Source organism: Algoriphagus aquaeductus, assembly GCF_003253485.1.
Lineage (GTDB): Bacteria > Bacteroidota > Bacteroidia > Cytophagales > Cyclobacteriaceae > Algoriphagus > Algoriphagus aquaeductus.
Genome location: NZ_QKTX01000001.1, coordinates 408799 through 466469 on the forward strand (window position 1 = coordinate 408799; position 57671 = coordinate 466469).

Sequence of the window (57671 nt, forward strand, 5' to 3'; positions counted from 1 at the left end):
ACGCTACACCCCGAAACTTATAATCAAGAAATTTATTCAACTGCCATTTGCAGTTTGAGGGATTCGGACCAAGACCTTCCCGATACCAATCGGGACACTGTTCCGAGCTACACCAATTCCCTCAATTCTTTTTCTCCCTTTCGGATTAAGTGGTGCAAACTTAGGGAAAATTCAGAATTTCAAGCGTGAAAGGGAATAAATATTCCTTGATTTTAGGTGTTGACATGGCCTTTTTAGGTCAATTGCTTGATTTCAAATGAATTGATATTCCACTTTTTTTTCAATATTCATGGATCAAATCAATGAAAATGAAAAAAAGGGTCACCGGTATCGGAGGTATATTTTTCAAAGTGGAAAATCCCGATCAAACCAAACAATGGTATGCAAAGCATTTAGGACTTCAGGTAGATAACTATGGGACTGCATTCGAATGGAGGAGTAGCAATGATCCTTCCAAGAAAGGCTTTTCTCAATGGTCGCCAATGAAGGACGATACTTCCTATTTCAACCCCTCCAAAAAAGACTTTATGGTCAATTTCCGAGTTGAAAATTTGGAAGTACTCGTAGAAGAACTGAAAAAGGAGGGGGTTCAGATTCTCGATGAAATCGAGACATTTGAATATGGGAAATTTGTCCATATTCTCGATCCGGATGGACATAGTATAGAGCTTTGGGAGCCCAATGATTCTGTTTATGACCAAATTGTAGTGGCCAGGACAGTGAGCTAATATAGAGTTTGATCTTATTCTAAGAATAAAAAGATCAAAAACAGAACTAAAACAATCAGTAAAGCTCCAAGGACTATGCTGCCGGTTTGTATTCGTCTAGATTGTTGGATTCTATGCTGGATGGAATCGGATAAATCTTCCGGATTGGCATTTTCTCTGCTCAAAGCTGATTTTGGAAGTTTCCCTTTTGGCCTGATTTGACCTAGAGAATGATTATCCTTAAAAGTCTGAGAAGCTTGCTTGCTGAATCCTGCACCACCTGTCATAGCAATTGTTTTTTAACTTTTTCCAAATCAATATAATGATAGTTTACCAACTTGAAACTCAAATTTCGCTGGAAGAATATAGCATCATTTTGACTGAATCAGGTCTTGGGGTTCGCAGGCCTATGGAAGACCTGGTGCTTTTACAAAAGATGATCGATGGTTCAAACTTGTTGGTTACTGCTCGACAGGATCAACAACTTATCGGACTCCTTCGTGGTTTGTCAGATTTTTGCTACCGAAGTTTTGTTGCCGATTTGGCAGTGTCTATGGGTTTTCAAAGGATGGGAATTGGGAGAAATTTGATTCATTTCGCCAAAGACCTAGCTCCCAATGCCCGTATTTTTCTTTTTTCTGCTGAGGATGCTGAAGGATTTTATCAAAAGTTGGGTTTTCAATTACATGAGCGATGCTATCAGTTGAAGCCGGAACAACAGCTTTTATGAATATTCTTTTATCTTTCTTCTTAAAACCACCAATACCTGATCTTTTATGAACAAAATTTGCCTCACGGGCTTGGCCCTTCTGGTTTCACTGGGAGTCCATGCTCAAAAAACGTATATCCATGCCGGCAGACTGATCGACGTCAAGGCCAAAAAGGTTTTAACCGAGCAAACCATCCTGGTTGAGGGAGACAAAATTATTTCTGTAAGTTCAGGTTACAGTTCTCCTGCCGAAGGAGATCAAATTGTCGATTTAAAAAACTCCACCGTAATGCCAGGTTTGATGGATATGCATGTACATATTGAAAGTCAAACCAGCCCAACCCGCTACGTGGATGGATTTCGGGACAATGAGGCTGATGTCGCCTTCAAAGCGCTCCCTTATGCACAAATCACCTTGATGTCTGGCTTTACGACCGTTCGTGATATGGGTGGGTCAGGTGTCAATATTGCGCTCAGAAATGCCATTAATAATGGACTTGTGGTCGGTCCGAGAATCTATACCGCGGGCAAATCCATCGCTCCAACAGGAGGACATGCCGACCCTACCAACGGGGTCAAACGAGAATTGATGGGTGATCCCGGACCTGACCAAGGAGTGATTAATGGTCCTTACGACGCACGCAAAGCTGTGAGGCAGGCAGTAAAGTACGGCTCAGACGTGATCAAAGTGACTGCTACAGGAGGTGTGTTGTCCGTGGCCCGGGATGGCTCTGCACCCCAATTCCAACAAGATGAGCTCGAGGCAGTCGTAGAAACAGCCCGCGATTTTGGAATCCATGTAGCGGCTCATGCACATGGAGATGAGGGTATGAAAAGAGCAGTCAAAGCAGGAATTCACTCCATCGAGCACGGAACCCTGATGACAGAAGAAACGATGGATATGATGGTGAAGTCGGGTACTTGGTTGGTGCCTACGGTGACTGCGGGGATGTCCGCTGCCGAGTATGCCAAGATTCCCGGCTATTATCCGCCAGTGGTCAGGGACAAAGCCATGCAGATCGGAGCTCAGATTCAGCAGACCTTTGCCAAGGCCTATAAAAAGGGAGTCAAAATTGCCTTTGGCACCGATGCAGGTGTCTTTCCACATGGAGAAAATTACCGGGAGTTTGTTTATATGACAGAGGTAGGAATGCCCAATTTGGAGGCAATTCAATCAGCTACGCTCAATGCCGCAATTTTGATGGGGATTGAGGATAAACTAGGTACTTTGGAAGCAGGAAAAATTGCTGATATCATCGCTGTCAACGGAAACCCTGATCAAGATATATTGGCAATGAAAGAAGTAATATTCGTCATGAAGGATGGAAAAGTATTCAAGCAGTAGGTGAAATATAATTAAACTTACTGATTATACGCCGTTCTGCCAGTTGACGAATATTCCCCTGATTTTGGGCTGGAAGACCGATGACCGAAGACCGAAGATTCCCAAAAACATGGTGTTAACTTGGTCTTCTGACCTTTAGAAATGCTACTGGCAAGATTCCGTATATTCATTTTAAACTTATAGATTAAATAACTTTAAATAAATCAATGAAAATAAGACTAGTATTCATATTGTTTTTTCTCTATGGATTTACCATAGCACAAGAGAAAAGCCATCAGGATCAACTTCCTAAAGCCCAGGTCTTTGAATCCAAGCAATCGGTGACCATTGATGGAAAGGTCATTAACCTCAACGCAAAGGCAGGAACGATGGAATTGCGGGATGAGAATAACCGTCCCATCGCTCTCTATGGATTTACAGCCTATTTTAAAGAGAATCCGGAGAAAAACAGGCCGATTGTTTTTGCCTATAATGGTGGTCCCGGATCCTCTTCTTATTGGTTGCATATGGGTATTATGGGTCCGAAAAGGATCGTGGTGAATGATCCCAATTACAATCAGGCTGCACCTTATGAACTGGCCAACAATGAATTTTCAATTCTCGATATAGCTGATGTGGTGATGATGGATCCAGTCGGAACTGGATTGAGTGTCCCGATCGGAGAATCCAAAGGGGCAGACTTTTGGGGCGTGGATCAGGATATTCGGAGTACCAGTCTCTTTATCATGCAGTTTTTGAAGCAGCATAATCGTCTCAATTCCCCAAAATATATTTTGGGAGAAAGCTATGGGACGTTCAGAAATGCCGGTGTGATGAATTATCTATTGGAAAAAGGTTATGCGCTGAATGGAGTCATTATGGTGTCAGCAGTTTTTGACCTACGGACCTTGTTTTTCGCACCCAATGAGGATCTTCCCTATGTGGTGTACTTGCCTACCATTGCAGCGACGAGTTGGTATCACCAGAAAGTGGCGGATCGGGGACCCGATTTACCAACTTTTGTCCAGCAGGTGAGGGAGTTTACCGAGAATGAATACGCTCCAGCCTTATTCAAGGGAAACAGAATATCCGCGTCTGAAAAAACTGCCATTGCCAAAAAATTGGAAGGATTTACCGGAATTGCGGCAGAGGTTTGGGAGAGATCGGATCTGAAATTGACTGCCAATGAATACTATCAAGAATTGCTCCGTGACGAAAGAATGACCGTGGGCAGATTGGATTCCCGCTATAAAGGAATCAATATCGACCCCATGTCCATGTCAGCTTTTACGGACCCTCAGAGTGATGCGATTTCTCCTGCCTACACCATGGGATTTTTGGATTACTACCACGGCAGTCTAGGGGTGAGCAAGGATCTGCTGTATGCCACGTCAGCTTATTCCAAGGAAGGATTTAGATGGGACTGGAAGCATCAGGGAAATAACTTTTGGGGGGCTGATGCCGCAGTGACTACCTTACCTGATATGACTGAAGCTTTAAGTAAAGATCCACACGTTAAGGTGTTGATTATGAATGGATATTATGACTTAGCGACAGTGTTTCATGGCGTAGAACATTCGATTTCTCATATCGAATTGCCCAAATCTGCTACCGATCGAATCATCATGACCTATTATGAAGCGGGGCATATGATGTATACCCATCTACCGTCCGCTAAGCTGTTTAGAGCAGATTTAAAAAAATTCATCCAAGACACCTTGAGAAAATAACTTATGAGGGCCCAATTTCAATCTTTTTTCTTTTTCAACTGGACCAAGTTTCTCTGGGGAAGTTGGGCCTTCCTGATTTTCCAAGGTGCCATAGCCCAAAAAAGCAGTACTTCATCTGTCCAAGGACTCTATTTTCCTCCGGTGGGGTCTTCAGAATGGGAAAAGACTCCATTGCAAGAACTTGGATGGAATCAGGCAGCATTGGCTGAATTGTTGGCTTGGCTTCCTACCCAAGATACCAGGGGATTCATTGTGTTAAAAGGAGGGAGGATCGTGTTGGAAGAATACTGGGGTTCTAAATTGACCGGGTTAGGAGAAATGGATCAGCAGTCGCTCTGGTATTGGGATGCGGCAAGTTTTACTCTTACTGCTGCACTTACCGGAATTGCCCAGCAGGAGGGTTTTTTGAGCCTTAAAGACCGAACTCAGAAGTACCTAGGCATAGGATGGTCGGCTATGCCGGATGCACAGGAAAAAAACATCCAACTGATTCACCATTTAACTTTCACCACTGGGATCAACGATAAGGTATCAAATCTTGGGGATACTTCTACTTCGAACTTAACCTTTCTTGCAAAACCCGGTAGTCGGTGGAGTTATTATCCTGCATCTCATTTCCTGGTGGAGAGAGTTCTGGAAAATGCTACAGGAAAGAGCTATGAATCCTACTGGAAGGAAAAGATAGGCGATAAAATAGGTATGAAAGGACTTTGGCAAAAATCCGGACAACCTACCATGCTATATTCCGATACCAGATCTTTTGCAAGGTTTGGTTTATTGATGTTAGCTGAAGGGAATTGGGCAGGAAATTCGATTTGGTCAGGAAAGTACTTCAAATCCATCACCCAAACCTCCCAAAAACTAAACAAAAGTTATGGTTTTTTTACTTGGCTAAATGGTCAGGAATCCTATCTCCTTCCCGGAATGCAGCAGCCAATGAATGGTTCGGTGATTCCTTCCGGACCCGAGGACATGTTTTTTGCTGTGGGGAAAAATGGACAATTTTTAATGGTGATTCCTTCCAAACAGTTGGTCATTGTAAGAATGGGAGGGGCTCCGGGGGATTTGCCGGTTCCGTACTTATTGATGCGGCAATTTTGGGATAGGATGTCGGAAGTGTTACAGGGGAATTAAAAAGTCTGTATATCCGCTTTCATACCAGTAGGCTTAGCTAGCTTAAGAAATTTCTCAAAAAGGCAGAAATCAAGAATCCTTCGGTCTACGGTCATCGTTCTTCCGACCCATTAAACAAAGAGAATTTGGCAGGTGGTGCAATAGCGGGCAACCATATTAAAAAGTATCCATTTGATTTTTAATCTTGTCGAGGGTAAGTGGTTTCTCTAAAAATCCTGACACGATTTGATATTCGCTGGCTCGCTGTCGGTCTTGAAAATCGATCGAACTGGAAAGTATAACGATTTTGTCTGTCCGGTTTGGAAAGTATTCCAAGTATTTGTTGAGAAATTCCCACCCATTTAAGACCGGCATGTTGATGTCTAAGAAAATGAGGAGGGTGTGGTCTGAGGAAACTTCCTTTAAAACATCAAGTGCCTCTTCTCCTCCCAGAAATTCCCGTATTTGTTCACTGATACCAGTCTTACCCAATAGTCGTTTATTGATTAGATTATTGATTGGATCGTCATCCACTAAAAAAATGGCGTCAAATTGGATCATTCAGGTAGCAAATCAAACATGGGATGGGTTGGTATGCCAAAATACAATTATTCCATTTGCAAGAAAAAAGTTTGATCACCTTTTTATTTCAGATAGGATGCAAAGTCTTACTATCAAACAGATAAAAGAAAAGGAGGTCGATAAGACCTCCTTTTATAAAGTGTATTCTGAGCGTGATATTACATCATGCCACCCATTCCTCCGCCACCCATTGGAGGCATAGCCGGAGCGTCTTCTTTAACATCTGCCACTACACATTCGGTAGTCAACAACAACGCAGCAATAGAAGCAGCGTTTTCCAAGGCAAGACGGGTTACTTTAGTTGGGTCGATGACACCTGCTTCGAAAAGATCCATGTACTCGTCAGTTCTGGCATTGTATCCGAAGTTGCCTTTGTTTTCTCTGATCTTGTTGATCACGACAGAAGGTTCGCCACCTGCATTGCTTACGATAGTTCTCAATGGAGATTCGATCGCAGTTCTGATGATATTGATACCTGTATCCTGATCTTCGTTTGATCCTTTCAGGCTGTCAAGGGCTGAGGCAGCTCTTACAAGAGCAACACCACCGCCTACTACCACACCTTCTTGTACGGCAGCTCTGGTAGCGTGCAAAGCATCATCCACGCGGTCTTTCTTTTCTTTCATTTCCACTTCAGTAGCAGCACCGATGTAAAGGATTGCTACACCACCAGAAAGCTTCGCAAGTCTTTCCTGCAATTTCTCTCTGTCGTAGTCCGAAGTAGTTTTTTCGATTTGCGCTTTGATCTCTGCGATTCGGCCTTTGATGGCAGCAGCATCACCTGCACCGTTTACGATGGTGGTATTGTCCTTGTCGATGTTGATCTTTTCGGCTCTACCGAGCATGTCAGGAGTAGCATTCTCCAGTTTGAAGCCTCTTTCTTCAGAGATTACGGTACCTCCGGTCAGGATAGCGATGTCTTCCAACATTGCTTTTCTTCTGTCACCAAATCCCGGAGCTTTGACAGCGGCCACTTTCAAAGCACCTCTGATTTTGTTCACTACCAAAGTAGCCAACGCTTCACCGTCTACATCCTCAGCGATGATCAACAACGGCTTGCCAGACTGAGCCACTGGCTCAAGAACAGGAAGCAATTCTTTCATCGAAGAAATCTTCTTGTCGTAGATCAAAATGAAAGGATGATCCAGTTCGGCTTCCATTTTCTCGGTGTTGGTCACGAAGTAGGGAGAAAGGTAACCTCTGTCAAACTGCATACCTTCCACAGTTTTCACTTCAGTTTCGGTACCTTTTGCTTCTTCTACCGTGATGACGCCGTCTTTGCCTACTTTGTCCATCGCATCAGCAATCATGTTACCGATTTCCTCGTCGTTATTTGCGGAAACGGTCGCAACTTGAGCGATTTCCTTGGAAGTAGAGATTTGCTTGGAGTTTTCTTTCAGTTGATTAACTACCGCAGCTACTGCTTTGTCAATCCCTCTTTTTAGGTCCATAGGGTTAGCTCCAGCAGCTACGTTCTTGATACCTACTGCGAAAATTGACTGTGCCAATACCGTTGCAGTGGTAGTACCATCACCTGCATTGTCTGCAGTTTTGGAAGCTACTTCTTTCACAAGCTGAGCGCCCATGTTTTCGATTGGCTCTTTCAATTCGATTTCCTTAGCTACAGAAACACCGTCTTTGGTGATGGTAGGAGCACCGAATTTTTTGTCGATGATGACATTACGGCCCTTAGGACCCAAAGTTACTTTTACTGCATCTGCCAATGCATCTACGCCTTTTTTCAATTGATCACGGGCGTTAGTATCGAAAAACAGTTGTTTAGCCATGTTTTTTTAAATTTTCAGTTAGTTGTTGAATGATTAAAGGATTGCGAAAATGTCTGATTCTCTCATGATGAGATAGTCGCTACCATCTACGCTGAGCTCTGTGCCGGAATACTTTCCGTACAAAACAGTGTCACCCACTTTTACAGTCAATGGCTCATCTTTTTTGCCGTTTCCCACTGCCACTACCGTTCCTCTTTGAGGTTTTTCTTTGGCGGTGTCCGGGATGTAAAGACCGGAAGCAGTTTTCTCTTCAGCAGCTGCAGGCTGTACCAAAACTCGGTCTGCAAGAGGTTTGATGTTCACGTTTGACATAGATATGTATTGTTTAAGGTTAGATTAAAATGCTATTCCCCAGTTAGCACTTCCTGTGCCAATGGATTGAGAAGTGCCAATGCTGACAAATCGGCTGTAAAAGTGAGGTTTTTCCGTTAGCGATCCTTCTTTTTTTGACATGTGGCACTGTCAAAATTTCTCCGATGTCAGCAAAAAATGTCAGAATTCCGTAATTTATGACATACCATTGATGACCTATTTCACTATGAGAACATTGCCAAAAAATTGGATTACTGAAGGTCTGATCGATTTTGAATACAAAAAGTATCAGCTTCTGGCTTATCTGCAATCCGCTGAGAAGGAATTTAAAGCAGTAAAACTTTACCCGACCCTCAGCGATCTGATCGAACATCACCGAACACTCGAGGAGTTGGAATCAGGTAAAACCGAACTGAAAAACCTTTTTCCAAAATCTCTGAACGGGATCGACTTACAGCAGGCACAGCTACACTATGAGCCAAAGGTTCAAGATGGATGTGTCATGGAGGAGATCGCGCAAATCACGGCATTTGCCCTCCCCAAGATCCAACATCAAATAGCCGAAGGCAAAGTGATTTATGATTTTGTAGAGGATCAGGTGGAGTTTGAGCCGGTAGGTCTGCTTCCCATCTACAATCGGGAAGGATATATTTTTCTGACTCGGGAGAGGCAATCTGAAGTCCATGCATTTCGATACAAGAGTAATTTCATCCAATTGGCAGGTGAAAAATTCCGAAGTGTCGCCTTTTGGCTGGTTGGGATCTTTCAGCGGTCAATTGTCCTTACTTTAGAAAAGCTAAAACTTCATCTGATCCAAGAAATCAAAGAATTGCCCAATCCTGCCACTTGGCGAATGCACAGTCCCCATCAGTTTCCGATTGAGGAGACGTTGATCCCGGTAGGAAAGCGGCTGTTGCTTCAGCAAGTCAATGAATGATTTGGCTGGAACTTCGATTATTCCGGGATCACGGCATTTATTCCAACATTTGTTGAAAGTGGAATCCTTGCTTCCTAGGGAAAAAAAAGAGCCCGTTTGATTGCTCAAACGGGCTCCTTTGGGATAGAGAATCTATTATTGATTGGAAGTAGAATCTGCGGGTGTTTCCACTGCCGGTAGTGCGTTTTGGGTATCACCAAATGCCGGTGTTACCACTTGCTGCTTTGCACTTTCGATATTTGGAGAAGAAAACTGGTTGGGCTGACTGGTCGTGTAGAAGGCGGAAGAAGCCAGGGAAAGAACCAGGATCGCAATGGCTAAAACCCAAGTCGCTTTTTCAAGAACATTTCCGGTTCGGGTCACACCCATGATTTGAGAGGCACTGCCTCCGAAAGCCGCTCCGGCTCCACCTTTTGAATTTTGGCCAAGGATCACCAGGATAAGCAATACTGCCAAAACCAAAATAATACTGATTAATAAGGTAAACATATAAGTAAGGTTAATCTTTCAATTTTTGAATTAAGTCCGCAAAGTAAGTCCTTTTATCGGGAAACTTCAAAGAGAGTTTCTCATAAATTTCCCTAGCCATTTCTTTTTTACCCTGCTTTGTCAAAATTTTCGCAAAGGTCTCGGATATCAGATGTTCATTTAATTTGGTGCTGCTGTCAGCGAGATTTTCGGTATTTTGATTGGCTTCAATTTCTTTGATCGTGGCTAATTTGATGTCTTTTTTGCTAAAAGCCTTGATCAGATCAATCTGTTCCTTTTTTTTCGAGTCCAGAATTTCCCGCTTTTCTTTCCGCTTGATAGTCTCGATCAGGTCATCCTTGGGAGGCTTTCTTCTTTTGGATTTAGGGGCTGTTTTTTCCTCTTCCTCCACAGTTCCCCCTTTCAGTTGTTCTCCTAGCTTTTTGAGCGAGGCGGTTCTTTTTTGAGGGTTAGTGTCTGATTGGTTATCCTCTGGTAACAAATCTTCTTTGGCAGGCAAGGGTTGGACCTCTGCTACTGGTTTTTCAATCCATTGTTTTAGCCAGATACGATCTGGGCTGGTCAATGCTGCCAAAGCTAAAGAAGGGCCTGCTTTGCCTTCATTTCTCAAAAATTCATAGCGGGCAGCAAGACTGTGAGCCAAATGGAAATAGGGAAAGTTTTCCTGAACCTTTTTCAGATGGAGGAAGTCAGCTTTATCCAGCTGATCCGATTTTTTGAGGAGTTCCAGAAATTGAATCGAGTTCACACTTTTGGGTTTTGATTCCAATATAGGGATTTTACCAGTTGGCTACAGTAGCAGTGAAAATATCCTGGATGATCGTTTCAAATATTTCTTCCACCAGCTGACTTTCCACATCCAACAAGGTCACACTTCGTGGATCATAGTCTTTGAAAAAGGAAAAAGATTGCTTTTTATTTTCTTCCTCATTGGTAAGATTGACGTATTCCACATCGACGGTGATGGTCAATCTCATTTGTCCAGCCCGATCCGGGAGATTGGGGTCACCGCTGGACACGACAGCTTGAGGGGAAAGGGAATACCTGGAAATGGCTCCGGCAAACTGCAGATCGCCGTTGGTTCGGACCAGCTCGAGTTGGGTGTTTCTCTGGTAATATTCTTTTAGGGATTCTGTAAAGAGTTGTTCCATGTTGGCCGGACCACCACCGGAATCATTGAAAAAATTCTCCACCGAGAAAGTCTTGACCAACTCGTAATTGATATTGGTGCCGGTAAAGCTGTATTTGATCGAACAACCGGAAAGGATGGACAATAATATGCTCGCCATCAAGACAATTCTTTTACTCAATTTCATACTGCTTGATTTTACGGTATAGGGTGCGTTCAGAAATCCCCAAATCTCCCGCTGCATACTTTCTTTTATTGTTGTGTTTTCGCAGCGCTTTGAGGATCATTTCTTTTTCCTTTCGCTCCAGAGAAAGCGAGCTGTCATCTTCTTCATGCACAATGTCCTCAATGACATCCTCCTCATAATCTTCTTCAGCCGATGCGGTAGATTTCTTGGAATCTATCACCAATGGCATGGCATAAGGCGAGGGTGTCTCTGCCGCCTCTTTGGAAATGATTCCAGAGTCGATGTCTTCGAAAAGGCCTTGATGCTTTTGCATGATGGAGGAGTTGATTCCCCCGTTTTGATAAGATTCCAATACTAGCTTTTTGAGATCATTCATGTCCTTTTTCATGTCAAAAAGGACTTTGTAAAGAATATCTCTTTCAGAAAAATCAATGCTTTCACTGCTTCCTGCGCCAATGGCCATGGGAAGACGGGAACTTTCTTGTGGCAAATACCTGGATAGGATTTGGGCATTGACCTCTCGGGTTTCTTCCAAAAGGGAAATTTGCTCGGCAATATTTTTAAGCTGTCTGATATTTCCCGGAAAAGCGTATCTCATGAGCAGCTGTTGTGCTTCATGGTCCAGACTGATTGGCCTCACGTGGTATTTTTCGGAAAAGTCTCCGGTGAATTTCCGGAAAAGCAGTACCACATCTTCACCTCGCTCTCTTAGAGGAGGAACAAAAATCGGTACCGTATTGAGCCGGTAATAAAGGTCTTCCCGAAACTTTCCTTTTTCGACGGCTTTGATCAGATTGACATTGGTGGCTGTGATGACACGTACATTGGTCTTTTGGACTTTGGAAGAACCTACTTTGATGAATTCTCCGTTTTCTAGCACGCGCAGAAGCCTTGCTTGAGTGCCAAGAGGCATCTCACCGATTTCATCCAGAAAAATTGATCCCCCGTCCGTGACTTCGAAATAGCCTTTTCGGGCTTCGTGTGCCCCTGTGAAAGAGCCTTTTTCATGTCCAAAGAGTTCTGAATCTATAGTGCCCTCAGGAATCGCCCCACAGTTGATCGCGATGAATTTACCATGCTTTCGAAGCGAGAGTGAATGGATTATTTTGGAAAAACTTTCCTTTCCGCTACCACTTTCTCCGGTGATCAGCACCGTCATATCTGTAGGTGAGGCCTGCATCGCCACCTGAATGGCATGATTGAGCAGAGGGCTGTTGCCGATGATCCCAAAGCGCTGTTTGACACTTTGAATTTCCTGTGGAGTGATCATGCTAAGGCTGGATTTATTTCCAATATTTCACCGAACAAGGTGGCAGGGGAACAGTCTGTGATTTTCACCTTGACATAATCGCCTTTCTTGGCTTTTCCGGCAGGGATAATGACCACTTTGTTTGCGGAATTTCTTCCTTTGAGCTGTTGATCCGATTTTTTGGCAGTTCCTTCGATCAGGATCAGCTGTTCTTTGCCCAAATCGAGTTTGTTTCGTTCATTGGAAAGCAGACTTTGCTTTTCGATGATTTCGGCCAATCTTCTTTTCTTTATCTCTAAAGGAATATCATCTTCAAATTTCTTCGCGGCCAAGGTGCCGGGTCTTTCCGAATAGTAAAACATGTAAGAAAAATCATATTGCACGATATCCATCAGTGAAAGCGTGTCTTGATGTTCTTCCTCAGTTTCGGTGCAGAATCCTGCAATCATATCGGATGAAATCCCGCATTCCTCACCCAAGATCTCGCGAATAGCTCGGACTCTATCCAAGTACCATTCCCGGTCATAGGTACGGTTCATCAGTTCCAAAACCCGGCTGTTTCCGGATTGGACCGGAAGGTGGATGTACTTGCAGATGTTGTCGTACTTCTTCATGGTATGAAGTACTTCGTCAGTGATGTCTTTGGGATGGGAGGTGGAAAAACGAACCCGAAGGTAGGGGCTTACCTGTGCCACCATTTCCAATAGATGGGCAAAACTGACCACTTGGCTTACTTCTTCCTCTTTCTTGTTCAATCGCGCCTTGTTGTTTTCTTCAGGTGACCACTTGTAAGAGTCCACGTTTTGACCCAAAAGCGTCACTTCTCTGTAGCCTTTTTCAAACAAATCTTTGGCTTCGGCCACAATAGAGTGCGGATCCCGACTTCGCTCACGACCTCGGGTAAAAGGCACCACACAGAAGGAACACATGTTGTCACAGCCGCGCATGATGGAGATGAAAGCAGTAACTCCGTTGGAATTCAGACGAACCGGAGCGATGTCGGCGTAGGTCTCCTCACGGGACAGAAATGTATTTACCGCCTTTTGTCCCTCTTCTGCCACCGCTACCAGATTGGGAAGGTCACGATAGGCATCAGGTCCGACGACCACATCAACGATTTTTTCTTCGCTGAGGAGATTTTCTTTCAGGCGTTCAGCCATGCATCCCAATACCCCGATGGTCAGGTCCGGATTTTCTTTTTTGATCTGGTTGAATTGACTGAGCCGCTTACGGACAGTTTGCTCTGCTTTTTCCCGGATGGAGCAGGTGTTCAAGAAGATTACATCAGCCTTTTCAAAGTCAGAAGTGGTGTCGTAGCCGTTTTCTTTCATGATCGAGGCGACGATCTCCGAGTCAGAGAAATTCATCTGACAGCCATAGCTTTCGATATAGAGTTTTTTGGTCTTACCGGTGTTTTCGTCCGGGGTAGTCTTATAGTCACAAGCCTGTGCCTCTTCGGCAGAGATGATATCGATATCTTTGATCAAGTCCATTGAATGGAAGTTGGGTTTAATTCGGGTAAACGGAATCCTCGGTTTGAGCTGGAATTCATCTAAAACTTATAAAGAATCCATAGGGTTGCAAAATTAGGAAAATGCGGACAAAATGGCAGAATCTGCTAGCTTTTAATTCAGCCTTTTCCGTTGGAAATGTGAAATGGGATTTTAAGTTGCTCCCCAAAATACACTTGCTCTTCCGTGAGGTTCAGGTTGGAAATTCCAAGACCCAAAAGTCGGACAGGTTTCGGAATCTCTTCTTGCCGGAGTAGTTCCAAACCGACTTCCCAGAGTTGGTCCGCGTTGGGATATTGCTCCAGTGTTTTGCTTCGGGTTTGTTGAGAAAAATCAGAGAACTTGATTTTAACCGTCACCGTACGTCCTTTGATTCCGCTTTTTTCGATACGACGGACTACTTCTTCAAAGATGGGATAGAAATGCGCTTCCATTTCTTGCAAGGAAATGAGGTCCTTTTCGAAGGTGTTTTCCGCACTGAGACTTTTTCTTACCCGATGAGGTTGAACTTCTGATAGATGAATGCCTCTCACGATGTTGTAATAATGCAATCCCGATTTCCCAAATTTCTTGGTCAAAAACTGAAGGGAATATTCCTTGAGGTCTTTGCCATTGTGGATGCCCAGTTTTTGCATCTTTTCTGCAGTGACTTTTCCGATGCCGAAAAATTTCCCGATCGGCAACTTTTCCAAAAACGCTTCAGCCTCCTCCGGTAAAATCACGGCTTGCCCATTGGGCTTGTTCAAGTCTGAGGCTGTTTTCGCCAAAAACTTGTTGTAGCTCACCCCGGCTGAGGCATTGAGTCCGGTTTTTTCCTTGATTTTTGCCCGGATTTGACGGGCGATCAGGATAGCGGATTTCAACCCCACCTTGTTTTCAGTCACATCCAGAAATGCCTCATCCAGGGAAAGTGGCTCCACCAAATCCGTGTATTCATAGAAAATATCCCGGATTTGAAGCGAAATCTCTTTGTATCGCTCAAATCTCGGCCGAGCAAAAATCAAGTGTGGGCATTTTTTAGCTGCCAAAGCCGAAGACATAGCAGAGTGGATCCCGAATTTTCTTGCTTCATAGCTTGCAGCCGCGACCACTCCTCGAGCTTCGTTTCCGCCTACTACCAAGGGTTTTCCCCTCCATTCCGGATGGTCAAGCTGCTCCACCGATGCATAAAAAGCATCCATGTCCACATGAATGATTTTACGGGTAGGAGAGGAGTTGACCGGTTTAATTTCCACGGAGTAGTTCAAAGATGGCTTGGGCTTTCAGTGCACATTCTTCATATTCCTGTTCTACAGAAGCATCAACTGTGATGGCACTGCCCACACCAAAATAGAGTTTTTTTGCCTCCATATCAGCAATTACAGATCGAATGATCACCGAAAAGTCGAAATCTCCTTCATCGTCGATCCATCCAAAAGCACCTGAAAACCATCCTCTTTTGAAGCTTTCCTCTCGGTCAATGATGTTTATCGTACTGATTTTTGGTGCCCCGGTCATACTTCCCATAGGGAATGTCGCTTCTATGATTTGTCGAAAGGAAACTTTCGGTTGCAGCCTTGAGTGAATGGTACTGATCATCTGAAAGACTCGCGGAAGAGGATAGATGCCAAAAAGTTCCTTGACTTGAACACTTCCGGTCTCTGATACTCTTGCCAGGTCATTTCGCATCAAGTCGGTAATCATCAGATTTTCGGCTTGTTCTTTTTCTGAATTTCTAAGCGATTCCGCGTTAATTTTATCCTGAATGGGGTCACTCGATCTTTGGATGGTTCCTTTGATGGGCTGTGCGATCAATGTTTTTCCTTCTTTTTTCAAAAATCGCTCTGGAGATGCCGATACCAGCCACTTGTTACTTGCTTTGAAAAGAGCCGCAAAAGGCATGTTGGATAACTGGTTGAGGTGAAAAAAAGAAGCAATCGGATCCCAATTTTCATATGTTCCGAAATAGGCCTGACAGAAGTTTGCCTCATAGGTATTTCCTTCCAAAATCTCCTGCTGGATGGTCGCAATATGTTGAAGGTATTCCTCTTTTGAGATTTGGGGAAAAACCTCACAGGCAGTATGGAAATAGTGGGGAAGCTTAAAGTTTTTGATTTCGATAAGCCAATGTTCAGGAAATGGATGAGTGCTACTGAATCCGTCATTTTCAATTTTCAGATTCCACTCGGGTTCAAAAAAGCACACATCAGGAAGGTCAAAAAAAGCCGGGTTTTTACTTTGGAGATTTTCTATGCGGTTTTTAAGGTCATATCCGATAATGCCTACTTTCCAACCGGGCAAATCCCAGACCGAAGGTTCGGAAAGTTCGCTGTGGCCCAAAAAAAGGAAATTCCCAAAAGGCCCATTAAGGTAGGGGTGGCCATTGCCGGTCGTCCAGGCAAGGAACGGAAATTTTTCATTTGCCCAATAGAGTAGTTTTTTCTTCCAATCCGCAATATCGAGCCGGTAAAAGGTCTTGTTCGCTTCCATTTTGACACAAAAAAAGAGGAATTCTATTGAATTCCCCCTTTTTAATCATTGTGGTAGTTGTGTTATTACTTTGCAGTCACATCCAATACCAAAGAAACGGTATTGTAGATGAACTGATCTTTAGCTTTGTCAGTGGCGGCAGCTTCATCACCATACATCAATCCCCACTGGGTTCTGTCGATGTTGAAACCTGCCTTTGCAGCAACAGTTCCGTTTGCAATGCTAACTGCTGCAGGAAACTTAATGTTTTTGGTAGTACCTCTCATGGTCAGGTTACCGCTGATCCAATGCGTTGGATTGGAGGGTGATAGAGAGCTGTCAGAGGAAGGAGTGAATTCAGAAGAGAATTCTTGCTTGTCAGCAATCACATCTGAAGAAGAGAAAGGCGCTACACCAGTGATTTCGAATGTTGCAGTAGGGAAGTTGGCAGCATCAAAGAAGTCTGCTGATTGTAGGTGACCATAAAGTTTGCCATGGAATTCAGAACCTGCCTCCATGTCTTCGATCGTCAAACCCGGAATGTCAAAGGTGAACGAACCACCGGTGATTTGATCACCTGCCACAGTCAAGGTTCCTCCTGTAGAAGGGATTTTACCAAAATGCTTTCCTGCTGGCTTATACCCTGTCCAAGAAATGGTAGTAGATGCCAAATCAAGGTTGAGAGTTTGACCTTCGCCTGCAGCTACTTCCTGGGCGTCTGTAGTTTCTACCGTATCACCAGGTTTGCCACAAGCGAACGCGATCATGGTAGCGGCTAAGAAGAGGCCAATTTGCTTTGTAATTTTCATAGTTAATTGTTTTGTTGGATTGGTTTCTACATTTAATGTATAGACACGTAAACTCTATTCAGGAAAAAAAGTTCAGGACTGATTCAAAATTTTTAATTTTCCACCCAGAAAAAGATTCATTAGAGATCAAAACAAGATAAAATGGCAATACTGATGGATGTAAAGGGCAAATCTCCTGAGTTTGGAGAGGGATGTTGGTTGGCCCCCAATGCTACTGTAGTCGGAGATGTCAAAATGGGGAAAAATTGCACGGTGTGGTTTAATGCAGTTGTCAGAGGAGATGTCCATGAGATTCGGATTGGAGATGATACCAATATTCAGGATGGAGTGGTGATTCATTGCACCTATCAAAAAGCTCCAACCTACATTGGAAATCAGGTTTCTATTGCCCACAATGCCGTGGTGCATGGCTGTACAATTCATGACCGGGTATTGATCGGTATGGGTGCCATCGTGATGGATGGTGCCATCGTTCATTCTGATTCTGTGATTGCGGCCGGAGCGGTGGTTTTGGCCGGGACAGTAGTGGAATCCGGTACGATCTATGCAGGCATACCGGCAAAAAAGGTGAAGGAAATCGGTCCTGAGATGCGAGAGGTGATAGAGCGTACCGCACGAAATTACCCCATGTATGCGGGGTGGTTTCAGGAAAAATTTTAGTAAATCTCAATTTTTTGCATCACCATTTTTGGATTGGAAATGGTGGGTTTTGTATTTTCAAGCAAATTTTTGACTATGAACACACTTTTTGAATTCCTCAGCAAGGGAAAAAATCTTTTCCTATTGGCCCTTATTTTCATCGGTTTTAATCTTTTGCTGACCCATTTCATGCCCAAGGAATACGCTTTGGATTTGAAATTTGCCTATACCGTTGAGGAAGCCTATTTGTCTTTGGGGCATTTGGATCAAGGCCAGCGTGATCTTTATCGCTTGGGGGTTTGGTCTTTGGACATGCCCTATATGCTGGTATATACCCTTTTTTTCATGGGTGTTTTGTCTCGAATTTGGAACAGCTGGAAATATTCCTGGTTACCTATTGCCATTTCATTGATGGATTTTTTTGAAAATATTTTGATTCTCAGAATCCTTAAAATCTACCCAAGCCAAGATGTGACTTTGGTACGGTTTGCCTCATTTTTTTCAACTTCCAAATGGCTCCTTGTCGGAGTGCTCTTGGTCTTTGGCGTTGTTGGGTTGGGATATTGGTTAGTCCAAAGAGGATACTCCCAAGCCAATTCTACAGAGGCAAGGCTCTGACCCTTTCTGTTAGGCTCCCGATTTTCTTTTTTTCTTTTCCCTGAATTTTGACTAGTATTTGAGAATGGTTAGTCAAACCATCTAATTTAAAATGGAAGGAATGAAAGAAGAATATTTTAAGTGGTACTCCCCGCACCTCAATCGTGATGTAGAAATGCTGGTTTTCGGACATGCAGGCTATCCGGTGGTGATATTTCCCACATCCATGGGCTCATTTCATGAGAATAAGGACATGGGATTGATCGCCTCAGCCCAGTGGTATGTGGAGCAAGGATTGATTCAGATTTTTTGTCCGGAGAGCAATGACAGGCAAAGCTTTTACAATAAGTCTATTCATCCTCATGAGCGAATCCAAAATCATGTGGCCTATGACAAAATGATCTGTCATGAGCTAGTGGAAAGAATCCGACTCAACACCTCTGCGGCAAAGGTGGTCGTAGCAGGATGTAGCTTTGGGGGCTACCATGCCAGCAATTTTGCTTTCAGGCATCCGGGGTACGTAAGCCATCTTTTCAGTATGAGCGGAGCGTTTGACATCCGGAATTTTATGGATGAATACCAGCATGACGACATTTATTACAATTGTCCGCTTGAATATCTACCAGGGCTTCAAGATGGGGAATTGTGGAAAATGGGGATTGTCCTCGGTACCTCCAATTGGGACATTTGCTTTGATTCCAATATCAAGCTGCATCAGATATTGAAAAGCAAAAATATTCAGCATTGGTTTGATGTGCGGCAGGATCGTCAGCATGATTGGCCACTCTGGAAGGAAATGTTTCCACACTACCTGTCCACTATCAAATTTGATTAATAGAATCCACTAGCAACCTAAATTATTTACCTAAGAATTATGAAAAAAATCGGGATACTTTTCGGGATGGAGGACACCTTTCCTCATGCATTTGTAGAACGCGTAAATCAAAAAGCAGAAAAAGGAATAGTAGCAGAGGCGGTCAAAATCGATAAAGTCATTCAAAATGAGCTGACCGAGTATGCGGTAATCATCGATCGGATTTCTCAGGATGTTCCGTTTTATCGGGCGTACCTGAAAAACGCTGCCCTGACCGGTACCGCTGTGATCAATAATCCCTTTTGGTGGAGTGCTGATGACAAGTTTTTCAACAACTGTCTTGCAGATACCCTTGGTGTTCCGCTACCAAAAACGGTGATTTTACCTTCAGCCAAACATCCGGATGATACCACTTCCAAGTCATTCCGAAACCTGGTAGCTCCATTGGATTGGGAGGGGATTTTTAATTACGTCGGCTTCCCCGCGTACATGAAGCCTTATGCAGGGGGTGGATGGAAAAATGTCTATCGACTGGAGAATAAAGAAGAGTTTTTTCAAAAACATCCAGAAACAGGTCAGTTGGTCATGTTGCTACAGGAGGAGATCGTGTTCGATGAATACTTCAGAGTTTATTGCTTGGGTGGCAAGGCGGTAAGGATCATGGAATATGAGCCTCGAAATCCCCACCATCTTCGATACGTGGTGGATCGGGCACCTTCCTCCAAAAAACTTCTCGCCACAGTCAAAGACTACACCACGCGCCTGTGCACGGGATTGGGCTATGACTTCAATACGGTTGAATTTGCAGTCCGTGACGGGATTCCTTATGCCATTGATTTTGGCAATCCGGCTCCGGATGCGGATGTCAATTCGGTCGGACAGGAGAATTTTGAATGGGTTGTCGAGGAAGCCGCAAAAATGGCCATCGCCTATGCCAAAGCCCATAAGCCAGGTAAAATGAATTTGACTTGGGGAACCTTTGTAAAGAATTCAGTAGAAATGGCCAAGAGATTTTAATCCTCATCACGATGTCTATTGCATTGAAAAAACTTCCCAAGTTTACCCTGGGAGTGGAAGAAGAGTACATGATCATCGATCCCAAAACCAGGGATCTTCGATCGCACATGTCCAAAATAGTGGAAGGAGGCAAGATTCAACTCCGGGAGCAAGTCAAGGCCGAAATGCACCAATCGGTGGTGGAGGTTGGAACCAATATTTGCCAAAATGTTGCAGAAGCCAGAAAAGAAGTTTCCTATCTCCGGAAGAAAATTTCAGAATTGGCCACGGCCCAAGGCTTAACCGTCGGGGCTTCCAGCACCCATCCTTTCGCCAAGTGGCAAGATCAGGAAATCACAGATGATCCACGGTATCACAACATCGTCAATGAGCTTAAAGATATCGCCCGATCCAATCTCATTTTTGGGCTGCATGTCCATGTGGGGATCGAAAGCAGGGATGTCGCGCTCCAGCTGATGAATCAGGCCTGTTATTTTCTGCCTCATATATACGCACTTACCACAAATTCCCCGTTTTGGGAAGGTAGAAATACGGGTTTTAAAGCCTTTAGAGCCAAGGTTTTTGCCAAGTTTCCAAGAACCGGTTTGCCGGAATACTTTGATTCGGTCCAGTCTTATGACAATTTTCTGGAAATTCTGGTCAAAACCAATTGCATCGACAATCCCAAAAAAATCTGGTGGGATCTCCGGATGCACCCCTTTTTCAGTACCATCGAGTTTCGAATCTGCGATATGTGTCTGACCGTGGATGAGACCATTTGTATTGTGGCAATCATTCAAGCCGTGGTGGCCAAACTTTACAAGTTGCAGATGAGCAACACCAGTTTCAATATTTACCGGATTGCCTTGATCCGGGAGAATAAATTCAGAGCTGCCAGAAATGGGATTGAGGGATTGCTGATTGACTTTGGGAAAAAGGTCGAAGTGCCTACCAAAGAATTGATCATGGAACTGCTTGAGTTTATAGATGACGTGGTGGATGATCTGGGAAGCAGAGAGGAAATCAATTATGTACACAAAATCATGGAAAGAGGAACTGGAGCCGATCAGCAGCTGGAGGTTTTTGAGAAGACTGGCAGTCTGGAAGCTGTGGTTGATTTTATTACAGGAAAGTTTACCGAAGGGATTTAACCTATTGCTTACCTTTGGTCCCAAGACTTAACGGAAGGAACTGTGCCTAGGAAAAAAACAAATCTTGCCATTTTGGACATGTACAACGGCGAGCCCAATCAGGGGATGCGTTGTATCCATGATATTTTGGAGAGGTTTTCGGATCAGATCAGCTTCAGGGAATTTGACGTAAGGGGTAAAGGAGAGCTTCCTGATATTCGGGAATTTGATCTGTTTATTTCTACCGGAGGTCCCGGTAATCCTTTAGAGGGAGACGGGAATTGGGATTTGAAATACTACGATTTCTTGGATCAGGTTTGGATTTGGAATCAAAATCACAGTCGAAAAAAACACCTGCTGTTGATTTGTCATTCGTTTCAGATGGCCTGCAAGCATTTTGGGTTGGGGGACATCACCCCGCGCAAATCCCAGTCTTTTGGTGTCATGACCGTACACAAAACCCCGGAAGGACTCTTTGATCCTATATTCCAAAACCTGAGTAATCCTTTTTGGGCGGTGGATTCCCGAGACTATCAAGTGGTCCAGCCTGATCATAGAAAGTTTAAAACGCTCGGAGCAAAAATCATTGCCCTAGAAAAAATCCGTAACCACGTCGAATATGAAAGGGCGATCATGGGAGTCCGTTTTTCTGATGAAATCGTCGGGACACAGTTTCATCCCGAAGCAGATCCCATCAGTTTTTTGGAACATCTGAAAAAACCTATGGTGAAAGAAAAAATCATCGAGCTAAAAGGAAAAGCAAAGTATCGAACCATGTTGGAGAATTTGGTGGATGAGGATAAAATCTATCGAACCAATGAAACTTTCATTCCCAATTTTCTTTCCCAAGCCCTTCAGAAAATCAAGTTATCCCAGTCCCCAACCTTAATCTGATATGATCCAAAAGCTTCGAGAGCAGTTTAATCAAGAATTTTCGGAGGATAAGTATAAGGAACTTCTTCGGGATATTGCTTCGGATTTTGGCTATGCGCCCACCTTTCGGATTGCGGAAACTCCCTTTTTTATCCCCAAAACCCTCGAAAAGCAGATCTTTGAAGCTTGTAGCCAAGTCATAGACTTTATCAAAAGGCCTGATTTCAAACAATTGACTCAGCGGTCCATCGAGCTAAACACGGCTGTGCCCAATGAAGATGCCCATACGCAGTTTCTGGCGATTGACTTTGGAGTCTGCGAAGAAAACGGGGCCATAGTTCCTAAATTGATAGAGGTTCAGGGATTTCCCTCCATCTTTAATTTTCAATTGAACCTGTTTCAAAAATTCAGGAAGCTGTACCCTTTTCTTGCTCAACTTAGCCCATACCCCAATGGAATCGATGAGGAGCAATACTTAAGCTTATTGAAGCAGGTGATTTTTGGCGGGTGGACTCAGGAAGAAGTGGTATTATTGGAAATCGAGCCGGAGAAGCAAAACACCAAAATTGATTTTTATTATGCCAATCGGGATTTGGGTATCCCTGTGATCTGTGTGACGGAGGTGATCAAAGAGGGTCGTCAGCTGTTTTACACCAAGGCTTCGGGAGAAAAAATCAGAATTCGGAGAATTTACAACCGGGTGATCTTTGATGAACTCAATCTCCGAAAAGACTTAAAGTTGACTTTTAGCTTTGAAGAGGATTTGGATGTGGAGTGGGCAGGTCATCCCAATTGGTACACCCGAATTTCAAAATTCATTCTACCGTATTTGAAAGGTCCCTACTTCATTGAGACCCAATTGCTGAGTGACTTGGAGGTTATTCCGGAAGATTTGGAAAATTACGTCTTAAAACCCTTGTTTTCTTTTTCAGGTTCGGGGGTGATTTTTCATGTCAAAAAGGAAGATATTGAATCCGTGAAGGAACGAGACCTGTATATCCTTCAGAAAAAAGTCCACTACCTGCCTGTGGTTCAATCACCGGATGGAGGAGTCAAAGTGGAGGTGAGGATTTTGTGCCTTTGGCCTGAAAAAGATGAAAGCCCGACTCTCGTGGGGAACCTCGTTCGGTTGAGCCGGGGCGAGATGATCGGCGTCAAATTCAATAAGGACAAAGATTGGGTAGGGGGATCAATAGGTCTGTTTGAAAAATGAAAGCCGGTAGGAAACCGGCTTTTTTCTATTCTTGCATCCATTTACTGGGATTGACTCTCCATTCGGAGAGGGATTTTAAGGTGGATTCATTGATGTAGTGGCTCGCTACCGCCTGAGGAAGCAGTGCATCGTAATGACTCAAACAGACTAATTTTACTCCGGCATTTGAGAAATTCTGGTCTGCTACCTCAAATCCATAACTGAAAATGGCGACCATCCCCAATACCTCAAATCCTGCGTGGCGCAAGTCTTCTACAGCCTTCAGCGAACTTCCTCCAGTAGAAACCAAGTCTTCCACAACGACTACTTTTTGACCGGGGGTTACTTTTCCTTCGATCATATTTTCCATGCCATGGCCTTTGGGCTTGGACCTGACATAGACAAAGGGCAGGTTCAGTTCATTGGCAATGAGTGCTCCTTGAGGAATACCTGCAGTCGCCACTCCGGCGATAGCTTCTGTTTCCGGGAAAAAATGCCGGACTGATTTTACCAATTCATCCCGGACAAGATTTCTAACTTCAGGAAAGGAAAGCGAAAGTCTGTTGTCGCAATAAATCGGGGATTTCCAGCCAGAAGCCCAAGTAAAGGGCTTTTCAGGTTGCAGTCGGATGGCTTGAATTTCGAGTAGTTTTTGGGCTACTTCAGCTGCTGTGATGGGGTTGAGAATTTCCATGGGGTCAAAAATAAGGGAATATAAAGCTATGAAATTGTGACAGCTGATTTTTTTATGCATTTTTGACCACACCACCATCTTTTACACAGACCCACATGAAGATCTTTGTGAATGACAAGCCTTTGGAGATTCTCAACTATGAAGAGCTTGATTCTTCCAAGTCGTTTGAGCATAGTTACCAGAATTTGGATGAAATTCCCGAAGATGTAGAATGGGATGAAGATGTGATTTTTCATGAGCCCAGTCAGGATTTGGTGATCCGTCTGCTGTACTTGATGCGGACCCGGAAAATGAAAAAACTGGACTCGGTAACTTTGGTGACCCACGATAAAAAGGCACTAAAAGAGTTTGTGAAAAGCAGGTTTTTGATCATCAAGGCAGCAGGAGGGATTGTGTCCAAAAAAGACAAAATCCTGATGATTTACCGCTTGGGGAAATGGGATTTTCCGAAAGGGAAATTTGACAAAGGGGAGACCCCGGAGGAATGTGCCAAAAGGGAAGTGGAAGAGGAATGTAATGTCAAAGTGAAAATCGATTCCCATATCTGCAATACTTGGCACACCTACACCCAAAACAGAAGAAGCATCCTCAAAAAGACCTATTGGTATGCGATGGACTGCATCAATGATTCGGGAATGAAGCCGCAGGTAGAAGAGGGGATAGATGAGATTTTGTGGCTTTCTGAAGGAGATGCCAAGACTGCCTTGATCAATTCCTATCCCTCAATGAGATATCTCTTCAAGCAATACTTACTCAATCACCTGAAATCTCAGATTTTGTAAGGGAGAAATTCGCTGACATCTCCACCATAGCGATGCACTTCTCTGATCACGGTGGAGCTGATGGCAGCAAAAGGTGGGGATGTAATCAAAAACACGGTTTCCAATTCCTCATTGAGGTATCGGTTCATTTGACTGATGGTGTTTTCGTATTCAAAATCGGTGGTATTTCTCAATCCCCGAATTAAAAATTTCGCCTCCAGTTTTTTGGCCAAAGTAGAAGTCAGCTCGTTGTAAACCACCACTTTAACCCGATCGGTGTTGAGGTACACACTTTGGATTTTTTCAACCATCACATCGATTTCGAAATAGCGGTTTTTTTTGGTGGAGTTGTAGCCGATCCCGATGATGACCTCATCAAAAAGCTCTAGACTTCTCAAGACTATGTCGTGATGCCCCATCGTGTATGGATCAAAGGATCCCGGGAAAATGGCGATTTTCTTCATGGATCAGTCATATTGCCAATAGGTCTCAAAGATGTGCTCCGACTTCAGATGTTTAAACCCATGCGAATAATTTTGATTGGCGTGGGGTTTAAGAATTCTGAAATGGGTGAAGTAAAAAGAGCCCCAAGCTTCGTTGATGTCAGATTTTTCAGGTACTCCAAAGAGATTGATCCTCACATGATTTCGGTCATACCGGAGTGTTTCGATCATAATGAGGATGTATTTGAGCATATCTTCTTTAGAACTGATTTCAAATCTATTGAAAACGGAAAGATCCTGATCAGTAAAGGCAGCTAGGTAAATATGTGTTTGCTGGTAGTCTACCAATATTTCCTGGCCGATAAGATTAAATCTTTCTTTGAAAAGGTAAGAAAGAAATGAGCTCGCGCCATGGATAATTTGATTTTCAGAAAATCTCGCGTCCAGATTCTTTTTTATTTTCTGAGAAAGAAAGGAGACGATCTGTAGATTGTTGCTATCCAGTGGAGAATTGAAAAAATGGGCGTTTTCGGGAACTTGCCCCGTAAGTTGAAGATAATCCCCTTCTTTTCCAGTCTGAAAAAGAACCCCCGGGATCAAATTGAACAATCCTTCATGGACATAGATTTTTGCCGGGACGTCAATCTTGAGTAGAGGATCTGAATTAAACTCTTCCTCCATTTTGTTCCATTCAAATTTCAGATGATGGTGGACTGCAATGTTTGAATTGTTTTTGTCTTTGGCAAAGACAAACAGGGTATGGGGATAAAGAAAAAGTGATAAGCCCGCTGTGTCCTCCACATCAAACTTATCACTCTTATATACCTTGAGATTATTTTCCAAGATCAGTAGCTGTTATTTCCAGTTACCTTCCGTAGAAGCATCAGTTCTAGAACCTACTCTCAACGCTTTTTCATTGTTGTTTGCTCTTCTTTTTGGGTTGATTGGAGAAGGGTCACGGATTTCGAATACGTTGACCATGTAGCCTCCGGTCTTTTCTACCTTGTCTGCAAAAAACTCAAATTGCTTTCCACCGGAACCTGGTACTACAGGAAGAAGGTCGATATTGAAATCAGGGAATTTGCGAGCGTTGAATAAAGAGTCCATTACAGGCACAGAACCCAAGGTGTCATACGAAACATTGATTTCCTCAGCTCCATAATCAAGGAGTTTGGTGGTTTCTGTTCTTTGTACGATCCAGATGGTACCCTCTTCAATAAACATTCTCAAAGAATCCCAGGTGCTCGCATACTTTCCATTGGAGGCTTGGTAGGCCAACTGAGCATCGCGTAGCATGGTCAGTTTTTCGATAGCAGCAGCTTCCAATAAAGCTATTCTTTTTTCTTCCTCTACAACGTCATTTACGCCTTTCCATAGCAGGTAGCCAAGGAATGCGGCAACGGCAAAGAATACTAATGAGAGAACTTTTGTAAGATTCATTTGATTAAGATTTAGAAATCGGATTAAGGTTGAAGGTTTTTAAAACGTGCTATTTTATAGAAATATTTCCAAAATTAAAATATCCTTTACACAATCCCAGCTCCGAAAGAGATTTAATTCCCCAAAATACTCCATGAAGGGAATTCTTTTCAAGTGAACTGATCTCTTCAAATGACATCCATTTGATTTCGTTCAGGATTTGGTTTTCCCCTGAAAGCTCGGGGTCTTTTCCCAGTACTGCAATACCGTTGATCCTTTTTACCAAGAAAAAATGTTCTATGGCGTGTAAAGGAGGATTTAAAAATTCATTGACAAAGAGAAAATCGCTGACTTCGATTTCGAGACCGGTTTCTTCCAAAAACTCCCTTTTCAGGTTATCCATGGCATTGGCGCCAAATTTCATTCCTCCTCCGGGGGTAGACCAGAAAAATTTGCCTTCTCCCATCAGGTGTTTGACCATGAGGATTTTATTGTCTTCAATCAGGATCCCATTTACCCTTGTTCGGAGTCGATGACCAAATTTTGCCTCAATTTCTTTGCTGATCTTATCCGTTGACATTTACATTCGCTTATTCATGGATAAAAATAACCAGGCCAATCCAAAGCCTTCTGACTTACTCTTAAAATATTTTCCTTTTCGGCCAACAGAAGGACAGGCAAGGTTTTTTGGCAAGATGGATGCTTTTTTCAAAAAGAAGGCCGAAGAAAAGCCCGTATTTATTTTAAAGGGATATGCGGGAACGGGTAAAACCTCTCTTATTTCAGCTTTAGTCAAGGTATTGCCACGAATGGATATGCGCTCCCTGCTGCTGGCTCCTACCGGACGTGCTGCCAAAGTGATGAGTAACTACTCCGGTCGTGGGGCTTTCACCATCCATAAAATAATCTACAAACCCAAGGGCGATCCGGGGACCATGGGAGGCGGATTTATTCTGCAGAAAAACTACTTCAAGGACACGTTATTTATCATTGATGAATCTTCGATGCTTGCAGATGATGGAGGAATGTCCGGAAATTTGCTTTGGGATCTGATTACCTACGTGTTTTCAGGATCAGGTAACCGATTGATTTTTATTGGTGATACGGCGCAGTTGCCACCTGTGGGCAGTACGTATAGTCCGGCATTGGAAAGTGGATACCTGCAGAGGCACTATCGCTTGGAAGCAGATCAGATTGAGCTTTCCGAGGTCATGCGGCAAAAACTTGAGTCCGGAATTTTGTTTAACGCTACCGGATTAAGACAAGAATTGGAATCAGAACACCCCACGATCAGAATTCAGACCCATTTGTTTAAAGATATTTTCAAAATGACCTCTGAGCGGTTGGAGGATGGTCTAAGGTATGCATATGGCAAATTCGGCACAGAACATACGACAATTGTCACTCGATCCAACAAGGCGGCTGTACAATACAATCTGTATATCCGGAGAGTGATTCACTTTTTTGAAGATGAGATCAGCGCCGGAGATTTGTTGATGATTGTCAAAAACAACTACACCTATATGGCAGAATCTGAAAAGGTGAATTTTCTGGCCAATGGGGATATGGCGGAGGTGATGAAAATCAGAGGTTTTGAGGAGCTCTATGGTTTAAGATTTGCCACGTTGGAATTAAGACTGTTGGATTATCCTGAGGAGCCACATTTCGAAGCCAAAGTGATTTTAGATACCCTTTATTCCTCCAGCCCTTCTCTGACAAGGGAACAATACCGGAGCCTTTATGAGCAAGTGGCCGAGGACTATGCAGATGTGGCCAATAAAACGGAGCGGATGGAATTGATCCGCAAAGATCCGTATCTCAATGCCCTTCAGGTAAAGTTTGCCTATGCACTTACTTGTCATAAAGCGCAAGGGGGGCAATGGAAGGCGGTATTTGTGGACCAGGGATACCTGGTGGAAGATCAGGTAGACAGGGATTTTGTACGCTGGCTATACACGGCCGTGACCCGGGCCACAGAGGAATTATACCTGGTCAACTTTACCCCGTCTTTTTTTGTCAAAGGTCTGGTCGACAACGATTGATCAAAGATTCACACTTTTTAACTTTTGTCAAATGTAATTCTGGCACCATATTTTCAATTTTGGAATTAATTCAAATCCGAACCAGTTATTTGGAAGGATTGGATCAAATTTCAATATTTGGATATTAATCATACTTAAACATGAAAAAGCTAGCTATTCTCTTCAGTTTCTTTGCTTTCGCATTGGTCATGCACGCTCACGCTCAAGAGGCGGGATCAGGAGCTGTGATCTCTTTCAAAGAAACCTCTGTTGACTTTGGAGATATTGTACAAGGTCAGAAAGTGGAGCACACTTTTGTGTTGACCAATACTGGAAAAGAACCTTTGATCATCTCCAATGTAGCGGCCACTTGCGGATGTACAGTTCCGAGCTGGCCTAAAGAGCCTATCGCTCCGGGAAAATCCGGTGAAATCAAGGTTTCTTTTAACTCCACAGGAAAAATGGGAAAACAAAATTCCATTGTTCGGATTTATTCAAACGCTACAGAGCCTATTGAAAAGGTCTCCTTGATCTCCAATGTGCTTCCAAAAACACACTAAGAGTTTAACCTATACCTAAAGAAAGCCTGCTCCATCGGACAGGCTTTTTTGATTTAAAGTGGTTTTCATTTCTGAAATTAACCCTGAACCGAAATAATGGCAGGAATATTTTAAGTCGTGGAACCCATTGGAAGATTCCAAGGTTTGTCTATCCAAATCTCTACCCATGGCAACTACCAAAGAACGGCGCGTGACGATGCGTCAGGTTTTTTCAACCATCATTTGGCCTAGAAGAAAACATCTATTTCTTGGACTTTTTTTAATTATCATCAGTAGACTTGCCGGGCTTGTTCTTCCTGGGGCTAGTAAGTACCTGATTGACGAAGTCATTCCAAGCAATGATCTGAATCTTCTCAAGTGGCTGATATTAATTGTCGTTTTTTCCATAGTAATCCAATCGATCACTTCTTACTCACTGACTCAGATCCTGAGTGTAGAGGCACAGCACCTGATTGCCAAACTTAGGTCTCAAGTGCAGCAGCATATTATCAAGTTGCCAATCCGATTTTTTGACAATGCCAAGACCGGTGAATTGGTGTCGCGAATCATGACCGATGTAGAAGGAGTGAGAAATCTGGTAGGAACAGGATTTGCCCAAATGGTTGGAGGGGTATTGACGGCTGTGATCTCCTTGATTTTGTTGATTTCTATCAGCCCGATGATGACGCTGCTGGTATTGTTGCCAGTCGCTATTTTCGGATTGGTATCGCTCAAAGCTTTTGGCAAAATACGGCCCATTTTTAGAGAACGCGGGAAGATCAATGCCCAAGTGACGGGTCGGTTGACGGAGACCTTGGGGGGAATCCGAGTGATCAAAGGATTCAATGCCGAAGCTCAGGAGATCAAAACTTTTGAAAAAGGTGTGGAAGATCTTTTTCAAAATGTAAAAGCAAGCCTGACAGCAACCAGTTTTGTGACTTCTGCAGGAGCTCTTCTGCTAGGTCTGGCCTCTGCGGGGATCATGGGGATCGGTGGCTATATGATTATGGAAGGGAAAATGACATTTGGAGACTTTTTGGCCTTTACACTCTACTTGGGTTTCATGATCGCTCCGATCGTTCAAATGTCCAATATCGGAAGCCAACTGACGGAAGCTTTTGCAGGGCTCGATCGTACGGAAGAGATTATGAATATGCCGTTGGAGTCTGATGACCGGAAAAGAACCATTCGTTTGAATACGATCCAGGGTGCGATGAAATTTGATCAAGTCTCCTTTGCTTATGAATCTGGGAAAGAGGTGGTAAAAGGAATCAGTTTTGAAGCACCAGCAGGTTCGGTGACGGCCTTGGTAGGAACCTCTGGTTCGGGAAAAACAACCATTGCCGGATTGGCGGCTACGTTTTTAAATCCTGATTCCGGGACGATTTATTTGGATGGTCAGGACCTTCAAACTGTTACCTTGGAGTCTTTCAGATCACATCTGGGAGTGGTCCTTCAGGATGATTTTTTGTTTGAAGGCACGATCAGGGAAAATATCCTATTCCCAAGGCCAAATGCCACTGAAGATGAATTGCTGAAAGCTGTGAAGGCTGCGCATGTCCAAGAATTTACCGATCGGTTTGATCAGGGATTGGATACCTTGATCGGGGAGCGTGGAGTCAAACTTTCGGGAGGTCAACGGCAGCGGATTGCCATTGCAAGAGCGATTTTGGCAGATCCTAAAATTTTGATTTTGGATGAAGCTACTTCCAATTTGGATACGGAATCAGAGACTCTGATTCAGGCAAGCCTAAAAGAACTGATGCGTGGAAGGACGACCTTTGTTATTGCTCACCGACTGAGTACCATCCGGCAAGCGGATCAAATTCTGGTGATTGAGCAGGGAAAAATTGTAGAAAGTGGACAGCACGACGAATTGATTCTGAAAGAGGGTAGGTATTTCCAACTTTACACCTATCAGGCAAGAATTTAAATTGCTTTTTCGCTATTTCTTTTTCTGAGAAAGATTAATGATTTTGACAAAATTAACTTTATCTTAAGTGGATATAACCTATTTCCAACTTAAACAGCTTATTGACTGCCCAAATAACAGCCGCTTAATTACCCCAAATCATCATTCAAATTATTTTTTGATTTAGCAATTCGTTATGGATTTGATCATAGTAGGTGCAAATAAAATTGGTGAAACCATTGTCCATGCTTTTCCGCAATTTGGCCTGAGACATCGTATCCGGGGGTTTGTAGACGACAATCCTGACTTGAAGGGGAAGAAATTTGCAGGATATCCTGTATTGGGGACAGTTGACGAAATTCTCCTCAAAGAAAAGGTGGCGGTGGTGTTGGCTATTCAGTCTTCCTATGAAAAGAACGGCCTGGTTAGAAAATTGGCAAGTAATAACCATCTTGAATTTCCCAATCTTTTCTCCTCAGGCTCCTGGATATCCCGGGACTGTATTTTTGGAAAAGGGAACATCATCTTGGAAGGCAGCCTGATCAACTTTGGAACGATGGTAGGAAACTTTAATTTTTTTGGAACCAAATGCTCCATCGGCCATGAGTCTGTGATAGGGGATTACAACTGCGTGGAGGATGAAGTCAACTTTGGGGGCTTCTCGATTTTGGAAGGGCAGATTACCGTGAAAAAGGGCGCTTGGATCAATCAGGGTATTCGCATCGGCAAAGAGTCGGTCATCGAAAAATTTGCAGAAGTAAAAGAGGATATTCACCCGAATTCATCCGTTAGAAAGTGAGTTCATTTGACGGGGAAGGATACAAAAAATTCCGAGCCCATTCCCTCTTTACTTTTAAACCAGATTTCTCCCTTTAGTTTTTTGGTAAGCTCTTGGACAATATTAAGTCCAAGCCCGGTACCCTTGATGTTTCCAACATTTTTGGCGCGATAAAATGACCCAAAGATGTTTTCATGTTCCTCTCTTGGAATTCCAATTCCATAATCTTTGATCCGGATCTCCACAAAATTTCCGATAATACTCAAATGAACTTCGGGATCAGAGGATTCGGGAGAGTAATTCAGTGCGTTTTGAATAAGGTTTCGGATGATATGGACCAGCATCGACTCGTCGGTGAGAATCTGTTTGTCTGATTGTGGCTGGAAAAAACGAACGGTTCTTCTGTTCAGATTTTCTTCATTGATGTCGTGGATGAGGCTTTCCAAAAATTTCCCGATTGAAATTTTTTTCAGATTCAACTTCATGTCTTGTTGAATGCTTTTTTCCAATAAAAGCACGTCACTCATGATGGACGTCAGCCGGTTGCTTTGATTGATGATCTTATCAATATGGCCAAGAAGCTTGACTTTGATCTCATCCGAGAAATCTTTGTCAAGCAACATTTGCATAATCATCACACTGCTCACGATGGTTGCGATGGGGGTTTTGAACTCATGGGAAGCCATAGATACGAACCTTGACTTCATCTGATTCAATTCTTTTTCTTTGAAAGCGATATCTTTGAATTTTTTCAGCACCAATTCCCGCTCGGTCACATCTCTTCCGATCGCAAAAATGAACCTTCCCGGCCTATCCTTGACTTGGATAGGTTTGAACTGAAATTCCAGCATCAGACTCTTTTTGAGCTCTTTGAGTACCACCGGGATGACCATTTTTTGATTGGGCTTCATCAGCGGCAAGGATGGAAAATTGATCAATACCTCATTGAATTTGCGTCCCAAGGTCTCTTCAAGAGGTTTTTGAAAAACCTTTTCAAATGAAGGAGAGAGAAAAACAGTCTCCATTTCTTCGTTCAGAATTACCATGATATCATCGGAGTTTTCCAGGAAAAACCGAAGCATTTCTTCATTTGAGAAATTAATCATGAAACCCTGGTTTAAATGGGACATATAAGGCTTAACTTAAAGGAGAGTAAAAATGAACTCCCAAGGCAATAATGGAATTGAGAGTCGAAATTAAGCCGAATGATCTGGCTCATCAAGACTAGAGGCTGCTATACATTTACAATTAGTTGCAAATTGATAAGAATCCCCACAGGAAGTCCTTTTTTGGGCTTATGATTACCATAGAATGTTTTTAATTTAAGGACATTATTCAAAATAAAACAACTCACTTAGGAGAATATTCAGGCAGGAATTGCTTTCAATTCGCGACTGTTTTCAGTTTTCTCGGGAAGGATTTCAATCAGTAAAATTCTTTTATGAAAAAAACAGGTGAGTTTTTTGCTTTGCCTTTAGTTATCCTTAGGAATCATATAAACAGAGATAATAGAAATTATAATGAAAAAGATTCTAATCGTCGAAGATGAGGAGGAACTAGCATCCAATATTGCCGAGATATTGACAGGTCTGGAATATCAGGTTGCCGCTATCGTGGACAATGCCTATTCGGCCCTAGAATATTTGGAAGGCAATTTGGTGGATTTGGTCTTGATGGATATCCTGATCAAAGGAGATGTAGATGGGATTGATTTGGCCTATAAGATTCGGGAAAAATATGATTTGCCCATCGTGTTCAGTACAGCATATTCTGGAACGGAATTTCTGGAAAGAATTTCTTCTGATATCCACGAAGGATATTTATTGAAACCATTCACTTTGGATTCCTTGAAGGCCGCGGTATTTTTTGGATTGAAGAGGCATTCCGAAAGGCCAGCTAGACCTGAAAAATCCCGAGGTTCTCTGAAAGTGATGGATAAGGGGTTTTTGGTGCCCATCCCTTTTAATGAAATTTTATATTTAAAGGCGGATGGACTGTACACCAAAGTTTTCACCAAAGTAAAATCCTACTTGGTGAGAGATATTTTGAAAGGTTTTGAAGACAAGCTGCCTGAAGAACAGTTTATTCGAGTACATAAGTCATTCTTGGTCAATGTCAATCACGTAAGCTCATTCAATGCCAAGAAAATAAACCTGGGAGAAGTATCTCTTCCTATCCGAAGAGGATTGTATAAAGAACTGATTGAAAAGCTCCAGGTAGAATAGCTTATTTACTTGGGCGAAAGCTCGTATGATTATGGCAATTTGCTCTGAAAGAGCAAGAGCCAAAAATTAAATTTAACTAGATTCACTCAAATGAAGAGAATAAAAGTTTTGTTGATTGAAGATAATCCAGGCGATGTATTGCTTACTTCCGAGGCATTGAGCGAAAGTAAGTTTTTGGTTGATTTGGAAGTGGTCAATAATGGAAGGGAGGGAGTGGATTACCTGTTTTCAAGAGGAGAGTTTATAGATAAGACAAAGCCGGATGTGGTGCTTCTTGATATCAATCTTCCCCTGAAAACGGGACATGAGGTTTTGATGGAAGTGAAGGACAATTCGATTACGAAGGACATTCCGATCATTATGCTGACCACCTCCTCTGTCCAAGATGATATTTTGAAAAGCTATCAGGAACAAGCGAGTTGCTATATCGTGAAGCCTGTGGAGGTTGAACAGTTTGATGATTTCATCAAAGTGTTTGATCGCTTTTGCGATACGATTGATGTATAGATCTATTCCGTTTTTTAGTGTAGGGGAGCCTGTTACTTTTTCTCTTTGGACAATGTAAGTACGACTACGGTCAGTAAGATCAGCAGCGTACCGATCCAATCCATCGCGAAAAAAGATACGTTGAGCCAAAACACGGCAGTCAAAGCCGCTGCTAGTGGTTCGACACTGCAAAGCAGACTTGCGAACGTAGCTCCAATGATCGTTACGGATTTTAGAAAAAAATAAAAGGCGATCACAGTACCAAAGATTACAATGTAAGCGAAAGCTGAAATGGTCCCGCTATCCCAAGAACCTGAAAGTTCCCAAGGTTGGGTGAAAAGTGAAAAAAACACACCTCCAACCAGCATTCCCCAACCGGTAACCGCAGCAGGAGAAAACGTTCTCAACAGCCCCACAGGTTGAATCGTGTAGAATGCCAAAGCGAGAGCAGAAAGTATCCCCCAAAAAATTGCTTTTTCTGAAATAACCAATTCTTCCAAAGAGCCGTGGGTGACAAGAAGGAAAGTTCCGGTCAGTGCCAGGGTCAAGGCAGCATATTCTGCCAGTATGGGCCATTTTTTATTTTTGAAAGCATAGAAGGCAACAACGAAAACTGGTCCGATGTACTGAAGAATGGTCGCTGTGGCAGCATTGGAAAGAGAAATACTATAGAAATAAGTGAATTGGACAGCTACCATCCCAAGAAGCCCGAAGAGGACTAATTTGATGGCATTTTTGGGCTTTCTCCAGATTTCAAAAGCGATTTTTTTTTCACTGGCAATCGAGAAAATCACCAGAATTGCTCCAGCCAATATCATCCTCCAAGTGACAAGCCATGCCGGATCTACTTGTTTTTCCTCAAATAAATACTGGGCGCAAGTCCCGGAAATTCCCCAAAATATGGCTGAAGAGATGGCCATGATCAAGCCGGGTACTTTTTGATAGGAGGTAGGTAAGGTCATGTAGCTTTGATGCGAAGCCGAAGATATTTAGGCTTTGTCAGATTAGGAAAAAATGTAAGTTTCTGTTTGGCTTCCAGAGGTGAAATCGCATTGGTTTCTGGAAAATCAACGTGACTTAAGTCTGCTCATGGTAAAAGTGAAGTTGATTTACAAAGCTCAATCTGATTCTGAAATTAAAAAGGTATCAACCGAAAATCCCCGAATCCTTGAGCCGAAAATTTGGCTTCTGTTGAAATTCTGAAGTAACCTATAGTTATTCCACACTCTTGGAATAATTAAATTTTTCATTTGAAAATTTCAGAAAAAAAATAGCCTTGGCGATTAATTTTTATTCTAGTGGCCTTTCGTCGGTTTGTACCTTGATTTTTTCACTTCATGTCATGTTTTTCATTTCACATCAAGAAAATGTTATCATTTGGGAATCAAAGGGGGTAAATTTTAAAGCTTTCGTAACGATTTGAGGTCAAGATTCTCTCATAAAGAGTTCTATTTTAGTCGGCAAAACAACAAACAAGCTAAACAACTTTCTATGAGACAAACTTTACTCAGGCTATGGATGCTGAGTTGGGTTCTGATCTTTGGGATTCATCAAGTCCAAAGTCAGACCACCATTGCATCTTGGAACTTTGCCTCTGAGCCAGGCAACCAAGCTTTTACTGCAGGCACAGGGAGTACTCTGGTAACTGCCTCAAATTTCACAAGAGGTTCAGATCTTACCGCCGCATTAGCAGGTGGATCCATCAATTCTTCGGGCTGGTTGGGTACCGGAAACCGGTATTATTCTTTTGGTTTTACAGTTGATGAGGGATTCGTGGCGGATTTGGCTACGCTAAGAATCGGTACTCGTTCTTCGGGAACTGGCCCAGCCAATCTTGCTTTGAGGTATAGCGGAGATGGATTCAGTACAGATTTGGCTACCTGGACTCAATCCGGAACGGCAGATAATTTTCAAAGTATTGACCTTTCTTCTTTGCCTAATATCTCCGGCAATGTGGAGTTTCGAATTGTTTCTACGTCCAATCTCTCCGCTAATGGGGGGACCCTCGCGGGTGGTGGTACATTTCGTGTCCTAAATTTTAATTCAGAAGGAGTTGCCTTGACGGCCACTGTGACGGGAGGATCCACTGATCCAGAACCAGAACCAGAACCAGATGCCCCATTGGCCTTCTGGGATTTCCAAGGAGCACCAGGTGATCAGGTTTCTACGGCAGGAACTGGCTCTACTCAAGTTTCAGCCTTGGATTTCAAAAGAGGTCCCGGCCTTACTGCCACGGCAGCCGGCAACTCCATCAGTAGTGCAAGCTGGAGTACAGATGCTACGCAGGATTATTTTTCTTTTGGTTTGTCGGTGGCGGATGGATTCCAAGCCGACTTAAGTAATCTGGTCATTGCTACCCGATCTTCAGGTACAGGTCCGGGCAATTTGGCCTTGAGATCCAGCTTGGATGGATTCATCGGAAATCTGGCGACTTGGACGCAGTCCGGAACCAATTTCAACAATCAGATTCTCGATCTCTCTACGCTGACCGGGTTGACCGGTGAAGTGGAATTCCGAATTGTCATGCTCAATACTACTTCGGCAGGAGGTGGAACGGTCGGCTCTGGAGGTACTTTGAGAGTGACAAATTACCTGAGCGGAGGAGAAGCCCTGACGGTTCAGTTCAATGGAACCGTGACTCCTTTGGTCCCCAAAGTTTTGGTGAATTACAATTTTGCTGGTGAGCCTGGAAGTCAGGCATCTACTTCCGCCAATGTAGTGGAATCAGGTCTAACTGCTTCGGTATTTACCCGAGGTTCTGGAATCTCTCCAAATGCAGGAACTAATTCTATCAATTCCAGTGGTTGGGATGCGGGTGAAAACAGATATTATACATTTGGTTTCACAGTTGCTTCGGGTAAGTTGGTGGATTTGACCACACTTGAATTTGGCAGCTTTTCTTCCGGAACAGGTCCGGCAAATTTTGCCCTGCGATACAACAAGGATGGATTCTCCTCGGATTTGGCTACTTGGACGAATACAAGTACCAGAATCGACCGTGTGATCGATTTGTCTTCTTTGAAAAACCTTTCCGGAGAAGTGGAATTCAGAATCGTTATCACCAGTCAAACCAATGTTAATGGGGGAACGATTGCTTCAACAGGAACTTCCCGAATCACCAATTTCTTCCCGGCTAACTTAGGAGCCTCAATTAATGGCTTTATTAAAAACGGATCTGGCATAGCAGTTCCCGCCTTGACGCTGGATCCTACTTCGCTGGCGTTTGGTGATGTAAGGTTGAATCAGGATAATCCGGTACTGACTTATCAATTGTCGGGTACCAATCTGACTGCTCCGGTATCGATATCCGTCGCTGCACCATTCAGCATTTCCAAAGACGGAGTGCTCTTTGCCAATGAGCTTCAGGTTACTGCCGTTGAATTGACTTCTCCTATTACCCTTTATGTGGGAGTTTCGAATGCTTCTTTGGGCAGTTTCTCAGGAAATGTCGTTCACCAGACCTCTGGCTCATCTCCGGTCTTGTTACCGGTAACCGCCCGGGTGTTTGATCCATTTACCTACGTTGAAAACTTCAACAACTCCTGTCCGGCTGGATTGCCAACTGGCTGGTCTGCTGTGAGTTTGGCAGGGGCACAGATATGGGCATGTACTACTTTTGGTCGTGCAGGAACCAGCCCAACCGCAAGTGCGGCCAGTGGCTTGCAGATCAATGGATTTGCAGGAGGCGCCCAACTCAATGAAGATTGGCTGATCACTCCTGCATTTGATTTGACAGACTATGATTTCCCGCTTCTTTCTTTCTGGAGCCGAGTGGCCTTTACCGGACCAAGATTGAAGCTCCTATTGTCTACCGATTACGTGTCCGGAGATCCAAATTCAGCCACCTGGGTTGAATTGGATGATCGTTTTGCAGATGCGGATGTTTGGACTTTCTCCCAAGAGCTAGATCTATCTGCTTATAAAACATCGGGAGTCCGTCTTGCATTTGTCTACACTTCTTCACCTGAAGCCAATGCGGCACGATGGACCTTGGATGATTTTAGTCTGATCAATTCGGAAACTCCTCCGGCACCTTTCCTGAGAACCAATATCGGTAATGTGGATTACTTCCACTTTGGAATCACTCCTGTGGGAACGGTGGCTTCCACCATCAAGACTTTCACCGTGAAAGTGGACAATGCTACTGATCCATTGAAAATAGTAGGAGGGGATGGTTTTGAGTTTTCTAAAAACGGAACAGATTTTCTTCCGGAACTGATTTTCTCCCCAGAAGAGGCGGCTTTGCTTTCCACGGTTTCGGTGAGATTCAATCCGGGTTCGGAGGGGGCTTTCAGCAGTCCGATCAGATTGGAAACAGGAAGTATTTCCCTCAGAAGGGGATACCTGACTGGAGCTACCTTGGAGCGAAGTGAAACCTTGGATGTTGTCACCTGGAATATCGAATGGTTTGGTTCTCCGACCAATGGTCCATCCGATCTCAACAGACAATTGACTAACGTGAAGGCCATCATCGAGGACTTGGATGCTGATATTTATGCTTTCCAGGAGATTACATCCCTTTCCAGATTCACGGCATTGGTAGAGGCATTGGGAGGAAAATACGGAATGGCGGTGTCCCCGGCTGTGTCTGCTCCCGGCGAGTTTACCGAGGAAGCCCAAAAGCTGACTTTCCTTTTCAAAACTGCCACCATCGATACCTTGGAGACGAAGGTGCTGTTGAAAGGTGTGACACCGGAAATGCTCGTAGGCTATCCATCCTCTCCTGATCGTTTCTGGGCCAGCGGAAGGTTGCCTTATTTGATGAGGGCAAAAGCCAAAATCGGTGGAGTAGAGCAAAAGATCAACCTGATCAATGTGCATACCCGATCAAATGGCGGTGGAGAAAGTGCGGCTAATCCTCGATATGCCATGAGGAGATATGATGTCGGTGTGCTTAAGGACACCCTGGATGCCCAATTCGCAGAAGTTCCTTTCATTCTTTTGGGTGATTACAATGATGACTTGGATGAAACCGTTGCTGATCAAAATGCGGCTACGGTGGGTACCTCCGAAACATCATTTATCCGGTATATCAATGATGCCGAAGGGTATATTCCTGTGACTTTGAACCTGAGCAATGCCGGCTTGAGAACATTTATCACTTTCGAGAATGTGATTGACCATTTCATCATTTCCAATGAAATGGAAGACCTTTGGGTCAAAAATTCCGAGCGTGTAGTTGCTCCATTTGATGTGGTGCCTACTTATCAGGGGACCACTTCAGACCATTTGCCTGTGGAGACGAGATTCAGAGTTTTCTGCGACATCGAGTCCGCGCAAATCGTAGGAACCAGCTTGGTTTGTGGCGCAGAAGATACTATCAATTTGACACTGATTGGTGGCCAGTTTGAAGAAGTTTTGGGATGGGAAATTTCCCTTGATCAAGGTGAGACTTGGACCCTGATAGATGGCAGTACCAATCAAACTGCTTTGGAGTATACCGGTCTTACCGGCAAAGGGCTCTTTAGGGCTATTCTTGATTCCAAGCTCTGTACCTTGCCTTCAGCGTCTTTTGAGGTTACTGTTTCGCAACTCCCTGTTCCTGTGATCTATTTTGCTAATGGATTGCTGACCACCATCGAAGGTAATTATACCTACAAGTGGTTTAAGAATGGACAATTACTATCCACTTCTTCTCAAAATAGTATCCGAATCAATGGGGCAGCGAATTACTCAGTGACCATTGTGGATGAATTTGGCTGCGAGTCTTCTTCCCAATCCTATCGATTCCCAAGCCAATTGGCAGGTCCGGAAATAAAGGTATTCCCTAATCCTGCCTCTAATTTGGTGACCATTACCGCCAAAAGAGGTGAGGGTATGATCAGAGTCCAATTGATGACCAGTATGGGTATGCTGATTCAGGAGGAATTGACATCTGAAGGGTTTGCCCAGTTTGATGTCACCTCATTGGCTAAGGGAACCTATTTGGTGGTCGTCACTGACCGAGTAGGAGCTGTGACCGTACAGCGATTGATAGTCAATTAACCGATTGATTTTCTTTCAAAGCCATCCCGGAATACTGGGATGGCTTTTTTGTTTTGGATAGGATGTGGCAAGAGTAAGTTTTACTTGGCTAGTTTATGGATCAATCTTTCAAAAAGCCGGATATTCGGCCATTCACTAGGCTATGAATCCTGAAATATCTTTCCGTAAAGCCCAAAAAGAGGATAATGATTCTCTTTGGCAACTGATCCAACCTATCATCCGAAAAGGAGGAACTTACGTCTTTGACCCACAAATCAGTGAGGAGTCCATGATGGAGTATTGGCTCAATTCTGATAAAAAGACCTTTGTTGCCGAATCGGATGGGGAAATTTTGGGGACTTTTTATATCAAGCCCAACCAGCCTGACCTCGGAAATCATGTCTGCAATGCGGGATTCATGGTTTCTCAAAAAGCCTCCGGAAAAGGACTTGGAAAAGCAATGGGGAAATTTGCTTTGGAAGAAGCCAGACGTTTGGGCTATTTGGGGATGCAGTTCAACTTTGTAATCAAAACCAATGAAAACGCAGTGAAGCTTTGGAAATCCCTGGGATTTGAGGTTATTGGTGAAATTCCCGAGGCTTACCGGCATCCACAATTGGGCTTAGTGCCGGCTTTGATTATGTACCAAAAGCTTTGATTCTTGCGAATTTGAAAACTAATCATGCGATGACATTTGAATCCAACTCCAGAAGGAATTTTCTAAAAACCGCCTCAGTTTCGGTTTTTTCCATGGCATTGCCGGAGTCCATTATTTCTCTTTTTTCAACAAACCAAAAGGCAGTTTCTTTAGGTTTAATCACAGATCTGCATGTGGATATCATTCATGATGCGGAAATTCGGCTTACCACTTTTTTGGAAGAAATGAAAAGTGAGAAAGTGGACGCACTCGTTCAGTTGGGGGATTTTGCCATCCCCAAACCAGAAAATCTGCATTTTATCAAATCCTTCAATCAAGCTCATCAGCATACCTTTCATGTTCTTGGCAATCACGACATGGATGAGGGATTTAGCGGAGAGGATGTGGTAGAGACTTATGGCATGCGAGGCAGATATTATTCCACTGAGGTGGATGGAATTCAGATCCTAGTCCTCGATGGCAATGAATCCGGATCTCCAAACTACAAATCAGGGTATCATTCTTATATTGGTCCTGAGCAACAGGCTTGGTTGAGAGGAGAGTTGGCCAAGGCAGAAAAGCCGGTTTTGATTGTCTCGCATCAACCCATTGCAGGGATTTACACCATTGACAACGCGCAACAAATTCAGGCATTGCTCAGCGAGTTTTCCGGTAAAATCCTACTTGCCATCAATGGTCATGCGCATGTGGATCAGTATGTTTTGGTCGGTGGAGTGAATTACCTTCATATCAATTCAGCCTCTTACTATTGGGTGGGAGAGAAGTTGGCTCATTTGAGCTTGCCGGAGGAGGTCCATACTCAATTTCCTTCTTTGCAGTTTACCTGTCCGTATTCTGCTCCTTTGTTTGGAATTTTGACGATTGATCCTGAGCAAAAGATGATTTCCCTGAAAGGAAAAAAGGCCCAATGGATCGGGCCTTCTCCTTTAGAGTTGGGGTATTCGATTGTTTCTCCCGAGATGCAGCAGCGACATGTGCTGCCACAGATTTCAGATCGGGAGATTTGATTATTTCCTAGGCAAGCTTTCTAAAATCAGCCGGACTAATTCAGCTTTGTCTCCGTTTGGAATCCAACGAGCCACGATCAAGAGATCATTTTCCTGATCTACATAGATCATGTTGGTGCCCGCGCCGATATGAAAAAAGGCGGTTTTGGGAGCGGAAGGCACTTCCTTCAAGTCATTGTTGAGGAAGTAATTCATAAACCCATAGCCCGGATTGGCCGATGTTGGAGTTCGGGATAGATCAATCCAGGATTTTGGGATCAATTGCTTTCCGTTCCAGTTGCCATTTCTCAGCGTGAGGTAGCCAAACCTAGCCTGATCCCAAGCGGAGAGCATCATGCCACCACCCCAGTGCGAACCGCCACTGACAGACTGGATGATCTGTCCATCGAGGTTGATGTAGGAGTTTTCATAGCCAGTCCATCTCCAAGTCGGGCTGGCCCCGATTGGATCCATGATTTTTTCTTTCAACACTACCGGAAGGGGCTTTCTCCACACATTCAACAGGGCCAAGGCAAGCACATTGACACGGGTGTCATTGTATTCGTAAACTGTTCCGGGCTCGTTTTGAGGTCGGGTACGTTTTTGTCTCACTCCTTCAGAAGGTCGGTCCCCCCAGTCGGGCTTTCCCCAAAGCGTTCCCTCCCAATCCGAGGTTTGTCTAAGCAAATGTTCCCAAGTGATCTTCCGGTTGTGCTCGGTGCCGAATAGTTCAAAAACATCCTCTTGATCTAAATGATCGGCTTTGTTCATCATCAATCGGTATGGATCGTATGGGTAGATCGGTGCCATGTAGGGATACACCAGGTCCTTTTCTGACTTGATGAGACCTTCGGCTACAGCAAGTCCGGCAGTGGTGGAGAGAAAGCTTTTGGCCACGCTAAAGGTCAAATCAACTCTGGCTGGATCACCCCATTGACCGACTACATAGCCTTTGTAGATGATCAGGCCGGTTGCAGGTCCTCTTTCCTTCATCGGCCCAACTGGAAATCCAAAAGGTTCTCTGCCAAAAGCACTTTCGTAATGAGCCATTTTTAGATTCGGATTTTCTTTGCTTTCGTGAGTTTCTGCAAACAGAATCGCTTCCTGAAGTTTGGATGGGTTCATTCCTAATTCCTGTGGACTTTTGGTTTCCCAATTATTTTTTTCGGGGAAATAGGTTTGGGCTTTGATTCCCGCAATCAATAGGAAGAAAGTCAGGCCGGTCAAAATGTACTTTTTCATGGTCTTAGCATTTGGTGCGATTTTACTACAATGGGGATTGAAATATTGACCATTCGTCAAATCTTTTTTCTATCCTACCCAAAAACAAAACTCTTTTGGAGAAAGATGGTTAACGACCTACCCAGCTACTATTTTCCTTCATTTTTGCAGGAAAAAAATGGCTTTTTTTATTTTCGCCTGATAGACTTAGCAAATGGAAGAAAAGAAGATTTACATCATAGGAGCCGGGCTTTCTGGCCTTGTGGCTGCACTTGAGCTCGAAAAAGCCGGGCTTTCCCCTGTCATTTTAGAAGCCTCGGATCGGGTAGGCGGGAGGATGAAGACCGATGAAATCGATGGTTTTCGATTGGATCATGGTTTTCAAGTGCTGAATACAGCCTATCCTGAAGCCAAAAAATACCTGGATCTTCATGCCCTGCAATTGAAGACTTTTGATCCCGGGGCAGTGATTTTTGATGGTAAGGACTCTTATGTGATTACTGATCCCCTGAGAAATCCGCTCAAAATTGTGGGCATGGCTTTTTCTAAAGTAGGGACCTTTTTGGATAAGGTAAAGATGTTTTCCCTTACTCAAGAATTGAAGAAAAAATCAAACGAGGAGATATTTGCCGAACCTTCCATTCCTACGCATCAGTACCTGAAGCAATACGGTTTTTCGGACCAAATCATTTCCAATTTCTTCAAACCTTTTTTCAGAGGGATTTTCCTGGAAAAGCACCTGAATACCAGCTCCAGAATGTTTGAGTTTGTGTTTAAGATGTTTTCTTTGGGACATGCGGCTGTGCCGGCAAGAGGCATGGGAGAGATACCTGAGATGATCAAAAGACAATTGTCCACTACCCAGATTTACTTCAACTCCCCGGTCAGGTCGGTCGAGGGAACCCGGATCACCTTGGAAAACGGAGACCAACTGCCGGCGGATCGGGTGATCATCGCGGTTCAGCCGGATCGGATTATGAAGCAACTTCAGGGACAGTTTGCTCCTGCCAGAACGGTGGTGAATCTGTATTTCTCCACTCAAAAGTCTTTTCTTGCCAGACCAATGATTGGTTTACTTCCTTCAGGTCAACTGGTTAATAATCTGGTGTTTATGGATGATGTTTCGGAGGCCTATTCCAGCAATGGGAGGTCACTTTTGTCGGTGACAGTTTTGGAGTCACACCTGACTGAAAAAGAATTGGTCAAGGCAGTGCAAGCAGAGTTGGAATCTATTTCAGGGATAAAGGCAGAGTATTTCAAGCCTGTCAAGCAGTACCATATTTCGTATGCTTTACCCCATGTAGATGATATGAAATATAGCATTCCACACACGGAGTGTAAGATCGTTGATCAGGTGTATTTGGCCGGTGACTACTTGCTCAATGGCTCAATCAATGCGGCGATGACTTCGGGTAGAACAGCAGCAGAAGCTGTGATCCATTCCTTTATGCCGACGCATTAAACCAAAAAGGAAGGCTCATCGCCTTCCTTTTTGGTTTTACTTTTCATCCAGATTGAAAATGGATTTCAATTCCACTGCATCTTCGGGTTTCATCCGCTTGGCCAATACCAATCGTAGCTGACGCCTTCTGAGCGCTCCGTCATACAATTCCTTTTCTTCTTCTGTTTCTGCTATCACCTCGGGTACTTCGATCGGCTTGCCGTTTTGGTCCACCGCTACAAAGGTGAAAAATGCCCGGTGAGTCATGATTTTTTTGCTGGCAGGGATATCTTCTGCTGTCACTTCTATGAATACTTCCATGGAGGAATTAAATGCTCTAGTCACCTGAGATCGAAGCGTGACCACATTCCCCAAATTGATAGGCTGCTTGAATGAAATGCTATCTGCAGAGGCAGTGACTACGATGCGGTTGGAGTGTTTTTGTGCAGCGATAGCAGCTACAATGTCCATCCAATGCATCAAACGTCCACCCATAAGGTTATTCAATGTGTTGGTATCGTTGGGCAAAACCATCTCGGTCATGATGGTCTGAGATTCTTTTGCAAACTTTTGCTTCGCCATAAAAACTGATTTTGGACAAAAATAGAAATAAAATTTCTCTCAGTAGATTTTTCGAGATAAATGAAGAAATTAAATTCTGAAAAAATAGAAAAAACGTTAAATATCCTAGCCTTTCCAGCCGTCCTTGCCCAAAAGTGGAACAAAAGCAAATCCATCAAATTCTTCTCTGACGGTTTCTTTGGATGATTTTTTGGTGATTTTGACCATGGCTTGCCTTCTTCGGTCACCGACAGGGATGACCAAAATACCTCCGATTTTGAGTTGTTGGATCAGGGCATCCGGTACCACCGGAGCACCGGCGGTGACGATGATTTTGTCATAAGGAGCATTCGCAGGGAGGCCGCCAGTTCCGTCTCCGTAGAAAAGATGCATCTTGATTCCCAATCGTTGCAGGAAGCGGGAGGTATGGTCGAAGAGTTTTTTTTGGTATTCGATGGTAAATACTTCTGCTCCCAAGAGGTGTAAAATTGAGGCTTGATATCCCGATCCTGTACCGATTTCCAGGATTTTATCGCCCGGCTTCACATCCAAAAGTTCTGTTTGGAAAGCAACGGTGTATGGTTGGGATATCGTCTGACCTTCTCCAATGGGAAAGGCTTTGTCTTCATAGGCATGGGAGATCAATGCCGTGTCAAAAAAGAAATGCCTCGGAAGGGTATTGATAGCCTCCAAGACTCGCTCACTTTGGATACCTTTTTTTCGCAGTTCTGCTACGAGTGCACGGCGTTTGCCTTTGTGGAGGTAGGTATCTTCAAGTTTCAGCATTCGGGTTGGGGTTTGGTGTTCGAAGATAAATGAATATTTCCCTTACTTTGAACCCAAATAGGCATTTTTTGCTTATCCAGTTGATTCATCGAAGTTTAAAAATTCAAACATGTTTACGGGAATTATCGAGTCGTTTGGCACCATCCGACAAATCACCAAAGAAGGAAGCAATGTACATTTTGACCTGAGTTCACCGATCAGTTCAGAGCTGAAAATCGACCAGTCTTTAGCCCATGACGGAGTTTGTTTGACAGTGGTGGAGGTCACTTCGGAACATTATCGCGTGACGGCCATTGATGAGACCTTGAAAAAAACCAATTTGAGCAACTGGGCTGTCGGTAAAAAAGTGAATTTGGAGCGATGCATGCCAGCCAACGGACGATTTGACGGACACATCGTTCAGGGTCATGTGGATCAAGTGGGCACTGTTCAACGCATTTCCGATCAGGATGGATCTTGGCTTTTTGACATTTCCTATGACCCCAATCTTGGGAATGTGACTGTGGAAAAAGGCTCCATCACGATCAATGGAACCAGTCTGACTTGTTTTAATTCCGGACTTGGCAAATTTTCGGTGGCCATTATTCCCTACACTTACGAGTATACCAATTTTCACCAGCTTCAGGTCGGAGATCCCGTCAACCTGGAATTCGATATCGTCGGAAAATATATCCAGCGGATGCTGAAGGGGTATACTAATTGATTCCGGGGATTTGGTAGTGTCGAAGCGGCTTTTGCCCCAGTAAATGCTCGATGAAGTAATCCCATCGTTTTTTGGTGAAGTAGTCGCCGGGAGGTCTTCCAAAGCTATGCGCTCGGCTTGGCCAGATAAAAAGGTCAAAATCTTTTCCGGCTTTGATCAATTCTTCGGCAAATTTAAAAGTTGCCGATGGATTCACATTTTCATCGATCCCGCCATGGGCCAAAAGTAGATGTCCTTTCAGTTTGGAGGCATTGGTGATATTAGACTGCTCGTGGTAGTAATCCTCTACAGGATAACCCATGTACATTTCGGGCCACCAGGCTTTTTCCATCCGGAAATCATGGTCCCCAGCCGATGCCACGCCCACTTTGTAGAAATCAGAGTGAAGCAACATCGCTCTTGCGGCATCATATCCACCCGCCGAATGGCCAAAAATCCCTACTCGCGTGATGTCAAGAAAGCGGTTTTTGGAAGCAAGCTGTGTAATAGCCAACACATGATCCGTGGTGCCGTCTCCGAGGTTGCGATAGGATACGTCCGCAAAAGCTTTGGATCGCCCAAATCCACCCAATCCATCCACGGTTACCACTACAAAGCCCAGCTCAGCCATGGGTTGCTGATGGCCCATAAGCCCGGCTTTGAAAGTTTTGGGCAGTGTGGACGTATGGGGTCCTGTGTAGGTGTAGTCGATGATGGGGTATTTCTTTTTGGGATCGAAAGTGGTGGGGAAAAAATACACGGCGTGGATTTCTGTTTTTTGATCCTTTGCTATCGCGGTAAACGGTACAGGAAACTGGTATCCTTTTCTGGTCAGATTGGAAATGTCAGTCTGGGAAATTTTTGCAAGCTGCTTTCCGCCAGAAAGGTCCAGTAAAACGGATTGGGTAGGCTGATTGACCTTGGAAAAATTATCCACGGCAAATCTTCCGTTGGGACTGATTGATATCTCGTGAAAGGCATCTTCAGGAGTGAGGAGTTGAAGATCCGTCCCGTCCAGTTTGACTCGATACAGATGGTTGAAGTAAGGGTTTCTGCCGGGTTCTTTTCCGGAGGCTTCAAAGTAGAGGATGCCATTCACTTCATCCAAGTAGCTTAATTTGTTGACCACATACTCCCCGGTTGTGATGGGTTGGATTTCTTTTCCGGTTTTCCAGTCCATCAGATAAAGCTGATTCCACCCTGATTTTTCTGAACCTAAAATGAACTGATCGTTTCTGAGTTTTCTGAAGATATTCTCGCGATTGATATGGGTGGGAGAGGTTTCAGTGTAGATTTTCCGAATGGCCAACGTCTCAGCCCCTACCTCTAAGAGATGAAATTCTTTGTATCCTCTGGGAAAATGAAAGCCAGAAAGGCTTTGGCTGTCCTCAGACCAGCGGAGTTGAATGCCGATAAAATGTGGGGCACTCAGTGCCAGAATCCGTTTTTCCTCCTTTTTCTCCAGATCAAAAATCACCGGAATGTACATCACTACGGTACTGTCTCCCGGTGAACCTCGGTAATAGGAAAGCAAATCGGGTCGGAATTTTTCTTCTTTACTGAAGTCCAGTAGGTACATTTTTTCGGCAAGCCGAAGGTCCACGATTTGGGTAAAGATCTTTTTTGAATCCGGGGACCATTGAACCATAAAACGATCCGGCCTTTCCCCATTTTCGCCTTCGATGAGATCACTCCAGCCGTAGTAGGAGGCGTATTCCAATCCTTTTTTGCCCTGTGTACTGAGTTGGATTTCTGCCCCAGTTTCCAGATTTAGAACATAGAGGTTGTAATTTCTGGTAAATGCCTTCCACTTTCGGTCCGGAGAAAAGGATTCCAGTTCATTTCTTGAGTTAATTGGAAGTGAGGAGAGCGTATTTTCCTTAGTATTCCAAACCCAATCCTGATTCCTCCATCTGAAAGTGACAATGTGGCTGTTTCGCACCCCGGTAAACTGGATCGGCAAGTCTTTGGAGTCCAGATTTTCTCCGGTTTTTTCCTTCAAAAGGTCTGATAATAATTCGGGATCGAAAGCTTCCTTTGTCTCAAAAGTCGTGGAGTGGGTGATGAAAAAACGTTTTCCTTTTTCGGTGAAGGCCGTATGGGCGAAGAGCTGCTCTCCTTCGATCCAGGTCGGAATTACCTCCAGATGGTACACTTCTTTTTGGATGTGGTCGGTCAAAAAGTAGGCAGCCCTTTCGTAGGTCGCTTCCGTGATTTGGCCAAATGAAAATGAAGTGATTCCGAGGGCAAAACAAATGGACAGAAAATATATCGGAGAAGGAAGTATTCGGGAATGATTCATAGGACAATCCAAGGGTATGTAGGAAGTTAAGTAAAAACGAAAAGGATCAAGCCGCTTTTTCAACGATTTGATCCTTTTTGGGATGAAGGGCAAAAAATACTTTTTCGCAGAATTGATTTTTATGGATTTACGAGACTTTGCCGGTAACCTTCTTCAAAGGTTTAATGAACCAGAAAATGCAAATTCCTTGGTTTCCTCCGTCTAGCGTCGCTTTTTCAGAGCACCTTACCGACGAGAGTCAGGAGGTTCGGGGCTTCCAATCCAAAATCAGGGGAATATTCGTCTGCTGGCAGCATAGCGTACAATCAGATGGATTTTTTTTGCTAGACCTCGATTTCGGTGTAGATCGGGTAGTGGTCTGAGACAAGGATCAATTGATTTTTCAGGCTTTGGATAAGGGGATCATTTTTTTCCAGATAGGGATTCCAAACCTGGCCCTTCAAGACCTTGATTCCCCTGCTTACCATGATGTGATCGATCAGCACGTTGAAGAGGTCTCCTGTGATTCTATCCTTGTATCTACCGGAATAAGGAGTCCATCCGTGGGCGGTAAGTTTGGGTTTAGGTAGAACAGACCGAAGTACCCACTCTGGCTTCCAAAGGTCCCCAAGCAGGATCTCTACGGCACTTTTTGAAAATCTATTTTCATAGAAATCCAATTCAAAACCGTCATTGATATCACCCATGACGATTACTTCTTGTCCTTTGCTGAGGTAGCTGTCACATCTTTCACGGATATGCATGCATTCTCCAAATAGCCTCAATCGATCACGCTGAGAAAGTTGCTCAAATCGGGCGTAATCGACCTTGTCAAAGATTCCTTTGGATTTGGTGTGGGCGATGATGACTCGGGTAAGCATCCGGTCATCGGGTCCGAGAAGACTCAGCTCCAAAGGCGGACGGTAATGTTGGTATTGTTCCTTGATCATCCTGTTGGTAGTGTCCATCAGGAATGGCTGATTAAATCGCTCTCCATCCCGGGTTTCCGGGGTGAAAAGCACCTTTATTTTATCGGGTTTGTATAGCGCACACAGTTCCTGCTGACCCGCAGAGGGAAATCCATGAATACCTTTGAACGTAAAATCGGGGAGGTAGTGGGCCGACCAGTCTTCGAGTTGTTGGGTGGAGGTCTTAGCCCCACTGACCAAGGTGTCTGGTCCTTCGGCGATTCCCAGAAAATCCGGATTCATGGCCCGGATAATGTCTGCAAGTTGCTTACTTCGGGTTTCTTCTTTCCCACTGGTTTTTGGAGTGCCATTGGATTCAAAAAGGTCCCGCATCCAGGCAATGTTGTAAACTCCGATCTTGAGTTGCATAAAAAAAGGCTTTTAGTGAAACAGTAACTTGAATTTACCTAATTGCACTAAAAGCCTTAGTATCAGGAGGATATTTTTACACTTTGATGTAGATTTTTTTCTTGTCCATCCAGAGTCCGATCAGCCATATTAAAAGCATATAGGCGATAGAAAAAAGAAAAGAAGCATTTTTAGGACCCAGCCAGCTCGTGAAGAAATTGGAATATATCCATCCCTTAAAGGTTGTTTCTCCTACAGGAATGATCGAGAAAATAGTGATGACGACACCTGAACATACATACAGGATTAATGGATTTCTGCCAAAAGCCTGGAAGAAATAGGTCCATTTGGTAAGTTTCTGAAGCTCTACCAAGAATATCAATCCGCCCAAAAGAATCAAGTCCCAACCAACCGTAAGAAGTACATAAGAGCTTGTCCAGATTTTTTTGTTGATGGGGAAGCCCAAATCCCATAGGTAGGCCAAGGCCAAAAGCGCTACTCCTCCGATCACCAAGGTTTGCACAGTGGCGCTGGTGTTTCCTTTTTTCTGGATGAATTTTCCCACGATAAATCCGGCCAGCACATTGACCATGGAGGTAAGCGTACTTAGTATTCCCTCCGGATCAAAAGGGATTCCTTCTCCGATATACATCCGCTTTTCTCCAATGACGGCCAGATCCAGTTTGATTTGTGCATTTCCGGTCAGACTGTAGGGATCACCGGCATCGCCAAAGAAATACATGATCGGCCAGTAAGCGATCAATGCAGCAATACTCACGATCCATGCGCCTCGCTCCCCTGTCCAATACACCACCAATGCGGCCAGTAAATAGGCCAAGGCTATCCGCTGAAGTACGCCTAGGAGACGAACCTCTGAAAGTTTAACCGCCACCATCTCACCGGCCTCATTGTAATCGAAGAAGGGGAAGTAGTTGAGAAGCCATCCGATCAGGAAAATCAAAGCCGCCCGCTTGAAGACTTTCTTATAGAAGTCATTGGGCTTCATTTCATTCAGCTTCTTCAGGGCGAAACTCATGGCGTTTCCAACCACAAAAAGAAAGGTAGGGAAAACCAAATCCGTCGGAGTGAATCCATGCCAATCAGCATGGGCGAGCGGGCCATAGAGATTACTCCAGCTTCCGGGAGTATTTACAATAATCATAAAGGCAATCGTCATGCCTCGCAAGACATCCAGAGCCAAATAGCGGTTGGATAGAATTTTGGATTGGTGGTCGATGGTCATGGAATGAGGTGATAATGGCTATTTGTCCAAGCTTCTAGTTAACTTATTTTCAAAGGAATTTCCAAAATTTTCTCAGGTTATTTGATGAATTGCATTGTCATAAATCGGGTTAATTATTTTTTTTCGGAATAATGTATTTGCTAAAAAGAAAGATTGCTTACCTTTTCTAATGTCAATTGATTTTTAACCTGCAAATATTTTGTTATGAAAAGACTTATTATTGGTTTGATTGTATTGGTCGGGGCTGTTTTTGGATTGGATTGGATATTGGCCCCGAATTATTCCCAATTTGACCTCACAGAGGAAGGAGCCATTGAAGGACAGTTTATTGTCTTTCTAAAAGAAAAAGAAAAGTTTTCAAATCAGGAGAAGATTTACGCTTTTCTGGAAAGAAAGGGAGTCAGAATCAATAGAGAAAGAGTGTTTGCTGATGGCATTTTTGGATTCAGCGGTAAAATTACCAAGGAAGAATTAGATAGGATTGAAGGTTGGCCTTTGATCAGAAGAGTTTTCTCAAACGTGGAATCCTACACTCAGGATTTTGTAGTCCAAACTACCCGGCCTAGAATGCAATCTGATCCAATTCCGCAGACGACCCGCCCAAGAATGCAAGCCGACTATGATTCCTTGCTGCAGACTTCTAATGCGGTCAAGTTCGTTGGCGGGCCGATGTCAGTGGAGTCTTCTTCCAAAAAAGTATGGGTACTTGATACCGGAATTGACGGAGATCACCAAGACCTTCAAGCCCATTTGGTCAGGAGCGGAAATCTGGCCAAATCCTTTATTCCGGATGAACTTGAACCTTATGTTGATCTTAATGGCCATGGAACATTTTGTGCCGGACTTATCGGGGCCAAATCCACAGATCCCGAAAGTGAGTTTGTCAGAATGAATGGAGTCGCTCCCGGAGCCTCCTTGGTTTCAATTAAGGTGCTAAATGGAGAAGGTACAGGTGATTGGGGGACAGTGTTGTCGGGAATCTCCTATGCAATTGCAAGAGCAAATGCCGGAGACATTCTATCCATCAGTCTCGGAAGCAAATACGAAAAGGCCTGTGATTTCTTTAATGATCCTTCTTTTGGAAGGTTGAGAAATAAGATCCGTCAACGGGGAATTTTTGTGGTGATGTCTGCCGGAAACCTGGGACTAGATGATAGTCCGGCCGCTCCACCTTCCTCTTTGACCAACTTTCCGGGATGTATGGATGGAGACAATTTTATCACCGTAGGATCTTTGACTTTTGGTGAATCCATTCGAGTGTCAGACTTTTCTTATATCGGTATGCCTTCTATAGATTTTATGGCTCCGGGAGACAGGGTGTTTTCCACCTACAAAGGCAATCAATACAGTCTCCAAAGCGGAACATCTGCAGCTGCTGCAATCGTATCGGGCATTATCTATTTAAGAAGTAGTCCTCCGGCCGGAAATGAGACCGTCAGAGGAAATGCACCGGATCAGACTCAGTATCCCATCGCAAAAATTGATTAACAAAACGGCCCTTTTCAACTCTTTGAAAAGGGCTTTTCAATTATATCAATCCATTTGGAAAATACACTTTACGCAATTCCACAATTTACTAGAAATGAAAAAAGTCCTACTCGCATCGTTATTCCTTGTGATTTCTTCACTAGGATTTGCCCAGCAAAAGCAATATGTCATATTGATGAAGGAATCCTTTGAGTCTCCCTTGGGAAAAGGACGTATGGAGAACTCCAATCGGGAAAGGATGGAAAAAGACAATAGCCCGGCACGCGCTCAAAAGCTTCAAAAAGTTCAGGCCTTTGCTGACCAAAAGGGCGTAAAATCCATTCCGGGCCGTCAGTTTGTAGATGCCATGGTTGGATTTGTAGCTGAGCTCACAGAGGGTGAGGCCCTGACCTTGATGGAATCCCCTGAAGTGGAGGGCGTTTTCCCGGATTTCAAAATGCAAACCCGGCCTCGAATGCAAACCCGGCCCCGGATGCAGGGTGAATCTGTCACCGGAGAAGATTTTTACGATCCCGCCATCAAAGCCAGCTGTGCCGTTGGGTTGATGGGAGGACCTCAGGATAATTCCGGTAAAAAAGAGGTGATTTGGATCGTGGATTCCGGAATTGATGCCAAGCATCCCGATCTGAATGTGACCAAAAGCAATCGCCTGGCCACTTCATTTGTCTTAGAAGAAACCAATCCTTTTGAAGATTTGGCGGGTCATGGTACCCATTGTGCGGGATTGGCTGCAGGAACGGGAAGAGGAAATCCCGGTGTGAGAGGCATGTCGGCAGGTGCCGAACTGATCCCGGTGAAAGTATTGGACAGAAATGGAGAAGGTACTTGGTCCCAACTGCTGATGGCCTTGGATCATATTGAAAAATTCGGACGAACCGGCGATGTGGTATTGATGAGTTTGGGAGAATATGGAATCCAGGGATGCTCTGATTCCAATCCCGCCTTGATCGGAGCAATTCAGGATTTAGCTTCCAAAGGGCTTTTTATTGTAATGTCAGCGGGGAATGATTCCGGCGAATCATCTCAAAATCTACCCGGATGTATAGAAGGTCCCAATATTTTCACGGTAGGCTCGTATGATTTTGACTGTTCTGGATTTACGGGCTTTTCTGCTACTGGAAATCTTGGTACTCCTGCAGTGGATTTTGTCGCTCCCGGTGAAAATGTTTTTTCTGCTTATCCCGGAGCTCGGTACATGGTTGCATCAGGTACTTCCATGTCAGCTGCTTTGGTGGCTGGTTTGATTCATTCCTTGGGGACAGTACCAAATTCTCTTCGCCAGGAATCCCATCAAGGGATTACTTATTCCTTTGCAGGGAGGTAGACTGAATCTTGGAATTGATCTGATTGATGTCCTTTTCCAGGATGGAAATCAGCTTTTTCATTTCCTTGTCCACCAAAAGTTCTTTGAATGCGGGGTTTTGGGTTATTAAAAAACTTTCTTTCCATCCCCGTTCATAGGCGACGGTCAAATATCGAATGGCAGCGTCCCTGTTTCCCTGGATTGCGTAGCAGTTGGCCAGGTCTAGGGGAAGTACAAAATCTTCGTTTCCGCTTTCCATGGATTGCCTTCTGATATTGGATGAACCATCCAAGAGGAATGATGCCTCTGAAACTTGGCCTTTTCGGTTAAGAAGGTAAGCTAAATGGATGGGAGTGGAAATATATTCTGAAAACTCAGGCTGAGTATCGAAGGATTTTTGCAATAACTCTTCCGCCAATGCAGCCTCACCCAAGTAAAGCTGAACAATACCTCTCGCTTTTTGTCCCCAAAAACCCGCTCCCCCGGGAAGCTGAAGGATTTGGTCCATAACTTCCTTTACCTCTGCAGATCTTCCCATTTCTATTAGTAGTCTGGACTTCACTTCAAGTGTCTCTATTTGTTGGCTGAGGGAGAATGATTTGTCCAGGTATTCCAGTGCCAAATTGTGTTGGCCGAGTATAAAATAGATCCATCCAAGGTTTTGGTATGGCAGGTAATTGTTTGGACCGAGTTTAATGGATTGTAGCTGGTATTTCAGTGCATTTTCAAGATCGCCTTTGATAAAATACACAGTCCCTATATTCCCCAAGGCTTGGGACAGGTTTGGGTTTTGGACCAAGGCATTTTCGAAGGAGCTTTTGGCAAAAGTCAATTTCCCCATGTAGTAATAGGCAGATCCTTGTGCACTGAATCCTTCGGACAGATTGGGTTGTAGTGCCAAGGACTTTGCGCTTGCCTCCAAACTTGAATCGTAATAGGCTTGGCCAAAGCTATAGCCGAGTTGGGAATAAGCATTTGCCAAATCCGCATAGGCCAGAGCATAATTCGGGTCAAGTTCAATGGCTTTTTTGTAAAGATTGACCGCCTGCTGAAAACTTGAATCGGTAAAAAAAGAATACAATCGATTTCCTTTGAGCCTGAATTCATAGGCTTGAAGATTTTCGGTTTCACCTTTTCCGATTTGGGAAGATTCTTCAATGCTGAGATTTGCATCAAAAATTCTGGCGATTTCTCTTGCTATTTCATTTTGTAGATTGGTGATGTCATGCCCTTCCCGTAGGTAGCGCACAGACCAGACATTTTTGTTTTTTTCCGCGTCGATGAGTTGCAGGGAAATCCGAACACCGGTACTCAGCCATTCCAATTCCCCTCTGAGTAACGCACTTACTCCCAGTACCCTTGAAATAGAATCTGCCGGAGATTCGATTCCTTTAAAACTCTTCATCGTCGAGTAGTTGATGGTCTTGATCGCCTGAATTTTGGAAAGTTGGCCAATGACATTTTCTGTTAATCCATCGGAGAAATAATCAAATTCTTCAGAAGGGTTTAGATTGGTGAAGGGGATTACTGCAATTGATTTTTCATTTTTCCAGACCGGATTATTAGCCAGCCACATATAGCCCAAGCTGAGCAATAGCAAAAGAATAACCCCTAATCCTGCCCAAGTTCGCCAGGAGGCTTTTTCCTGAAACTTGATATTTTGAAGAATATCCGATCTTTTGGGGATAGCAAGGGGCGGGTTGATGATGGCATGAAGCTCAACCTTGTGCGTTACATTTTTTAGAGAAAAGCCACCGAGCTTGGTTGTTGTGAATGAGTTTCCTTTGGGGAGTTGTTGAAAAAGCTGATCAGAGATCAACACGCTGGAGGGTATACCTACGCTTTGGATCCGGGAACTCTGATTGACGGCATCACCAAAAACATCTCCATGATCGAAAATGATATCTCCGCAATGCATGCCGACTCGGATGGAGAATTTACCCAGGGCTTTGATTTCCTTTTGGATTTCTAGGGATGCCAAAATGGCGTTTTGGGGTAAATCGAAGACTCCTAAGATCCCGTCCCCCAGTTCTTTGATAATTTTCCCTTCGTATTGGTCAAAAAATTTTTGATGGATCGCCAGGTTGTTTTTCATCAGTTCAAAGGCTCCATCTTCATCTTTTCCCATCAGCCGGGTATATCCCACAATGTCCGAGAAAAAAACCACGGCTTGTTTTCGAAGTAATTCTGCACTCATAAAAATAGGATCGGGTGGATACTTATATTCTTTGCCTCTTTCCAAGCTAGGGATTTTTGGGCTCTAAAAAAAGCCGTATTTTCAGCTAAATAATGTACTTCTTGATCAAAGCTTCATTAACTTATCTGATAGTACGCTATGCTGCCGGTAGACGAATATTCCCCTGATTTTGGATGGGATGCTTCTAACTTCCCGACTCTCGTCGGTAAGGTGCTCAGCACAGGCGACCGAAGAAATTAAGGAATTGGCTTCTTCAGATTTAGTTAACCTCAGAAGAAAGCTGCTGGCAAAGTTCCGTATATCCATCTAAAATTAATTTAGGTTCTTTAAACCTTTTACCACCTATGGCGAAACGTAAACTACTGGTATTGATTTGGATTTTGGTTATCACGCACCACTCGGGGTTTTCGCAAATAAATGCGGATTGGAAACTTCTTGAAAATCGATTTTCCAATCCGGAATTTCATCAGGCCGAACTTTCCTTGATCAATTCGGGAACCACTACTATCCAAGAAGGATGGAAGCTCTATTTCAATACTATTTTTATTTCGGTAAATACAGTTTCTAAGGTTTCGGATACGCAAATCAGACATTTGCAGGGCGACTTTTTTGTATTCGAAGGACAGACTGCTGAGATCAAACCGGGAGGAAGGTTTTCAATTCCGTATCAAAGCCGAGGTCCTTTTTTGAAAAATTCCTATGCTCCTGAAGGCCTTATTTTAGTTCATGCCGACGGGAAAATAGAGGAAATCAACAAATACCAAACCCAGTCACTTTCCGAGGCTGAATTAGCCGAAATGGCCAAAGCAAGCCCTCTTCCGATCCCATCTGCTCAGGCGCGCTATGAAGAAAACCGAAAGTTAACTTTCCTGTCCGATGCTGAGATTCCTCCTTTTTTGCCATCACCCAAGAAGTGGAAGTATACCGGAGAACCCATCAGGATACAAAATGCCGGGGCTGCGGTGGTAGGCTCTGAGGAATTTTCAGAAGCTACCAAGTTCC

General features: G+C 43.8%; 54 protein-coding genes (1 of these 54 running past the window's edge). 29 read left to right on the forward strand and 25 right to left on the reverse strand.

All coding sequences use genetic code 11. The features are described 5' to 3' along the window. The 6 genes from CLV31_RS21920 to CLV31_RS01785 form a co-directional block, all read left to right on the forward strand. Positions 1-189 (forward strand): hypothetical protein (locus tag CLV31_RS21920; RefSeq protein ID WP_220084309.1); only part of this gene is annotated, 189 nt, incomplete at its 5' end. Positions 190-308: 119 nt separating this feature from the next. Further along, positions 309-728 (forward strand): VOC family protein, encoded by a 420-nt coding sequence (locus CLV31_RS01760; RefSeq protein ID WP_111391266.1) that lies wholly within the window; start codon positions 309-311, stop codon positions 726-728. Positions 729-1029: 301 nt separating this feature from the next. Continuing rightward, a complete protein-coding gene (locus tag CLV31_RS01770; protein WP_111391146.1) occupies positions 1030-1437 on the forward strand; it encodes a GNAT family N-acetyltransferase in 408 nt (135 codons plus the stop codon). Between the two features lie 46 nt (positions 1438-1483). After that, positions 1484-2761 carry a metal-dependent hydrolase family protein gene (locus CLV31_RS01775; protein ID WP_111391147.1) on the forward strand — a complete coding sequence of 426 codons (1278 nt, stop codon included), beginning with the start codon at positions 1484-1486 and terminating at the stop codon, positions 2759-2761. A gap of 206 nt (positions 2762-2967) precedes the next feature. Continuing rightward, the gene (locus CLV31_RS01780) at positions 2968-4470 is read left to right on the forward strand and encodes a S10 family peptidase (protein WP_111391148.1); all 1503 of its coding nucleotides are present in this window, start codon (positions 2968-2970) and stop codon (positions 4468-4470) included. A gap of 3 nt (positions 4471-4473) precedes the next feature. Beyond that, entirely contained in the window at positions 4474-5604 is a 1131-nt protein-coding gene (locus CLV31_RS01785) for a serine hydrolase domain-containing protein (RefSeq protein ID WP_111391149.1), read from the forward strand. A gap of 156 nt (positions 5605-5760) precedes the next feature. Here the strand turns inward: CLV31_RS01785 and CLV31_RS01790 are convergent, their stop codons facing one another. The 3 genes from CLV31_RS01790 to CLV31_RS01800 all read right to left on the reverse strand — a co-directional run bounded on the left by CLV31_RS01790 (position 5761) and on the right by CLV31_RS01800 (position 8264). Then, positions 5761-6144, reverse strand: a complete 384-nt coding sequence (locus tag CLV31_RS01790; RefSeq protein ID WP_111391150.1) for a response regulator — start codon at positions 6142-6144, stop codon at positions 5761-5763. A gap of 179 nt (positions 6145-6323) precedes the next feature. Then, a complete protein-coding gene (groL, locus tag CLV31_RS01795; RefSeq protein ID WP_111391151.1) occupies positions 6324-7952 on the reverse strand; it encodes a chaperonin GroEL in 1629 nt (542 codons plus the stop codon). A gap of 33 nt (positions 7953-7985) precedes the next feature. Beyond that, positions 7986-8264 carry a co-chaperone GroES gene (locus CLV31_RS01800; RefSeq protein WP_111391152.1) on the reverse strand — a complete coding sequence of 93 codons (279 nt, stop codon included), beginning with the start codon at positions 8262-8264 and terminating at the stop codon, positions 7986-7988. A gap of 226 nt (positions 8265-8490) precedes the next feature. On the opposite strand from CLV31_RS01800, the gene CLV31_RS01805 reads away from it, so the two are divergent. Further along, positions 8491-9201: a hypothetical protein gene (locus CLV31_RS01805; protein ID WP_146250850.1), complete on the forward strand. Its 711-nt coding sequence runs from the start codon at positions 8491-8493 to the stop codon at positions 9199-9201. A 135-nt stretch (positions 9202-9336) separates the two neighbouring features. Here CLV31_RS01805 and secG read toward each other — a convergent pair whose 3' ends face one another. The 8 genes from secG to CLV31_RS01845 form a co-directional block, all read right to left on the reverse strand. Then, positions 9337-9690 (reverse strand): preprotein translocase subunit SecG, encoded by a 354-nt coding sequence (gene secG / locus CLV31_RS01810; protein ID WP_111391154.1) that lies wholly within the window; start codon positions 9688-9690, stop codon positions 9337-9339. A 10-nt stretch (positions 9691-9700) separates the two neighbouring features. After that, positions 9701-10438, reverse strand: coding sequence for a hypothetical protein (locus tag CLV31_RS01815; RefSeq protein WP_111391267.1), 738 nt, complete (start codon positions 10436-10438; stop codon positions 9701-9703). A gap of 31 nt (positions 10439-10469) precedes the next feature. Next, positions 10470-11006 (reverse strand): LPS assembly lipoprotein LptE, encoded by a 537-nt coding sequence (gene lptE, locus CLV31_RS01820; RefSeq protein ID WP_111391155.1) that lies wholly within the window; start codon positions 11004-11006, stop codon positions 10470-10472. Continuing rightward, the gene (locus CLV31_RS01825; RefSeq protein WP_111391156.1) at positions 10993-12276 is read right to left on the reverse strand and encodes a sigma-54 interaction domain-containing protein; all 1284 of its coding nucleotides are present in this window, start codon (positions 12274-12276) and stop codon (positions 10993-10995) included. Before CLV31_RS01825 ends, lptE begins: the two co-directional genes overlap by 14 nt. Then, the gene (gene miaB / locus CLV31_RS01830) at positions 12273-13748 is read right to left on the reverse strand and encodes a tRNA (N6-isopentenyl adenosine(37)-C2)-methylthiotransferase MiaB (RefSeq protein ID WP_111391157.1); all 1476 of its coding nucleotides are present in this window, start codon (positions 13746-13748) and stop codon (positions 12273-12275) included. The genes CLV31_RS01825 and miaB overlap by 4 nt, the downstream gene beginning before the upstream one ends. A 137-nt stretch (positions 13749-13885) precedes the next feature. Continuing rightward, positions 13886-15013: a DNA polymerase IV gene (dinB, locus tag CLV31_RS01835; RefSeq protein WP_262510262.1), complete on the reverse strand. Its 1128-nt coding sequence runs from the start codon at positions 15011-15013 to the stop codon at positions 13886-13888. After that, positions 14991-16235, reverse strand: a complete 1245-nt coding sequence (locus CLV31_RS01840) for an anthranilate synthase component I family protein (protein WP_111391158.1) — start codon at positions 16233-16235, stop codon at positions 14991-14993. The genes dinB and CLV31_RS01840 overlap by 23 nt, the downstream gene beginning before the upstream one ends. Before the next feature lie 65 nt (positions 16236-16300). Continuing rightward, a complete protein-coding gene (locus CLV31_RS01845) occupies positions 16301-17023 on the reverse strand; it encodes a YceI family protein (protein WP_111391159.1) in 723 nt (240 codons plus the stop codon). A 141-nt stretch (positions 17024-17164) separates the two neighbouring features. Between CLV31_RS01845 and CLV31_RS01850 the strand changes: the two genes are divergently transcribed. The 7 genes from CLV31_RS01850 (at position 17165) to CLV31_RS01880 (ending at position 23285) form a co-directional block, all read left to right on the forward strand. Further along, a complete protein-coding gene (locus CLV31_RS01850; RefSeq protein ID WP_111391160.1) occupies positions 17165-17683 on the forward strand; it encodes a gamma carbonic anhydrase family protein in 519 nt (172 codons plus the stop codon). Between the two features lie 75 nt (positions 17684-17758). Next, positions 17759-18280, forward strand: a complete 522-nt coding sequence (locus tag CLV31_RS01855) for a hypothetical protein (RefSeq protein ID WP_146250851.1) — start codon at positions 17759-17761, stop codon at positions 18278-18280. Positions 18281-18380: 100 nt separating this feature from the next. Next, positions 18381-19094 carry an esterase family protein gene (locus CLV31_RS01860; RefSeq protein WP_111391269.1) on the forward strand — a complete coding sequence of 238 codons (714 nt, stop codon included), beginning with the start codon at positions 18381-18383 and terminating at the stop codon, positions 19092-19094. Between the two features lie 39 nt (positions 19095-19133). Further along, positions 19134-20090 carry an ATP-grasp domain-containing protein gene (locus CLV31_RS01865; RefSeq protein WP_111391162.1) on the forward strand — a complete coding sequence of 319 codons (957 nt, stop codon included), beginning with the start codon at positions 19134-19136 and terminating at the stop codon, positions 20088-20090. 11 nt (positions 20091-20101) lie between these two features. Continuing rightward, complete coding sequence (locus CLV31_RS01870; RefSeq protein WP_220084310.1) at positions 20102-21220, forward strand: carboxylate-amine ligase; 1119 nt, start codon at positions 20102-20104, stop codon at positions 21218-21220. Positions 21221-21298: 78 nt separating this feature from the next. Beyond that, entirely contained in the window at positions 21299-22093 is a 795-nt protein-coding gene (locus CLV31_RS01875; RefSeq protein WP_111391163.1) for a type 1 glutamine amidotransferase, read from the forward strand. Position 22094: 1 nt separating this feature from the next. Next, positions 22095-23285 (forward strand): hypothetical protein, encoded by a 1191-nt coding sequence (locus CLV31_RS01880; RefSeq protein ID WP_111391164.1) that lies wholly within the window; start codon positions 22095-22097, stop codon positions 23283-23285. Positions 23286-23310: 25 nt separating this feature from the next. On the opposite strand, the gene pyrE is transcribed toward CLV31_RS01880, so the two are convergent. Next, on the reverse strand, positions 23311-23958 hold the full coding sequence (gene pyrE, locus CLV31_RS01885; RefSeq protein ID WP_111391165.1) for an orotate phosphoribosyltransferase: 648 nt from the start codon (positions 23956-23958) through the stop codon (positions 23311-23313). Between the two features lie 95 nt (positions 23959-24053). On the opposite strand from pyrE, the gene CLV31_RS01890 reads away from it, so the two are divergent. Continuing rightward, positions 24054-24740, forward strand: coding sequence for an NUDIX hydrolase (locus CLV31_RS01890; RefSeq protein WP_111391166.1), 687 nt, complete (start codon positions 24054-24056; stop codon positions 24738-24740). Here the strand turns inward: CLV31_RS01890 and coaD are convergent. The 4 genes from coaD to CLV31_RS01910 are packed head-to-tail and all read right to left on the reverse strand — an operon-like array spanning position 24728 to position 27161. Then, on the reverse strand, positions 24728-25183 hold the full coding sequence (coaD, locus tag CLV31_RS01895; protein ID WP_111391167.1) for a pantetheine-phosphate adenylyltransferase: 456 nt from the start codon (positions 25181-25183) through the stop codon (positions 24728-24730). The genes CLV31_RS01890 and coaD overlap by 13 nt on opposite strands. A gap of 3 nt (positions 25184-25186) precedes the next feature. Beyond that, positions 25187-26005 (reverse strand): DUF3822 family protein, encoded by an 819-nt coding sequence (locus CLV31_RS01900; protein WP_111391168.1) that lies wholly within the window; start codon positions 26003-26005, stop codon positions 25187-25189. Between the two features lie 12 nt (positions 26006-26017). Continuing rightward, positions 26018-26602: a hypothetical protein gene (locus CLV31_RS01905; protein WP_111391169.1), complete on the reverse strand. Its 585-nt coding sequence runs from the start codon at positions 26600-26602 to the stop codon at positions 26018-26020. A 49-nt stretch (positions 26603-26651) separates the two neighbouring features. Next, entirely contained in the window at positions 26652-27161 is a 510-nt protein-coding gene (locus CLV31_RS01910) for an NUDIX domain-containing protein (protein ID WP_111391170.1), read from the reverse strand. 16 nt (positions 27162-27177) lie between these two features. Here CLV31_RS01910 and CLV31_RS01915 point away from each other — a divergent pair, with 16 nt between their 5' ends. The 4 genes from CLV31_RS01915 to CLV31_RS01930 all read left to right on the forward strand — a co-directional run bounded on the left by CLV31_RS01915 (position 27178) and on the right by CLV31_RS01930 (position 31852). After that, positions 27178-28623, forward strand: coding sequence for an ATP-dependent DNA helicase (locus CLV31_RS01915; RefSeq protein ID WP_111391171.1), 1446 nt, complete (start codon positions 27178-27180; stop codon positions 28621-28623). Between the two features lie 140 nt (positions 28624-28763). After that, positions 28764-29162 (forward strand): DUF1573 domain-containing protein, encoded by a 399-nt coding sequence (locus tag CLV31_RS01920; protein WP_111391172.1) that lies wholly within the window; start codon positions 28764-28766, stop codon positions 29160-29162. 166 nt (positions 29163-29328) lie between these two features. Then, on the forward strand, positions 29329-31074 hold the full coding sequence (locus CLV31_RS01925; RefSeq protein WP_111391173.1) for an ABC transporter ATP-binding protein: 1746 nt from the start codon (positions 29329-29331) through the stop codon (positions 31072-31074). Between the two features lie 175 nt (positions 31075-31249). After that, the gene (locus CLV31_RS01930) at positions 31250-31852 is read left to right on the forward strand and encodes an LbetaH domain-containing protein (protein WP_111391174.1); all 603 of its coding nucleotides are present in this window, start codon (positions 31250-31252) and stop codon (positions 31850-31852) included. 2 nt (positions 31853-31854) lie between these two features. Here the strand turns inward: CLV31_RS01930 and CLV31_RS01935 are convergent, their stop codons facing one another. After that, positions 31855-32937, reverse strand: coding sequence for a sensor histidine kinase (locus tag CLV31_RS01935; protein WP_181452548.1), 1083 nt, complete (start codon positions 32935-32937; stop codon positions 31855-31857). 414 nt (positions 32938-33351) lie between these two features. Between CLV31_RS01935 and CLV31_RS01940 the strand changes: the two genes are divergently transcribed. Beyond that, positions 33352-34056: a LytR/AlgR family response regulator transcription factor gene (locus CLV31_RS01940; RefSeq protein WP_111391176.1), complete on the forward strand. Its 705-nt coding sequence runs from the start codon at positions 33352-33354 to the stop codon at positions 34054-34056. 90 nt (positions 34057-34146) lie between these two features. After that, a complete protein-coding gene (locus tag CLV31_RS01945) occupies positions 34147-34563 on the forward strand; it encodes a response regulator (protein WP_111391177.1) in 417 nt (138 codons plus the stop codon). A gap of 32 nt (positions 34564-34595) precedes the next feature. Here CLV31_RS01945 and CLV31_RS01950 read toward each other — a convergent pair whose 3' ends face one another. Further along, positions 34596-35504, reverse strand: coding sequence for a DMT family transporter (locus CLV31_RS01950; protein WP_111391178.1), 909 nt, complete (start codon positions 35502-35504; stop codon positions 34596-34598). 529 nt (positions 35505-36033) lie between these two features. Between CLV31_RS01950 and CLV31_RS01955 the strand changes: the two genes are divergently transcribed. From CLV31_RS01955 to CLV31_RS01965, 3 genes are all read left to right on the forward strand, one after another. After that, on the forward strand, positions 36034-40527 hold the full coding sequence (locus tag CLV31_RS01955) for a T9SS-dependent choice-of-anchor J family protein (protein ID WP_111391179.1): 4494 nt from the start codon (positions 36034-36036) through the stop codon (positions 40525-40527). A 142-nt stretch (positions 40528-40669) separates the two neighbouring features. Next, the gene (locus CLV31_RS01960; RefSeq protein ID WP_111391180.1) at positions 40670-41164 is read left to right on the forward strand and encodes a GNAT family N-acetyltransferase; all 495 of its coding nucleotides are present in this window, start codon (positions 40670-40672) and stop codon (positions 41162-41164) included. Positions 41165-41193: 29 nt separating this feature from the next. Next, positions 41194-42171, forward strand: coding sequence for a metallophosphoesterase family protein (locus tag CLV31_RS01965; RefSeq protein WP_146250852.1), 978 nt, complete (start codon positions 41194-41196; stop codon positions 42169-42171). Here CLV31_RS01965 and CLV31_RS01970 read toward each other — a convergent pair whose 3' ends face one another. Continuing rightward, on the reverse strand, positions 42172-43392 hold the full coding sequence (locus CLV31_RS01970; RefSeq protein WP_111391182.1) for a serine hydrolase domain-containing protein: 1221 nt from the start codon (positions 43390-43392) through the stop codon (positions 42172-42174). Between the two features lie 193 nt (positions 43393-43585). On the opposite strand from CLV31_RS01970, the gene CLV31_RS01975 reads away from it, so the two are divergent. Further along, entirely contained in the window at positions 43586-44833 is a 1248-nt protein-coding gene (locus CLV31_RS01975; protein ID WP_111391183.1) for an NAD(P)/FAD-dependent oxidoreductase, read from the forward strand. 36 nt (positions 44834-44869) lie between these two features. Here the strand turns inward: CLV31_RS01975 and CLV31_RS01980 are convergent, their stop codons facing one another. Together CLV31_RS01980 and CLV31_RS01985 are read right to left on the reverse strand one after the other, a co-directional pair. After that, on the reverse strand, positions 44870-45394 hold the full coding sequence (locus CLV31_RS01980; RefSeq protein WP_111391184.1) for an acyl-CoA thioesterase: 525 nt from the start codon (positions 45392-45394) through the stop codon (positions 44870-44872). Positions 45395-45499: 105 nt separating this feature from the next. After that, positions 45500-46159 carry a protein-L-isoaspartate(D-aspartate) O-methyltransferase gene (locus CLV31_RS01985; RefSeq protein ID WP_111391185.1) on the reverse strand — a complete coding sequence of 220 codons (660 nt, stop codon included), beginning with the start codon at positions 46157-46159 and terminating at the stop codon, positions 45500-45502. Positions 46160-46268: 109 nt separating this feature from the next. Here CLV31_RS01985 and CLV31_RS01990 point away from each other — a divergent pair, with 109 nt between their 5' ends. Beyond that, positions 46269-46862: a riboflavin synthase gene (locus CLV31_RS01990; protein ID WP_111391186.1), complete on the forward strand. Its 594-nt coding sequence runs from the start codon at positions 46269-46271 to the stop codon at positions 46860-46862. On the opposite strand, the gene CLV31_RS01995 is transcribed toward CLV31_RS01990, so the two are convergent. The 3 genes from CLV31_RS01995 to CLV31_RS02005 all read right to left on the reverse strand — a co-directional run bounded on the left by CLV31_RS01995 (position 46855) and on the right by CLV31_RS02005 (position 51681). Then, on the reverse strand, positions 46855-49143 hold the full coding sequence (locus CLV31_RS01995; RefSeq protein ID WP_111391187.1) for a S9 family peptidase: 2289 nt from the start codon (positions 49141-49143) through the stop codon (positions 46855-46857). The genes CLV31_RS01990 and CLV31_RS01995 overlap by 8 nt on opposite strands. A gap of 323 nt (positions 49144-49466) precedes the next feature. Beyond that, positions 49467-50459 (reverse strand): endonuclease/exonuclease/phosphatase family protein, encoded by a 993-nt coding sequence (locus tag CLV31_RS02000; protein ID WP_111391188.1) that lies wholly within the window; start codon positions 50457-50459, stop codon positions 49467-49469. A 76-nt stretch (positions 50460-50535) separates the two neighbouring features. Next, on the reverse strand, positions 50536-51681 hold the full coding sequence (locus CLV31_RS02005; RefSeq protein ID WP_111391189.1) for an acyltransferase family protein: 1146 nt from the start codon (positions 51679-51681) through the stop codon (positions 50536-50538). A gap of 204 nt (positions 51682-51885) precedes the next feature. On the opposite strand from CLV31_RS02005, the gene CLV31_RS02010 reads away from it, so the two are divergent. Further along, complete coding sequence (locus CLV31_RS02010; protein ID WP_111391190.1) at positions 51886-53169, forward strand: S8 family peptidase; 1284 nt, start codon at positions 51886-51888, stop codon at positions 53167-53169. A 94-nt stretch (positions 53170-53263) separates the two neighbouring features. After that, on the forward strand, positions 53264-54493 hold the full coding sequence (locus CLV31_RS02015) for a S8 family serine peptidase (RefSeq protein ID WP_181452549.1): 1230 nt from the start codon (positions 53264-53266) through the stop codon (positions 54491-54493). On the opposite strand, the gene CLV31_RS02020 is transcribed toward CLV31_RS02015, so the two are convergent. After that, complete coding sequence (locus CLV31_RS02020; protein ID WP_146250853.1) at positions 54468-56669, reverse strand: tetratricopeptide repeat protein; 2202 nt, start codon at positions 56667-56669, stop codon at positions 54468-54470. The two genes, CLV31_RS02015 and CLV31_RS02020, sit on opposite strands and share 26 nt — an antisense overlap. Positions 56670-57013: 344 nt before the next feature. On the opposite strand from CLV31_RS02020, the gene CLV31_RS02025 reads away from it, so the two are divergent. Beyond that, positions 57014-57671 carry the start of a family 20 glycosylhydrolase gene (locus tag CLV31_RS02025; RefSeq protein ID WP_111391193.1) on the forward strand. 1868 nt of this gene lie beyond the right edge of the window, so the window shows 658 of its 2526 coding nt (coding positions 1-658); it begins with the start codon at positions 57014-57016; its stop codon lies beyond the right edge, outside the window.

Bases quoted from the DNA above. Each gene is read 5' to 3' on its own strand.
- CLV31_RS01780 (WP_111391148.1), top strand. From the start codon at position 2,968: ATGAAAATAAGACTAGTATTCATATTGTTTTTTCTCTATGGATTTACC.
- groL (WP_111391151.1), bottom strand. From the start codon at position 7,952: ATGGCTAAACAACTGTTTTTCGATACTAACGCCCGTGATCAATTGAAA.
- CLV31_RS02010 (WP_111391190.1), top strand. From the start codon at position 51,886: ATGAAAAGACTTATTATTGGTTTGATTGTATTGGTCGGGGCTGTTTTT.
- CLV31_RS01770 (WP_111391146.1), top strand. From the start codon at position 1,030: ATGATAGTTTACCAACTTGAAACTCAAATTTCGCTGGAAGAATATAGC.
- CLV31_RS01935 (WP_181452548.1), bottom strand. From the start codon at position 32,937: ATGATTAATTTCTCAAATGAAGAAATGCTTCGGTTTTTCCTGGAAAAC.
- CLV31_RS01970 (WP_111391182.1), bottom strand. From the start codon at position 43,392: ATGAAAAAGTACATTTTGACCGGCCTGACTTTCTTCCTATTGATTGCG.
- CLV31_RS01775 (WP_111391147.1), top strand. From the start codon at position 1,484: ATGAACAAAATTTGCCTCACGGGCTTGGCCCTTCTGGTTTCACTGGGA.
- CLV31_RS01875 (WP_111391163.1), top strand. From the start codon at position 21,299: ATGTACAACGGCGAGCCCAATCAGGGGATGCGTTGTATCCATGATATT.
- CLV31_RS01905 (WP_111391169.1), bottom strand. From the start codon at position 26,602: ATGAATCTTACAAAAGTTCTCTCATTAGTATTCTTTGCCGTTGCCGCA.
- CLV31_RS01965 (WP_146250852.1), top strand. From the start codon at position 41,194: ATGACATTTGAATCCAACTCCAGAAGGAATTTTCTAAAAACCGCCTCA.
- secG (WP_111391154.1), bottom strand. From the start codon at position 9,690: ATGTTTACCTTATTAATCAGTATTATTTTGGTTTTGGCAGTATTGCTT.
- CLV31_RS01880 (WP_111391164.1), top strand. From the start codon at position 22,095: ATGATCCAAAAGCTTCGAGAGCAGTTTAATCAAGAATTTTCGGAGGAT.
- CLV31_RS01870 (WP_220084310.1), top strand. From the start codon at position 20,102: ATGTCTATTGCATTGAAAAAACTTCCCAAGTTTACCCTGGGAGTGGAA.
- CLV31_RS01980 (WP_111391184.1), bottom strand. From the start codon at position 45,394: ATGGCGAAGCAAAAGTTTGCAAAAGAATCTCAGACCATCATGACCGAG.
- CLV31_RS01915 (WP_111391171.1), top strand. From the start codon at position 27,178: ATGGATAAAAATAACCAGGCCAATCCAAAGCCTTCTGACTTACTCTTA.
- CLV31_RS01920 (WP_111391172.1), top strand. From the start codon at position 28,764: ATGAAAAAGCTAGCTATTCTCTTCAGTTTCTTTGCTTTCGCATTGGTC.
- CLV31_RS01865 (WP_111391162.1), top strand. From the start codon at position 19,134: ATGAAAAAAATCGGGATACTTTTCGGGATGGAGGACACCTTTCCTCAT.
- CLV31_RS01950 (WP_111391178.1), bottom strand. From the start codon at position 35,504: ATGACCTTACCTACCTCCTATCAAAAAGTACCCGGCTTGATCATGGCC.
- CLV31_RS01825 (WP_111391156.1), bottom strand. From the start codon at position 12,276: ATGATCACTCCACAGGAAATTCAAAGTGTCAAACAGCGCTTTGGGATC.
- CLV31_RS01960 (WP_111391180.1), top strand. From the start codon at position 40,670: ATGAATCCTGAAATATCTTTCCGTAAAGCCCAAAAAGAGGATAATGAT.
- lptE (WP_111391155.1), bottom strand. From the start codon at position 11,006: ATGAAATTGAGTAAAAGAATTGTCTTGATGGCGAGCATATTATTGTCC.
- CLV31_RS01985 (WP_111391185.1), bottom strand. From the start codon at position 46,159: ATGCTGAAACTTGAAGATACCTACCTCCACAAAGGCAAACGCCGTGCA.
- CLV31_RS01790 (WP_111391150.1), bottom strand. From the start codon at position 6,144: ATGATCCAATTTGACGCCATTTTTTTAGTGGATGACGATCCAATCAAT.
- coaD (WP_111391167.1), bottom strand. From the start codon at position 25,183: ATGAAGAAAATCGCCATTTTCCCGGGATCCTTTGATCCATACACGATG.
- pyrE (WP_111391165.1), bottom strand. From the start codon at position 23,958: ATGGAAATTCTCAACCCCATCACAGCAGCTGAAGTAGCCCAAAAACTA.
- CLV31_RS02020 (WP_146250853.1), bottom strand. From the start codon at position 56,669: ATGAGTGCAGAATTACTTCGAAAACAAGCCGTGGTTTTTTTCTCGGAC.
- CLV31_RS02000 (WP_111391188.1), bottom strand. From the start codon at position 50,459: ATGCAACTCAAGATCGGAGTTTACAACATTGCCTGGATGCGGGACCTT.
- CLV31_RS01890 (WP_111391166.1), top strand. From the start codon at position 24,054: ATGAAGATCTTTGTGAATGACAAGCCTTTGGAGATTCTCAACTATGAA.
- CLV31_RS01910 (WP_111391170.1), bottom strand. From the start codon at position 27,161: ATGTCAACGGATAAGATCAGCAAAGAAATTGAGGCAAAATTTGGTCAT.
- CLV31_RS01855 (WP_146250851.1), top strand. From the start codon at position 17,759: ATGAACACACTTTTTGAATTCCTCAGCAAGGGAAAAAATCTTTTCCTA.
- CLV31_RS01845 (WP_111391159.1), bottom strand. From the start codon at position 17,023: ATGAAAATTACAAAGCAAATTGGCCTCTTCTTAGCCGCTACCATGATC.
- miaB (WP_111391157.1), bottom strand. From the start codon at position 13,748: ATGGACTTGATCAAAGATATCGATATCATCTCTGCCGAAGAGGCACAG.
- CLV31_RS01760 (WP_111391266.1), top strand. From the start codon at position 309: ATGAAAAAAAGGGTCACCGGTATCGGAGGTATATTTTTCAAAGTGGAA.
- CLV31_RS01840 (WP_111391158.1), bottom strand. From the start codon at position 16,235: ATGGAAGCGAACAAGACCTTTTACCGGCTCGATATTGCGGATTGGAAG.
- CLV31_RS02015 (WP_181452549.1), top strand. From the start codon at position 53,264: ATGAAAAAAGTCCTACTCGCATCGTTATTCCTTGTGATTTCTTCACTA.
- CLV31_RS01990 (WP_111391186.1), top strand. From the start codon at position 46,269: ATGTTTACGGGAATTATCGAGTCGTTTGGCACCATCCGACAAATCACC.
- CLV31_RS01860 (WP_111391269.1), top strand. From the start codon at position 18,381: ATGAAAGAAGAATATTTTAAGTGGTACTCCCCGCACCTCAATCGTGAT.
- CLV31_RS01995 (WP_111391187.1), bottom strand. From the start codon at position 49,143: ATGAATCATTCCCGAATACTTCCTTCTCCGATATATTTTCTGTCCATT.
- CLV31_RS01925 (WP_111391173.1), top strand. From the start codon at position 29,329: ATGGCAACTACCAAAGAACGGCGCGTGACGATGCGTCAGGTTTTTTCA.
- CLV31_RS01940 (WP_111391176.1), top strand. From the start codon at position 33,352: ATGAAAAAGATTCTAATCGTCGAAGATGAGGAGGAACTAGCATCCAAT.
- CLV31_RS01945 (WP_111391177.1), top strand. From the start codon at position 34,147: ATGAAGAGAATAAAAGTTTTGTTGATTGAAGATAATCCAGGCGATGTA.
- CLV31_RS01785 (WP_111391149.1), top strand. From the start codon at position 4,474: ATGAGGGCCCAATTTCAATCTTTTTTCTTTTTCAACTGGACCAAGTTT.
- CLV31_RS01800 (WP_111391152.1), bottom strand. From the start codon at position 8,264: ATGTCAAACGTGAACATCAAACCTCTTGCAGACCGAGTTTTGGTACAG.
- CLV31_RS01850 (WP_111391160.1), top strand. From the start codon at position 17,165: ATGGCAATACTGATGGATGTAAAGGGCAAATCTCCTGAGTTTGGAGAG.
- CLV31_RS01930 (WP_111391174.1), top strand. From the start codon at position 31,250: ATGGATTTGATCATAGTAGGTGCAAATAAAATTGGTGAAACCATTGTC.
- CLV31_RS01805 (WP_146250850.1), top strand. From the start codon at position 8,491: ATGAGAACATTGCCAAAAAATTGGATTACTGAAGGTCTGATCGATTTT.
- CLV31_RS01955 (WP_111391179.1), top strand. From the start codon at position 36,034: ATGAGACAAACTTTACTCAGGCTATGGATGCTGAGTTGGGTTCTGATC.
- CLV31_RS02005 (WP_111391189.1), bottom strand. From the start codon at position 51,681: ATGACCATCGACCACCAATCCAAAATTCTATCCAACCGCTATTTGGCT.
- CLV31_RS01975 (WP_111391183.1), top strand. From the start codon at position 43,586: ATGGAAGAAAAGAAGATTTACATCATAGGAGCCGGGCTTTCTGGCCTT.